Source organism: Nonomuraea polychroma, from assembly GCF_004011505.1.
GTDB lineage: Bacteria > Actinomycetota > Actinomycetes > Streptosporangiales > Streptosporangiaceae > Nonomuraea > Nonomuraea polychroma.
This window is the reverse complement of record NZ_SAUN01000001.1, coordinates 10,834,033-10,890,234: the sequence shown is the minus strand read 5'-3', so window position 1 is coordinate 10,890,234 and position 56,202 is coordinate 10,834,033. Positions and strand designations below refer to the sequence as shown.

Annotated in this window: 54 protein-coding genes (2 of these 54 cut by a window edge); 27 read left to right on the top strand and 27 right to left on the bottom strand. The window is 69.8% G+C overall.

The genetic code is table 11. From position 1 onward, the window contains the following. Window positions 1-541: the start of a phosphomannomutase/phosphoglucomutase gene (locus EDD27_RS50890; protein ID WP_127939883.1), read on the bottom strand. The gene continues 809 nt to the left of window position 1, outside the view; the window shows 541 of its 1,350 coding nt (coding positions 1-541); it begins with the start codon at window positions 539-541; its stop codon lies beyond the left edge, outside the window. 42 nt (window positions 542-583) lie between these two features. Continuing rightward, a complete protein-coding gene (locus EDD27_RS50885; RefSeq protein ID WP_127939882.1) occupies window positions 584-952 on the bottom strand; it encodes a DUF3499 domain-containing protein in 369 nt (122 codons plus the stop codon). Between the two features lie 387 nt (window positions 953-1,339). On the opposite strand from EDD27_RS50885, the gene EDD27_RS50880 reads away from it, so the two are divergent. The 7 genes from EDD27_RS50880 (at window position 1,340) to EDD27_RS50850 (ending at window position 5,934) form a co-directional block, all read left to right on the top strand. Further along, window positions 1,340-1,699, top strand: coding sequence for a metallopeptidase family protein (locus EDD27_RS50880; protein ID WP_206642022.1), 360 nt, complete (start codon window positions 1,340-1,342; stop codon window positions 1,697-1,699). A 409-nt stretch (window positions 1,700-2,108) separates the two neighbouring features. Next, window positions 2,109-2,492: a VOC family protein gene (locus EDD27_RS50875; RefSeq protein WP_127939880.1), complete on the top strand. Its 384-nt coding sequence runs from the start codon at window positions 2,109-2,111 to the stop codon at window positions 2,490-2,492. A 17-nt stretch (window positions 2,493-2,509) separates the two neighbouring features. Then, window positions 2,510-2,788 (top strand): DUF1905 domain-containing protein, encoded by a 279-nt coding sequence (locus EDD27_RS50870; protein ID WP_127939879.1) that lies wholly within the window; start codon window positions 2,510-2,512, stop codon window positions 2,786-2,788. 103 nt (window positions 2,789-2,891) lie between these two features. Continuing rightward, entirely contained in the window at window positions 2,892-3,260 is a 369-nt protein-coding gene (locus EDD27_RS50865) for a hypothetical protein (RefSeq protein WP_127939878.1), read from the top strand. A 193-nt stretch (window positions 3,261-3,453) separates the two neighbouring features. Then, window positions 3,454-4,392, top strand: coding sequence for an ABC transporter ATP-binding protein (locus tag EDD27_RS50860; RefSeq protein WP_127939877.1), 939 nt, complete (start codon window positions 3,454-3,456; stop codon window positions 4,390-4,392). Then, window positions 4,389-5,144 carry an ABC transporter permease gene (locus EDD27_RS50855; protein ID WP_127939876.1) on the top strand — a complete coding sequence of 252 codons (756 nt, stop codon included), beginning with the start codon at window positions 4,389-4,391 and terminating at the stop codon, window positions 5,142-5,144. The genes EDD27_RS50860 and EDD27_RS50855 overlap by 4 nt, the downstream gene beginning before the upstream one ends. Then, the gene (locus EDD27_RS50850; RefSeq protein ID WP_206642021.1) at window positions 5,137-5,934 is read left to right on the top strand and encodes an ABC transporter permease; all 798 of its coding nucleotides are present in this window, start codon (window positions 5,137-5,139) and stop codon (window positions 5,932-5,934) included. The genes EDD27_RS50855 and EDD27_RS50850 overlap by 8 nt, the downstream gene beginning before the upstream one ends. A 115-nt stretch (window positions 5,935-6,049) precedes the next feature. Here EDD27_RS50850 and EDD27_RS50845 read toward each other — a convergent pair whose 3' ends face one another. Both EDD27_RS50845 and EDD27_RS50840 read right to left on the bottom strand, forming a co-directional pair. Then, window positions 6,050-6,649: a hypothetical protein gene (locus EDD27_RS50845; RefSeq protein WP_206642020.1), complete on the bottom strand. Its 600-nt coding sequence runs from the start codon at window positions 6,647-6,649 to the stop codon at window positions 6,050-6,052. Between the two features lie 5 nt (window positions 6,650-6,654). Next, a complete protein-coding gene (locus tag EDD27_RS50840; RefSeq protein WP_127939875.1) occupies window positions 6,655-7,218 on the bottom strand; it encodes an ArsR/SmtB family transcription factor in 564 nt (187 codons plus the stop codon). A gap of 79 nt (window positions 7,219-7,297) precedes the next feature. Between EDD27_RS50840 and EDD27_RS50835 the strand changes: the two genes are divergently transcribed. Beyond that, window positions 7,298-8,737 carry an alpha/beta hydrolase family protein gene (locus tag EDD27_RS50835; RefSeq protein ID WP_127939874.1) on the top strand — a complete coding sequence of 480 codons (1,440 nt, stop codon included), beginning with the start codon at window positions 7,298-7,300 and terminating at the stop codon, window positions 8,735-8,737. Window positions 8,738-8,753: 16 nt separating this feature from the next. Here the strand turns inward: EDD27_RS50835 and EDD27_RS50830 are convergent, their stop codons facing one another. The 3 genes from EDD27_RS50830 to EDD27_RS56145 all read right to left on the bottom strand — a co-directional run bounded on the left by EDD27_RS50830 (window position 8,754) and on the right by EDD27_RS56145 (window position 11,889). Further along, window positions 8,754-9,257, bottom strand: a complete 504-nt coding sequence (locus tag EDD27_RS50830) for a glycosyltransferase family 2 protein (RefSeq protein WP_241564692.1) — start codon at window positions 9,255-9,257, stop codon at window positions 8,754-8,756. Between the two features lie 109 nt (window positions 9,258-9,366). After that, entirely contained in the window at window positions 9,367-9,627 is a 261-nt protein-coding gene (locus EDD27_RS50825; RefSeq protein WP_020546325.1) for a WhiB family transcriptional regulator, read from the bottom strand. A 318-nt stretch (window positions 9,628-9,945) separates the two neighbouring features. Beyond that, on the bottom strand, window positions 9,946-11,889 hold the full coding sequence (locus tag EDD27_RS56145) for a hypothetical protein (RefSeq protein ID WP_206642019.1): 1,944 nt from the start codon (window positions 11,887-11,889) through the stop codon (window positions 9,946-9,948). Window positions 11,890-12,069: 180 nt separating this feature from the next. Here EDD27_RS56145 and cofD point away from each other — a divergent pair, with 180 nt between their 5' ends. From cofD to EDD27_RS50805, 3 genes are all read left to right on the top strand, one after another. After that, window positions 12,070-13,008, top strand: a complete 939-nt coding sequence (gene cofD / locus EDD27_RS50815; RefSeq protein WP_127939873.1) for a 2-phospho-L-lactate transferase — start codon at window positions 12,070-12,072, stop codon at window positions 13,006-13,008. Further along, the gene (locus EDD27_RS50810) at window positions 13,005-14,288 is read left to right on the top strand and encodes a coenzyme F420-0:L-glutamate ligase (RefSeq protein WP_127939872.1); all 1,284 of its coding nucleotides are present in this window, start codon (window positions 13,005-13,007) and stop codon (window positions 14,286-14,288) included. The genes cofD and EDD27_RS50810 overlap by 4 nt, the downstream gene beginning before the upstream one ends. A gap of 91 nt (window positions 14,289-14,379) precedes the next feature. Next, complete coding sequence (locus EDD27_RS50805) at window positions 14,380-15,117, top strand: lytic polysaccharide monooxygenase (protein WP_127939871.1); 738 nt, start codon at window positions 14,380-14,382, stop codon at window positions 15,115-15,117. Between the two features lie 71 nt (window positions 15,118-15,188). Here the strand turns inward: EDD27_RS50805 and EDD27_RS50800 are convergent, their stop codons facing one another. The 7 genes from EDD27_RS50800 to EDD27_RS50770 form a co-directional block, all read right to left on the bottom strand. After that, a complete protein-coding gene (locus tag EDD27_RS50800; RefSeq protein WP_421917089.1) occupies window positions 15,189-16,937 on the bottom strand; it encodes a substrate-binding and VWA domain-containing protein in 1,749 nt (582 codons plus the stop codon). Between the two features lie 75 nt (window positions 16,938-17,012). Next, window positions 17,013-19,709 (bottom strand): bifunctional FO biosynthesis protein CofGH, encoded by a 2,697-nt coding sequence (locus EDD27_RS50795; protein WP_127939870.1) that lies wholly within the window; start codon window positions 19,707-19,709, stop codon window positions 17,013-17,015. A 65-nt stretch (window positions 19,710-19,774) separates the two neighbouring features. Then, entirely contained in the window at window positions 19,775-20,668 is an 894-nt protein-coding gene (locus EDD27_RS50790) for a DNA-3-methyladenine glycosylase family protein (RefSeq protein WP_127941493.1), read from the bottom strand. A gap of 71 nt (window positions 20,669-20,739) precedes the next feature. Beyond that, the gene (gene manB, locus EDD27_RS50785) at window positions 20,740-21,819 is read right to left on the bottom strand and encodes a mannose-1-phosphate guanylyltransferase (RefSeq protein WP_241564690.1); all 1,080 of its coding nucleotides are present in this window, start codon (window positions 21,817-21,819) and stop codon (window positions 20,740-20,742) included. 32 nt (window positions 21,820-21,851) lie between these two features. Beyond that, the gene (locus tag EDD27_RS50780) at window positions 21,852-22,967 is read right to left on the bottom strand and encodes a glycosyltransferase family 4 protein (protein ID WP_127939868.1); all 1,116 of its coding nucleotides are present in this window, start codon (window positions 22,965-22,967) and stop codon (window positions 21,852-21,854) included. 93 nt (window positions 22,968-23,060) lie between these two features. Then, the gene (locus EDD27_RS50775; RefSeq protein WP_241564689.1) at window positions 23,061-23,951 is read right to left on the bottom strand and encodes a lysylphosphatidylglycerol synthase domain-containing protein; all 891 of its coding nucleotides are present in this window, start codon (window positions 23,949-23,951) and stop codon (window positions 23,061-23,063) included. A gap of 32 nt (window positions 23,952-23,983) precedes the next feature. Next, entirely contained in the window at window positions 23,984-24,811 is an 828-nt protein-coding gene (locus tag EDD27_RS50770) for a class I SAM-dependent methyltransferase (protein WP_127939867.1), read from the bottom strand. A 44-nt stretch (window positions 24,812-24,855) separates the two neighbouring features. Between EDD27_RS50770 and EDD27_RS59225 the strand changes: the two genes are divergently transcribed. Then, window positions 24,856-25,158: an SPFH domain-containing protein gene (locus EDD27_RS59225; protein ID WP_241564688.1), complete on the top strand. Its 303-nt coding sequence runs from the start codon at window positions 24,856-24,858 to the stop codon at window positions 25,156-25,158. A gap of 20 nt (window positions 25,159-25,178) precedes the next feature. Further along, on the top strand, window positions 25,179-26,138 hold the full coding sequence (locus EDD27_RS50760) for a lysylphosphatidylglycerol synthase transmembrane domain-containing protein (RefSeq protein WP_127939866.1): 960 nt from the start codon (window positions 25,179-25,181) through the stop codon (window positions 26,136-26,138). Here the strand turns inward: EDD27_RS50760 and EDD27_RS50755 are convergent. The 3 genes from EDD27_RS50755 to EDD27_RS50745 are packed head-to-tail and all read right to left on the bottom strand — an operon-like array spanning window position 26,039 to window position 30,076. Beyond that, the gene (locus EDD27_RS50755) at window positions 26,039-27,100 is read right to left on the bottom strand and encodes a glycosyltransferase family 4 protein (protein WP_127939865.1); all 1,062 of its coding nucleotides are present in this window, start codon (window positions 27,098-27,100) and stop codon (window positions 26,039-26,041) included. The two genes, EDD27_RS50760 and EDD27_RS50755, sit on opposite strands and share 100 nt — an antisense overlap. A gap of 4 nt (window positions 27,101-27,104) precedes the next feature. Then, window positions 27,105-28,034: a glycosyltransferase family 2 protein gene (locus EDD27_RS50750; RefSeq protein ID WP_127939864.1), complete on the bottom strand. Its 930-nt coding sequence runs from the start codon at window positions 28,032-28,034 to the stop codon at window positions 27,105-27,107. Window positions 28,035-28,090: 56 nt separating this feature from the next. Beyond that, window positions 28,091-30,076, bottom strand: a complete 1,986-nt coding sequence (locus EDD27_RS50745) for a glycosyltransferase family 39 protein (RefSeq protein WP_127939863.1) — start codon at window positions 30,074-30,076, stop codon at window positions 28,091-28,093. Between the two features lie 343 nt (window positions 30,077-30,419). Here EDD27_RS50745 and EDD27_RS50740 point away from each other — a divergent pair, with 343 nt between their 5' ends. The 5 genes from EDD27_RS50740 to EDD27_RS50720 all read left to right on the top strand — a co-directional run bounded on the left by EDD27_RS50740 (window position 30,420) and on the right by EDD27_RS50720 (window position 37,312). Then, window positions 30,420-31,934 carry a hypothetical protein gene (locus EDD27_RS50740; protein ID WP_241564687.1) on the top strand — a complete coding sequence of 505 codons (1,515 nt, stop codon included), beginning with the start codon at window positions 30,420-30,422 and terminating at the stop codon, window positions 31,932-31,934. A gap of 201 nt (window positions 31,935-32,135) precedes the next feature. Beyond that, on the top strand, window positions 32,136-33,767 hold the full coding sequence (locus tag EDD27_RS50735) for an LCP family protein (protein ID WP_127939862.1): 1,632 nt from the start codon (window positions 32,136-32,138) through the stop codon (window positions 33,765-33,767). A gap of 172 nt (window positions 33,768-33,939) precedes the next feature. Beyond that, the gene (locus EDD27_RS50730; protein WP_127939861.1) at window positions 33,940-35,538 is read left to right on the top strand and encodes an acyltransferase family protein; all 1,599 of its coding nucleotides are present in this window, start codon (window positions 33,940-33,942) and stop codon (window positions 35,536-35,538) included. Between the two features lie 56 nt (window positions 35,539-35,594). Then, window positions 35,595-36,560 (top strand): glycosyltransferase, encoded by a 966-nt coding sequence (locus EDD27_RS50725; RefSeq protein ID WP_127939860.1) that lies wholly within the window; start codon window positions 35,595-35,597, stop codon window positions 36,558-36,560. Window positions 36,561-36,598: 38 nt separating this feature from the next. After that, window positions 36,599-37,312, top strand: coding sequence for an acetoacetate decarboxylase family protein (locus EDD27_RS50720; protein WP_127939859.1), 714 nt, complete (start codon window positions 36,599-36,601; stop codon window positions 37,310-37,312). 1 nt (window position 37,313) lies between these two features. On the opposite strand, the gene EDD27_RS50715 is transcribed toward EDD27_RS50720, so the two are convergent. The 6 genes from EDD27_RS50715 to EDD27_RS58195 all read right to left on the bottom strand — a co-directional run bounded on the left by EDD27_RS50715 (window position 37,314) and on the right by EDD27_RS58195 (window position 43,080). Further along, entirely contained in the window at window positions 37,314-38,222 is a 909-nt protein-coding gene (locus EDD27_RS50715; protein ID WP_241564686.1) for a glycosyltransferase family 2 protein, read from the bottom strand. A 134-nt stretch (window positions 38,223-38,356) separates the two neighbouring features. Then, a complete protein-coding gene (locus tag EDD27_RS50710; RefSeq protein WP_127939858.1) occupies window positions 38,357-39,124 on the bottom strand; it encodes a CDP-alcohol phosphatidyltransferase family protein in 768 nt (255 codons plus the stop codon). After that, complete coding sequence (locus tag EDD27_RS50705; protein ID WP_164904275.1) at window positions 39,102-40,142, bottom strand: iron-containing alcohol dehydrogenase family protein; 1,041 nt, start codon at window positions 40,140-40,142, stop codon at window positions 39,102-39,104. Before EDD27_RS50705 ends, EDD27_RS50710 begins: the two co-directional genes overlap by 23 nt. A gap of 28 nt (window positions 40,143-40,170) precedes the next feature. After that, on the bottom strand, window positions 40,171-40,905 hold the full coding sequence (locus EDD27_RS50700; RefSeq protein WP_127939856.1) for a phosphocholine cytidylyltransferase family protein: 735 nt from the start codon (window positions 40,903-40,905) through the stop codon (window positions 40,171-40,173). A 136-nt stretch (window positions 40,906-41,041) separates the two neighbouring features. Next, window positions 41,042-41,665 carry a DUF5941 domain-containing protein gene (locus tag EDD27_RS58200; protein WP_127939855.1) on the bottom strand — a complete coding sequence of 208 codons (624 nt, stop codon included), beginning with the start codon at window positions 41,663-41,665 and terminating at the stop codon, window positions 41,042-41,044. Beyond that, complete coding sequence (locus EDD27_RS58195; RefSeq protein WP_127939854.1) at window positions 41,662-43,080, bottom strand: CDP-alcohol phosphatidyltransferase family protein; 1,419 nt, start codon at window positions 43,078-43,080, stop codon at window positions 41,662-41,664. The genes EDD27_RS58200 and EDD27_RS58195 overlap by 4 nt, the downstream gene beginning before the upstream one ends. 293 nt (window positions 43,081-43,373) lie before the next feature. Here EDD27_RS58195 and EDD27_RS50685 point away from each other — a divergent pair, with 293 nt between their 5' ends. Both EDD27_RS50685 and EDD27_RS50680 read left to right on the top strand, forming a co-directional pair. Beyond that, window positions 43,374-44,108: an IspD/TarI family cytidylyltransferase gene (locus EDD27_RS50685; protein WP_206642018.1), complete on the top strand. Its 735-nt coding sequence runs from the start codon at window positions 43,374-43,376 to the stop codon at window positions 44,106-44,108. 71 nt (window positions 44,109-44,179) lie between these two features. Next, window positions 44,180-45,940 (top strand): CDP-glycerol glycerophosphotransferase family protein, encoded by a 1,761-nt coding sequence (locus EDD27_RS50680; RefSeq protein WP_241564685.1) that lies wholly within the window; start codon window positions 44,180-44,182, stop codon window positions 45,938-45,940. Here EDD27_RS50680 and EDD27_RS50675 read toward each other — a convergent pair. Beyond that, a complete protein-coding gene (locus EDD27_RS50675) occupies window positions 45,900-46,919 on the bottom strand; it encodes a glycosyltransferase family 2 protein (protein ID WP_127941487.1) in 1,020 nt (339 codons plus the stop codon). The genes EDD27_RS50680 and EDD27_RS50675 overlap by 41 nt on opposite strands. Before the next feature lie 59 nt (window positions 46,920-46,978). Between EDD27_RS50675 and EDD27_RS50670 the strand changes: the two genes are divergently transcribed. The 4 genes from EDD27_RS50670 (at window position 46,979) to EDD27_RS50655 (ending at window position 50,681) form a co-directional block, all read left to right on the top strand. Next, complete coding sequence (locus tag EDD27_RS50670) at window positions 46,979-48,439, top strand: LCP family protein (protein WP_241564684.1); 1,461 nt, start codon at window positions 46,979-46,981, stop codon at window positions 48,437-48,439. A gap of 34 nt (window positions 48,440-48,473) precedes the next feature. After that, window positions 48,474-48,821, top strand: coding sequence for an STAS domain-containing protein (locus EDD27_RS50665; protein ID WP_127939853.1), 348 nt, complete (start codon window positions 48,474-48,476; stop codon window positions 48,819-48,821). Between the two features lie 84 nt (window positions 48,822-48,905). Further along, a complete protein-coding gene (locus tag EDD27_RS50660) occupies window positions 48,906-49,751 on the top strand; it encodes an LLM class flavin-dependent oxidoreductase (protein WP_277750816.1) in 846 nt (281 codons plus the stop codon). Between the two features lie 195 nt (window positions 49,752-49,946). Continuing rightward, window positions 49,947-50,681 carry a DUF4097 family beta strand repeat-containing protein gene (locus EDD27_RS50655; RefSeq protein WP_127939852.1) on the top strand — a complete coding sequence of 245 codons (735 nt, stop codon included), beginning with the start codon at window positions 49,947-49,949 and terminating at the stop codon, window positions 50,679-50,681. An 18-nt stretch (window positions 50,682-50,699) separates the two neighbouring features. Here the strand turns inward: EDD27_RS50655 and EDD27_RS50650 are convergent, their stop codons facing one another. The 3 genes from EDD27_RS50650 to EDD27_RS50640 all read right to left on the bottom strand — a co-directional run bounded on the left by EDD27_RS50650 (window position 50,700) and on the right by EDD27_RS50640 (window position 53,783). Further along, window positions 50,700-51,827: a hypothetical protein gene (locus tag EDD27_RS50650; RefSeq protein WP_127939851.1), complete on the bottom strand. Its 1,128-nt coding sequence runs from the start codon at window positions 51,825-51,827 to the stop codon at window positions 50,700-50,702. Between the two features lie 291 nt (window positions 51,828-52,118). Further along, a complete protein-coding gene (locus EDD27_RS50645; RefSeq protein WP_241564683.1) occupies window positions 52,119-52,541 on the bottom strand; it encodes a VOC family protein in 423 nt (140 codons plus the stop codon). A 12-nt stretch (window positions 52,542-52,553) separates the two neighbouring features. Next, the gene (locus EDD27_RS50640) at window positions 52,554-53,783 is read right to left on the bottom strand and encodes an RNA-guided endonuclease InsQ/TnpB family protein (RefSeq protein ID WP_241564682.1); all 1,230 of its coding nucleotides are present in this window, start codon (window positions 53,781-53,783) and stop codon (window positions 52,554-52,556) included. Between the two features lie 198 nt (window positions 53,784-53,981). On the opposite strand from EDD27_RS50640, the gene EDD27_RS50635 reads away from it, so the two are divergent. From EDD27_RS50635 to EDD27_RS50625, 3 genes are all read left to right on the top strand, one after another. Beyond that, the gene (locus EDD27_RS50635; RefSeq protein ID WP_127939850.1) at window positions 53,982-55,130 is read left to right on the top strand and encodes a 5-(carboxyamino)imidazole ribonucleotide synthase; all 1,149 of its coding nucleotides are present in this window, start codon (window positions 53,982-53,984) and stop codon (window positions 55,128-55,130) included. 61 nt (window positions 55,131-55,191) lie between these two features. Continuing rightward, entirely contained in the window at window positions 55,192-55,668 is a 477-nt protein-coding gene (purE, locus tag EDD27_RS50630; RefSeq protein ID WP_127941483.1) for a 5-(carboxyamino)imidazole ribonucleotide mutase, read from the top strand. 101 nt (window positions 55,669-55,769) lie between these two features. Continuing rightward, window positions 55,770-56,202, top strand: partial view of a GNAT family N-acetyltransferase gene (locus EDD27_RS50625; RefSeq protein WP_127939849.1) — the beginning only. 449 nt of this gene lie beyond the right edge of the window; the window shows 433 of its 882 coding nt (coding positions 1-433); the start codon lies at window positions 55,770-55,772; the stop codon falls past the right edge of the window.

The window sequence follows — 56,202 nt, the reverse complement described above, 5'->3', positions numbered from 1 at the left end:
CCCCCATGCCGTTGCCCGCATCCACCACGACCTTGAGCGGCCGGACATCCGCGAGATCGACGAGCGTGCGCAGATGATGGGCGTATCCGCTGAGCAGGTCCTTCTCGATCAGCGACCCGGTGGGCGTGGCGGTCACGCCGACCAGCTCGGCCGCCCGGTCGCGGATCTCGGTGAGTCCTGTGTCGCCCCCGATCGGCACCGCGCCGGACCTGCACATCTTCATGCCGTTGTAGCGGGCCGGGTTGTGGCTGGCGGTGAACATCACGCCCGGCAGCCCCAGGCTGCCGCTGGCGTAATAGAGCAGATCGGTCGAGCCCAGCCCAGCGTCCACGACGTCCGCGCGACGCGAACGGGCTCCCCGGATGAAGGCATCGGCCAGCGGCCGGGACGACTCCCGCATGTCGTGCGCGACCACGACCGACTCGGCCCCTGTCACCTCGACGAAGGCCGCCCCCACGGCCTCGGCGGTCGGCTCGTCGAGCTCGTCGGGCACCACCCCGCGAACATCGTACGCTTTGAAGATCTTGGCGAGGTCGCCCACTCTCCAGCTCCGCCCTTAGGTCGTTTCCTCTGTAAAAGGAGCCTACCGGTCGCGGTGCTGCTGGGCCGACCTCAGAACGCGCAGGTGCCCTCGGCGGCCGACCTCGACCCCCTGCCCGACCGGTTCGCCGCCACCGGACGACGTGGGCCGGGCGGCCTCCCTGACCGCGTTGGCCAGCGCCTCCAGATCGTCGGAGCTGGGCGAGGCGCCGTCCGTCGGCAGCCGCACCACCTCCCAGCCGCGGGGGGCGGTCAGCCGCTCGGCGTGTTCGGCGCACAGGTCGTAACAGTGTGGCTCCGCGTACGTCGCCAGGGGGCCGAGAACAGCGGTCGAGTCGGCGTATACGTACGTGAGCGTGAAGACGGCAGGCTGGCTGCAGGCGGTGCGGGAACAGCGGCGGACGGGGCTCACGGAGGGACCGTATCTGGTAAGAGTGCGAGGCGCCACTACCTGAGCGCTCTTAACGAGCGTGTCGCCACAATTCGGACACCTGTCGCAGCCTTTCCACCTACATGCCCCGATGACCCCACCGCCCACCACCTGGCCGTATCCGCGATCACCCTCGACATGCGCCCCCACAAAAGGATCACTTCGCGGTCACCCTGACACCGCCGGCACCACGGGGCCACCGGCGGCACAACGATCAGATGACGATCACCCACCGAATCGGCGCCGCCACCCTGAGAACTGGAGTGGCGTCCCCTTAGACTTTCCCCTGTGACTCCGAAGCGCGGTCCCAGACGGCGCGATCGCCACGGTCGCGGCCTCCGCGGCCCGCTCGCACCCTCCCACGTCCCCATGGCCAAGTCCCGCAGCGAACGCTTCGACGACCTCGTCCTCGACGCTGTCGACCGCCTCCGGCCCCGCTGGGAGCGGCAACTGTCGGCCGTGGAGTTTGCCGTGGAGGAAGTGCCGCCGCTGAGCGAACTGGACGACGGCCCGCGCCTGACCTCGGACCCGATCCCGTTCGGCCGCGCCGACGCGGCCACCGGCCAGAACCCGGCATCGGTGGTGGTCTACAGGCGACCTTTGGAGGCCCGGGCACGGGACCGGGACACGCTGGGCGCTCTGGTGCATGACACGGTGGTGGAACAGGTCGCCACCCTGCTCGGCCTCTCCCCGGAAACCGTGGACCCGGGCTACGACGACCGCCGCTGACCACCGGCGCCCAGGCCCAGGTTCCAGGAAAACTGGTCCTCCCCATTAGGGCGCGCTACGCGCGATGAAAGCTCGGGCAGCGCCCTGTGGGGGCAAGCCCCCACACTCCCGGGCGAGGGGCCTCCCGGCCCCTCGCGCTCCGCGGCCCTGGCCATGACGCCCATCGAATGAATCGATCACCATCGGGATCAGCGCTGACCCAATGACCAGACCGCCGCCGAGTCCTGCCGAAGCCCACGAACGGCACCCGCAAACTCGATGACAGACGAAACAAACGCAAGCAGCGTGGACCCTTCATAGACACCCGGCGAAGCGGCCTTCAGGACGATCACGGTGTAGACACGCCCGGCGATGAATTCTGCGGGCTCGACAAGTCCAACCACGTGACGCGAACGACAGGAGGCCCGACATGGGTGAGCGAGTGAGCACCGCGATCACCGGCATCAGGACCGTAGCCGTCCCCGTCACCGACCAGGACCGTGCCGTCGAGTTCTACGTCGGCACGCTGGGCCTGGAGAAGCTCCTGGACGCCCCTATCGAGCAACTCGGCGGACGATGGATCGAGGTCGCGCCTCCGGGATCGACGACCTCGATCGCGCTCGTTCCCGCGCCCTCGAACGCGCCCACCGGCGCCGAGACCGGCATCCGCCTCACGACCGCGGACGCCGCGTCCCTGCACAAGGAGCTCGTGGAGCGTGGGGTCGACGTGGACGATCTGCTGCTCTGGGAAGGCGTGCCACCGATGTTCGCCTTCCGCGACCCGGACGGCAACGGTCTCGTGATCGTCGAATAGCGGAAAGGGGCCTCACCATGGCGACCAATCTCGACAAGGAATTCACCGCGACACTGCTGAAGAGCCCGAGCAAGGGCGGCTGGACGTATGTGGTGATGCCGGGCTCGGCCGAGTTCTTCGGGACACGCGGGCTGGTCAAGGTCCGGGGGACCATTGACGGTCACCCGTTCCGCAGCTCGTTCATGGCTCTCGGTGACGGCACGCACAAGCTGCCCGTGAAGGACGATCTCCGCAAGCTCCTCGGGAAGGAAGCGGGCGACACCGTGACCGTTCACCTGGAGGAACGCATCAAATAGGAGCGCTTCCCTCAACAGATCCTCAACAAGGGCTCAACCGGCGCCGCCCTACCGTCCTCTCATCGGAAGCATCCGATGGATCCGGCAAGAGAGGAACGGGAATATGACCGGCAACATCCGCAAGTCGCTCGCCGTTGTGACCATGGCCGGCGCCGCCGCCCTGGGCGCGCTCGTCACGGCCCCGGCCCAGGCCGAGGCCGCGTCCCTGGGCACCGCCGCACAGACCTGGTCCGCGCAGGCCTCGTCCGCGCAGGCCTCGTCCGGACTGCCCAACTGCGTCCGCGTCTGGCAGAAGTCAGGCTGGGTCACCAAGAGGGGCTACGCCTACAACGGCTGCCGCTACAACGTCCGCATGAAGATCATCTGGGCTCGGGAGATGGACGGGCCGTGCAGCACGGTGGCGCCGGGCCAGACGATCAGCAGCAAGCGCGGGCGCGGCCCCGCCTCCTTCGACGGCGCCAGGGCCTGCTGAGCCTCACACCCTCCGACACGGCGAGCACACGCAGCCGGGCCAGTTAGACGGGAGCCTGTGCCCGGCTGCGCTCGTGGATAACACGTCGGCGTTCGCACAGCGACCGCCCTGAAAGCGACGCGACCTCGCCCGCCGCCCCCGACCGCCATGAAAACAAGTTGCAGGATGCGTCCGGCACAGAAAAGATTTCGGCATGATCCGGGTCGAGGGGTTAACCAAGGTCTTCCGCCGCCCGCGCACCTTCTCCGGACCCTTCGGAGCCCTCCGCACGCTCGTCACCCGCCAGCACGAGGAGACCACCGCCGTCGACGATGTCACCTTCGAGATCGACGAGGGGGAGGTCGTCGGCTACCTCGGGCCGAACGGCGCCGGCAAGTCCACCACCATCAAGATCCTGACCGGCATCCTCACGCCGACGAGCGGCACCGTGGAGGTCAACGGCCTGGTGCCCTGGCGTGACCGCTCGGCCAACGCGCGCAACGTCGGCGTGGTCTTCGGCCAGCGCAGCCAGCTGTGGTGGGACCTGCCGCTGATCGAGTCCTTGCGGCTGGTGGGCGCCCTCTACGACGTCCCGGCTCCGCGCTTCGAGACGTCGCTCAAGAAGCTGCGCGACCTGCTCGGGCTCGACGGCTTCCTCGACACCCCGGTACGCCAGCTGAGCCTCGGCCAGCGCATGCGCGGTGACCTGGCCGCGGCCGTGCTGTACGAGCCGCCGCTCCTCTACCTCGACGAGCCCACCGTCGGGTTGGACGTGCTGGCCAAGGAGGCGGTGCGTGAGTTCATCATGGAGACCAATCGCATCGGGCGCACGACCGTCATCCTGACCACGCACGATCTGGCCGATGTCGAGGCGCTGTGCAAGCGGATCGTCCTCATCGACCAGGGCAGGGTGCTCTTCGACGGCGCCATCGACGCCCTGGTCGACCAGCCCCGGCGGCTGGTGGTCCTGCTGGACGCCGAGCCGGAGGAGGTACGCGGCGTATCGCGGGACCTCGAGGGGCGCTACGTCTTCGAGATCCGCGACGACCTGCCGGGCCTGATCGCCTCGATAGCCGCCGAACACACCATCCGCGACATGTCGATCGAGGAACCGGCCCTGGAGAGCGTGATCAAGGGGATCTACACCCGATGACGCGCATCGGCTTCCGCCTCGCCCTCGCCTACCGCAGCAACATCATCATGACCTGCGTGGCACTGGTCGCCCAGGTCTTCCTGTTGCGCATGATCTGGACCTCGGTGTACGGCTCGCGCCCCGTGGCCGCCGGGCTCACACTGGAGGCGCTGCTCGCATACCTGGCTCTGGCCAACTTGCAAGCCTTCGCCACCCACACCATCGTCTCCAGCACCATCCACCACCGCATCCGTACCGGCATGGTCTTCTTCGACCTGGCCCGGCCGGTCGGCTACCTGAGGCAGATGGCCGCCTTCCAGGTCGGAAACACCTTGGGTGGGCTGCTGCTGCTCGCGCCGGTCATCCCGGTGGTCCTGCTGGTCGGCTCGATCACCGTGCCGGTCAACGGCGCGGGCTATGTGATCACACTGGTGCTCGGGTACGTGATCGCCGTGCAGCTGGCGCTGCTGATCAGCCTGATCGGCTTCTGGACCATGGAAACCGGGGCCATCTCGCTGCTCTACCGGCTCGTCAGCCAGTTCTTCGCCGGGACGATGGTGCCGCTCGCCTTCTTCCCCGGCGTCCTGGGCGTGGTGGCCGAGGTCTTGCCCTTCAAGTACATGGGGTACGTTCCCGCGGCGATCTACGTCGGGCACATTTCCGATATTTCAGGTCCTGTTGTGATTGAGCTCGCCTGGATCGCGGGACTGTGGGGCCTGCTCGTCCTCACCTGGTCCCGCGCCCATCGAAAGGTGGTGATCCAGGGTGGCTGAGGTCCTCCGCACCCTACGCCTGTACGTACTGCTCCAGCGCGCCTCCGCCCGCGGCGCCATGCAGTACCGCCTCAACACCGTGATCGGCATCATCAGCGGCGCGATCTGGCAGGGCACCGGGTTCGCCTTCATCTGGGTGGTGATGCACACCTTCCCGTCGCTGGCGGGCTGGGGACTGGCGGAGATCGCCTTCCTGTACGGCCTGCGCCTGACCGCCCACGCCCTGGCGATGATCCCGCTGATCAGCGTGAACGACATCCAATGGGTGGTACGCAACGGAGAGTTCGACCGTTTCCTCCTCCGCCCGCTCAATCCCCTCGTGCAGGTCATGGGCAACCGCATGGGCATCAGCCAGTTCGGCGACCTGCTCGTGGGCGTCACGCTGCTCACCGTCGCCGGCCAGAGTGCCCACGTGCAGTGGAACGCCGGGGTGATCGCCTTCTGCTTCGTGGCGGTCGTGGGCGGTGCCCTCATCGAGGCTGCTTTCTTCCTCGCGCTCTGCTCGTTGTCGCTGCGCATGATCGACACCTTCGCCCTGCGCGTCTTCGTCGACGACGTCTTCAGCAAGTTCGGCTCGTACCCGATGAAGATCTTCGGCGGCGTGGTCGAGTGGCTGCTCACCTTCGTGCTGCCGGTCGCCTTCGTGGCCTACGTGCCGGCGAGCGTCGTACTGGACAAGCTCGACAATCCCTGGGCCTTGGCGACCCCGCTGCTGGGCGTGGTGCTGATCGCGCTGGCGTACCTCATCTGGCGGCGTCAGCTCGATCATTACCAGAGCGTCGGGCATTGAGCCCGGAAGCAGTTCCCCGACGTCACGCTCTCGATCGATCTCGACCGGGGCGAGCGCACCAGGCACCACATAGGAGTCGGAGTCGGGAAAATCCATGCCGGCCCACCCCTCCCATTCAGCGACGGAACCCGTCATGACCATGGAGCGCTCTGCCGGGCACAACATCCGGGCGCCCAGCCTGTGGTGAGCTCGCAGCCATGGGTCCAGCGGGGCACCGTCCGGCCGGGTCCAGGTCATGAAGCACCCCATCGGCGTCAACGGGTAACGTTGCCTTGAGCGTCGGGCGGACCGGCGCGATCACCCGCGTCAGCCCAGCCTGCGCACCGAAGTCGGCGAGCCGCCCCAGCACGTGCCCGGCCAGCCCTCGTCCCCGCAGGTCCCGGCGGACCTGGGCCGCGGCGATGACCTGAGTGTCGGCTCCCCTGCCCTTCTCGTGCGGCTTGACCACCTGCCTCAATGCATCGTCGTAACCGCCGGGCAGGTTTTCGATCGTGCCGTCCCACCGCACCGGGACGCCCCACCCGCCGGCCACGATCCGGTCATCGCCGTCTACGAGCAGGAGGCTCAGGTCCTTGAAGAACTCCCGCACCCGCTCCAAGTACTGATCGGCCACGGGGTGGTGGAAAATGAACTCGGGCCAGTCGGCGCCGAAGATGTGATCGGCCTGCTGGTGCAGATCGGGGCGTTCAGCAAAGACGACGGCTCGGATGTCCACGCTCATCATCCTTCGTCGGCGGGAAGGGCGAAGAGCCGGACGTGCATGGGCCGCGCGTCCGGCGGGGCCTCCTCCGCGGATCGGTTGTATTTCATCAGCAGGGCGATGTAGGTCTCGAAGAACGCCTCGAACTCCGCCTTCGTCATGCGGGCGAGACCCCGCGACGCCTTGGCCCACTCGGGGTCGCGCCAATAAGCCTCGGGGAAGCTCTCGAACAGCTGCCGGTCCTCCTCCATACCGATCCGGTGGAACTCGGCCAGCACCGGACGGTCCTCTGGGGCGAGCTGGTCCGGGGTCGGCAGGCGTATGTCCCGGGGCTCTGTGGCGTGGCGCCACCAGCGCTCCCGGCCGGTGGATCGTTCAGGGATCTCCTCGATGAAGCCGTACTTCTCGAGTTGGCGCAGGTGATAGCTGGTCGTGCCGGTCTTCGCGCCGAGCAGCTCGCCGAGCGTGGTCGACGTGGCGGGACCGTGAATGCTGAGGTGGCGCAGCATGGACTGCCGCATGGGATGGGCCAGCGCCTTCAGCTTCGCGGGGTCATCGAGGATGAACCGCTCCTCATCCGTCATGAGGATCAGCCTAGTCCCGCAGAACGATATCTGCAGAGGGCCCTTTGCCGAGAAGTCTCTGCAGACTAGCTTCGGCAGTATGACACGAATCCTTTGTGCGGCCGGCATCGCCCTCTGCCTGCTGACCGCCGCCCCCGTTCGCACTTCCGAGACCGGTCCCGCGCCTTCGCCGCCGATCGCCGTACCGCCCGACCTGAAAGCGTCGGACGTGAGCTTTCCCGGCAGTGGAGGCCTCACGATGCAGGGCACAGTCATCTCACCCTCCACAGCCGAGCCGCCACGCCGCCCCGGGCTCGTCCTGGTGACGGGAGCGGGGCCAGGCTCACCGCGCACGCGACACCTGACGGAGGCCGTCGAGTTCGCCCGCCAGGGCATGTCCGTGCTGATCTACGACAAACGATCCGTGGGTTACTCACTCTTCCATAGGTCCTACGCGCAACTCGCCGACGACGCGCTCGGCGCCGTGGCCGCGTTACGCTCACAGCCCGGGGTCGACCCCGGAAGGGTCGGATTATGGGGGCAGAGCGAGGGAGGCTGGGTGGTCCCCATCGCGGCCACCCGCTCGAAGAACGTCGCCTTCGTCGTGCTTGTCGGTGCGAACAGCCTGCCACCGCTGCGGCAGCAGACCTGGGCGGTGAAGGCGGGGCTGCGCCGGGCCGGTGTCAGGGGCTCGCTGGTCGACCGTGCCGAGCTCAACATGTATCGGATGCTCGACAGCCTCGGGATGTTCCCGGAGGCTCATTACGACCCGCGTCCGACCATTGCCGCCGTACGCCTGCCGGTGCTCGCCATCTGGGGCACCCACGACCTGCTGACGCCGCCCGTCGAGAGCCCGCCGGGATTCGTCGCCGCCTTGGAGAAGGGCGGCAACAGGCGCTACACGATCCGCTTCTTCGGCAACGCCGAGCACTCCGCCTTCAAGACCCTTGACGGCGGCGTCACCCGGTTGGAGGAGCTCGCGCCCGGCTACGCCGACCTGGTCGGCTCCTGGGTGGGCGATGTGGTGGCGGGCAGAGCGCCCCTCGCGCGGACGTCGGGGCCGACGCCCGTACAGGAATCGCCGACCGTGCCGGTCCATCGTTCCGCCTGGTGGGAGTCGGCGGTGGTCCAGCTCGCGGCGCTGGCGCTGTTCGTGGTCGCGTTCGGCGCCTATCCCGTGGTGGCGCTGGTGCGGCGGGTTCGCGGTCGCTCCCAGGCCCCGGTATCGAGGGCCGCGCGGTTGCTCAGCGCCGGCGGGCTCGTGGTGGTGCCCGGTCTGTTCGTCTACGTGATGTATCTGCTGATGAGCGGTGGTGAGATGGCATTTCCCGGGCCGGTCGTGGCGGGGCGTCCGCTGATCTGGCTCGCGCTGCAGGGCTTGGCGGTGGCTTGCATGGTCGCAACGGTCGTCACTGCACTCTCCTGGCGCCGCGCCCGCCTCACCGTGGCCCGTGGTGAGAACGTACGACTCGGCCTGCTGCTCGCTGGAGGAACCGCGCTCATCCCGTGGGCTCTTTACTGGGGCCTGCTGCTTCCGTAAAGGGAAACACGATCAGTCACGCGGGCGCGCTGTCCGACCCTGTGCGGCCGCGACCCCGCGATCGTGGCTCACAAGATACCCGGGTCCCAATGGCTGGGACGCCCATCGTCACGCCCACCTCGAGCAGGCGCCTGCGGTCGAGCCAGTCGCGCAGCTTCGGGCCGAGCACGGCCGCCTTGGGATCGTGCGCGGCCGCGGTGAGCAGGGCCTCCAGGGCATGCCTGTCGGGAGCGCAGTCGTCGTGGAGCAGCCAGATCCACTCGTCGGGCCCGCGCGAGGGCATCCTGTCGAGCGCCTCGGCGACGGACTCGGCGAACGCGGTCGACCGCGGCAGGGAGATCACATTGCCGCTGCCGAGTGTCTGGGCGAGCAGGTCGGCAGAGCCGTCCCTGCTGCCGTTGTCGACGCCGGCCACGCGGTCGGGCCTGCGGCTCTGGGCGGCCAGAGCCCGCAGCGTGTCGCCGAGCCAACGTGCGCCGTCGTGGGCGACGACGATCACGGTGACGTAGGGACGAGACATCGGTGGGTGACTCCTGGGGGGATGATCAGGCGCGCCCACCCTACAGGCGAAAGCAGGTCAGGAGGTGCGAAAGGGGTCACGCGGCTGTGCCGCGTGACCCCTTCTATGACTAAACGGCCTGGCGCTTGATCCGTCTGCGCTCCCGCTCGGACAGCCCACCCCAGATGCCGAACCGCTCATCGTGCTCGAGTGCGTATTCAAGACACTCGGCACGGACCTCGCACGATCGGCAGACCTTCTTGGCCTCTCTCGTGGAGCCGCCCTTCTCCGGGAAGAACGCCTCCGGATCGGTCTGCGCGCACAACGCGCGCTCCTGCCAGCCGAGTTCTTCAGCGTCAAGCTGATCCTGTGCGATGACCGGATCGGTCACTGCACACCTCCCTGCCGCCCGCCCGCAATGGAGCCCCCCATGGACGCCTTCCTTATTACCCACCCATCGGAAGGCGTAACAACATGGTTGTAATTACACGCGCGTGCCGTAGCTGACGTCAAGCGGCATGCATGTATCCGGGGAAAGACCAGACCTCGCCCCGGTGTGCTTGGCATGTGATGTTCTCGCCCGGCCCACCCCATCCGCTCAATGGTTTCGGTCAGACTCGTTCAACCTGTCAGCGGTCCGAACCGTATCAGGGCGGGATAGACGCCCGCCCGCGACGCACCCTCTCTCTAGTCGTTCATTGCCGGTCCGTTACCTGCGTGGCTCGTTGGGGGTGTATATGGCGGTCGGGTCGATGGGGTCGTCCCCCGGGCGGCCGCCGAGGGCGTCTCCCCGGTAGGCCGACGGGTCGATCCGCATCGTCGATTCCCCCTGGTCCTGCCTGCCGGCCGGCGCCTGGTGGGTCGGCTGATAGGGGTGCGGCTCGTACGCGCCCTGCTGGGGTTCGTACGCGCCCGGCTGCTGGGGTTGCTGCGGGTGGCCGAACGGCCCGGGCTGGCCGGCGTAGTCCGGCACGCGCAGGTCGGGCGTGGTGCCGGCGGTCGCCTGGTACGTCTCCGCCTGCTGGTAGGCGTCCATGAGCTGCTGGGAGCGCGGGTCCACGGGCGGGTCGGGCTCTTGGTAGGCGTTCGGGGTGGCGTACTCGGCGCCCGAATAGCCGGTGAACGGGGTTCCGCCCTGCTGCTGCGGCTGGTCGAACGCGCTCTGCCCCTGGTACGGCGGCTGGAACGGGGCGTTGTTCGGCGAGGTGTCGCCCGTCGGGTAGGAGGGCTGGTCGGCGGGGGTGGAGAACGCGTCCGGCGGCGCGTACGGGTTCTGGTGGTCCGCGGGCGGCGCGTAGGGGTCGTTGGCCGGGGGCGGCGCGTACGGGTTGGGGCTCGGCGGGCCGTAGAGGTTCGGCTGACTGTCCGCGGGGACGTACGGGGCGGGCTGGTACTCGGCGGCCGGGGTGTTGTACTCCTGGGCCGGCGGGGTGGCGTACTCCTGGGCGGGGCGATCGACGCTCGGCGCCGTGTCGGAGGACGTGTAGGCGGCCTGCCCGAAGGCGGAATCCTGCCCGAAGCCGTTGTTCTGCCCGAAGCCGGCGTTCTGTCCGAACGAAGCGTCCTGCCCGAAGCCCTGCGGCGGCTGCTGGTCGGACGGCGCCGGCGGGAGCGCGGCCCTGACCGGCTGATACGCGTCCGGCTGCGGCGCGCCGTAACCGGGCTCGGCGTGCTGGTTGGGCGCGACGGGCTGGTTGGGATGCACGGGCTGGGCGTCGGCGGCGGGCGGCGCGTAAGCGGACTGCTCGGGCGGCAGGCCGCCACCGAAGCTCGGCGGCTGCTGCCCGTAGCCGGGCTGCTGACCCGACGGCGGCTGCTGGCCGAAGTCAGGCTGCTGACCTGGCGGCTGCTGACCATAGTCAGGCTGCTGACCTGACGGCGGCTGCTGACCATAGCCGGGCTGGGGCTGCCCGTAGCCCGGCTGCTGGGCTGACGGAGGCTGCTGACCGTAGCCGGACTCCGACGGCGGCTGCTGACCGTAGGCGGGCTGCTGGCCGAAGGCGGCAGGCGCCTGCTCCGGCTGACCGTAGCCGGGCTGCTGCCCGGCCGGGGGCTGGCCCGTCTGCGGCTGCTGACCGTAGCCGGGCTGCTGGCCGTAGGCGGCGGGAGGCTGCTGACCATAGCCGGGCTGGGGCTGCCCGTAGGCGGCGGCGGGATCCTGCGGCCCGCCCGCGAACGGCGGCTGCTGGCCGAACTGGGGGTGGTGGTAGACCTGCGCGGCCGGACGCTCCGGCAGGACCTGCGGGATCAAATACACCAGCGCGATGGCGGTCAACGCCAGCTGGGGCACGCCCAAGAGCACGAACTCCACGACGTCGCGGACCCCGTCCCCGGCGAACAGGCCCAGCAGCAACGCCAGCATGCCGAACACCGACGCCAGGAGCAGCCCGGCCGCCGCCCCGTACATGATCGGCTTGGCCTTGGGCGACGGCTGGCCGACCTTGGTCACCAGTAGCACCGCACCCAGCAGCAACGCCGCGACCACCGGACTCGTCACGTCGAAGAAGTTCGCGGCCGCGCGGCCCGTGAAGGTCGAGGCGGACGACGAGCCGATCAGGATGTGACCGATCGCCAGCAGCACGTTGATCAACCCGGTGACGAGCATGACCCAGGCGGCCGGCTCCTTCAGCCGGGCGACGTCAAGTTTGCTCACAAATACCCCCAACGGACCCTTTAGCCCGAAGGGAGTTTGCCACATCGTCAAGTCCGGCGATGGGAGTCCCAGGAACCCCTTTCATCTCAATTCGGCCTATACCAGCAAGTAGGGCACTCGAAAGTGGGGAAGACCACTCCCCCGGCGGGCTTGTCAGAGGCCGGTGACAGACTGGGCCGCATGCACATCGTGTCACTCGCCGGCGGCATCGGCGGCGCCCGTTTCCTCCGTGGTCTGCGCGCGACCGAGCCAGACGCCACGATCACCGTCATCGGCAACACGGGTGACGACATCACCCTGTTCGGCCTGCGGGTCTGCCCCGACCTCGACACCGTGATGTACACCCTGGGCAACGGCATCGACGAGGAGCAGGGCTGGGGCCGGGCCAAGGAGTCCCACGTGGTCAAGGAGGAACTGGCCGCGTACGGGATGGAGCCGCAGTGGTTCGGGCTCGGCGACCGCGACTTCGCCACCCACATCGTCCGCTCGCAGATGCTCGCGGCAGGCTACCCGCTCTCGCAGATCACCGAGGCGCTGTGCGCGCGCTGGCAGCCGGGCGTGCGGCTGCTGCCGATGAGCGACGACCGCTGCGAGACGCACGTGGTGATCGAGGACGAGCACGGCAAACGCGCCATCCACTTCCAGGAGTGGTGGGTACGCCTGCGCGCCTCCGTCCCCGCCCAATCGTTCGCGCTGGTGGGGGCGGACACCGCCAAGCCGGCGCCGGGCGTTCTTGAGGCCGTCGAGGAGGCTGACGTGGTCATCCTGCCGCCGTCCAACCCCGTCGTCAGCATCGGCACGATCCTCCAGATCCCGGGCATCCGCGACGCCCTGACCCCCAAGACCGTGGTCGGCGTGTCGCCGATCATCGGCGGAGCTCCGGTGCGCGGCATGGCCGACGCCTGCCTGACGGCCATCGGAGTGGAGACGACCGCACAGGCCGTCCTGGAGCTCTACGGCCCGGATCTGATCGACGGCTGGCTGGTGGCCGAGGAGGACGAGGGGGTCGCGCTCGACGGCGTGCGGGTCGTCGCCCGCCCGATCCTCATGCACGACGCCGAGGCTGCGGCGGATATCGCGCGCACGGCCCTCGACCTGGCCCTGGAGCTCACCCGATGACGATCGCAGGACCCCACCGCGTCGAAGTGATCGCCGTCGAGGGCGTCGGCGAGGTGCGCCCGGGAGACGACATCGCGGCCCTGCTCAAGGACGCCGGCATCCAGGACGGCGACATCGTGGTCGTCACCTCCAAGATCGTGAGCAAGGCCGAGGGCCGGATCCGCCGGGCGCCCGACCGGATCCAGGCGATCGAGGACGAGACCGAGCGGGTGGTCGCCAGGCGCGGCGACACCGTGATCTCCCAGACCCGCCACGGCTTCGTCATGGCCGCCGCCGGAGTCGACGCCTCCAACACCGACCCGGGCACCGTGCTGCTCCTCCCCGAGGATCCCGACGCCTCCGCCGGCCGCATCAGGGCGGGCCTGGCCGCCGTCCGGGTCGGCGTGATCGTCTCCGACACCTTCGGCCGGCCGTGGCGCAACGGGCTCACCGACGTGGCGATCGGGGTGGCCGGCCTGCGGCCGCTGGACGACTTCCGCGGCACGTCGGACGCGTACGGCAACCAGCTCAGCGCCACCGTCACGGCGCTGGCCGACGAGATCGCGGGCGCGGCCGAGCTGGTGAAGGGCAAGCTCGCGGGCGTGCCCGTGGCGATCGTCCGCGGGCTGTCCCACCTCGTCACGGACGACGACGGACCTGGGGTGCGGCCGCTGGTGCGGGCGGCCGACGACGACCTGTTCCGCTACGGGTCGCGGGATGTCGTGTTCGCGCGCCGTACGATCAGGGAGTTCTCCGACCGGCCCGTCGATCCCGAGGCGGTGCGCAGGGCGGTGGCGGCGGGCATCGCCGCGCCGGCGCCGCATCACACGACTCCGTGGCGGTTCGTGCTGGTCGAGTCGCCGGAGACGCGGACGAAGCTGCTCGACGCGATGCGCGAGGCGTGGATCGAGGACCTGCGCGGGGACGGGTTCGGCGAGCAGTCGATCGCCAAGCGGATCAGGCGGGGCGACGTGCTGCGTAACGCGCCCTACCTGGTGGTGCCGTGCCTGGTGATGGAGGGGTCGCACACATACCGCGACGCGCGGCGCAACGCGTCCGAGCGGGAGATGTTCGTGGTGGCGACGGGCGCCGGGGTGGAAAACTTCCTGATCCAGCTCGCCGTCGAAGGACTCGGCTCGGCGTGGGTGTCGTCCACGATGTTCTGCCGCCCTGTCGTCCGCGCGGTGCTCGACCTGCCGGACTCGTGGGACCCGATGGGGTGCGTGGCCGTGGGCCACGCGGCGGCCCCGCCAGCGGATCGCGCGCCTCGCGATCCCGCGGATTTCATCGTCACACGCTGACCGGCTCCGCAACTCCAGTAAACAAGCCATTTACCCTTAAGAAAGTTTCCTTTACATTTGGGCCATCCCCCCATGTAAAGGAGCGACTTTCATGCGAAGGATGCTCACGTTAGCCGCCGTGGTGGTGATCGCCGTCGCCACCACGGTCTTCAACACGACCCCGGCGTTCGCGCACGGGTACGTCAACTCGCCGCCGAGCCGGCAGGCCAACTGCGCCCAGGGCAGGGTGCCCAACTGCGGCAACATCATCTACGAGCCGCAGAGCGTGGAGGGGCCGAAGGGGCTGCGTAGCTGCCACGCCAACCTGCCGCAGTTCGCCCAGCTGAGCGACGAGAGCAAGCCGTGGCCGGTCGCGTCGGTGGGCAGCAGGGTGACCTTCACCTGGACGTTCACCGCCAGGCACGCCACGCTCAACTACGAGTACTACATCGGCAACACCAGGGTGGCGGTGTTCAGCGGCAACAACCAGCAGCCACCGGCGACGGTCTCGCACACGGTCAACCTGTCCGGATACTCCGGCCGCCAGAAGGTCCTGGCGATCTGGAACATCTCCGACACCGCCAACGCCTTCTACTCCTGCATCGACCTGCAGATCGGTGGTGGCGGCAACCCCAACCCGACGCCCACCCCGACCGCCACCCCGACCCGCACGCCCACCCCGACGCCCACGCCGACCACCAGCCCTTCGGGCACGTGGCGGGCCGGGGTCGCCTACGCGGTCGGCAGCACGGTGACGTACAACGGCGTGAGCTACCGGTGCATTCAGGCGCACACCTCACTCGCCGGCTGGGAACCCCCGAACGTCCCGGCCCTGTGGCAACGGCTCTGACCCGCTGACGCCAAAGGGGGCGCTCCAGGCGCCCCCTTTTCGCGTGACACGGCCGAAGGACGCCCTCGGGCTCAGGCGGTCGGCTTGCACGTGGGGTGGCAGAGACGCCGCGCAAGGGCTGCGAGGAACACGTCGATGATCTCTCCCGGCTCCTGCGCCACATGCAGCGACCCGTTGGTGGCCGCCGCGATCTGCCCCAGACCGCCGCGATCCACATCCGTCCCGAAGGCGATGATGACGATCTGCACGGGCCGATCCGGCTTCCAATCGCGCCGCAGCACCTCGAGGAGCTGCGTCAAGCGAGTGCCCTTGCCATCGTCCTTGCCTGCCGTGATCACCAGGAGCGTGTTGTTCATGTCCTCCCGGTACTCCCCGGCGACCTCCCGGAACCCGCTGAGAATCGAGTCGTACAACGAGCTGTCCCGCTCTGGATGGGCGGTGATCGTGGTGGTCATCTCACCCAGGCGGCTCCTGCGGATCACCTGGCCGCTCTCCGGCTCGTTGATCGGCCCGAGCCCGACGCGCTCCCGGTAGCTCTTGATCTGCCCCAGGCCGTCCGCGAACTCCCACAACCCCATGTGCGTGGAATCAGGGAAGAGCTGCAGCCCGATCTTGGCCGCGTCCAGTGCCACCCTGACCCGGGTGCTGCCCTTCAGCGGCTCGGCCATGTGCTTGGAGGTGTCGGCCAGAACGAGGATGTTGGTCGGCGGGGCCAGTCTGCTCCAGGCCCGCAGCGCCTCGTCGATGTCCTGTGGCGACACCGACGACCTGGTCTTCGGGGCGGCCGGCGGAATCTGCGGCCCCGGCGAGATCGGCCCCTGGTTGCCGTCGCCCGACCTGAACCCCGCCCGCCGCACGATCTCCTGCGCCTGCGGCCCCCTCAACCATTCGGCGAACGCGGTGGACGCCTCGGCCACCGTGGGGTCGGTGGCGGTCACGACGTACGGGTAGTCGAGGTTGATCGTGCCCTCGCGCGGGTGCAGCGCGACGACCGGGTCCGCGGACGGGCGCAGGTTGTGGTTCCACACCGACTGCTCGGGCACGATGACCACCGGGCGTTGCCAGAAGGCGCGGTCGTCGACCGCATCCAGCATGCTGCGGTAGTCGGGAGCCGAGCCCGCCTGCGCCCACCGGACGAAGGCGGTGAGCGCCTTGTCCGCGTCCGACCCGGTGCCGACGACGTCCCTGGCGGCGGCCACGGTCGCGATGCCCGCCCCGGCCAGCGACGGGTCTGGCACGCGTACGACGTCGGGCTCGTTCGCGGTGGGCGTCAGCCGCCCGCGCACGGTCGAAGGGAAGACCATCCGCCAGTTCATCTCGGTCTTGCCCACGGCGAAACGTTGCGCCAGCGACGAGCGGGTGGCGAACACCAGCGGCGAGGTCGCCACCACGCTCTCGCCCGCCGGTAACGCGCTCGCGCCCTGCTGGCGCGCCAGCCTGATCCAGGCCGAGGAGTCGGCGATCCAGCCGTCGGGGCGCTCGCGCAGCACGCCCGCCCGGTCGCCGATCAGCGTGCGCAGGACGGTGGCCGGAGGGTGCTCGGTCACCTGGACGAGCACGCACCGGCCGCCCACCGACGTCTTCGTGTCGTTGAACCGCCCCGCGGCCTCCATGACCGCGGGGGACACGTCGACCGCCGCGGCCACGCTGACCAGAACAGGCTCTCGTGTGGAGCACAGCGGGCCCACGCCGCCGAACACCACGAAGACGGCCGTGACGGCCACGGCCACGGCCGTGAGCCCGGCCAGCATGCCGCGCTGCAGCGCCTTCCTGCGTCGCTGCTCAGGGGACAGCGCGGCACGGTGTCGACCCAACCGCACGGTGAACCTCTCTCCAGGGGAGTGATGATTCTCCCAGCGACTCCCATAGCCGGGGCAAGCCGTTATTAGAACATGTTACAACTGAGCGATCGGCAACACCCGCCTGACGCTCTGGCAGACGCCGTCGCTCGCCGCGGACGCCTGCAGGCGCTCGGGGCTCGGGACGCCGTACTCGGTGGTGCGCTGCCTGACCGGCCTGCCGGTGACCTCCACCATCGCGCGCAGCTCGCTGATGGTCTTGTACGAGCCGTTCTCCGAGCCGGCCATCCTGCTGATCGTCTCCTCCATCAGCGTGCCGCCGAGGTCGTTCACGCCGCCCTGGAGCACCTGGCGGCACAGGTCGTCGCGGAGCTTCACCCACGAGCACTGGATGTTGTCGATCGCGCCGTGCAGCAGGATCCTGGCCAGCGCGTGCACTGCCCGGTTCTCGTGGCTCGTGGGGCCGGGGCGGGCGACGCCGGCCAGGTAGATGGGCGCACTGGTGTGCACGAACGGCAGCAGCACGAACTCCGAGAACCCGCCGGTCTCCTCCTGCAGGCGCCTGATCAGCTTGATGTGCCTGACCCAGTGCAGGCGGGTGTCGACGTGGCCGTACATCATGGTGGAGGTGGTCGGGATGCCGACCTTGTGCGCGGTCGTGATGACCTCGATCCACTCCTTCGTCGGGAGCTTGCCCTTGGTCAGCACCCAGCGCACGTCGTCGTCGAGGATCTCCGCCGCCGTCCCGGGAAGCGAGTCGACGCCCGCCTCCTTGGCCGCCTCCAGCCAATCCCGGATGGACATGTTCGTCCGGCTCGCGCCGTTGATCACCTCCATCGGCGAGAACGCGTGCACGTGCATGTCCGGGGTGCGCGCCTTCACGGCCCTGGCGATGTCGAAGTACGCGGTGCCGGGCAGGTCGGGGTGGATGCCGCCCTGCATGCACACCTCGGTCGCCCCTGCCTCCCATGCCTCCTGCGCCCGGTCGGCCACCTGGTCGAGGCTCAGCGTGTACGCGTCGGCGTCGGTGCGGCGTTGTGCGAAGGCGCAGAAGCGGCAGCCGGTGTAGCAGACGTTGGTGAAGTTGATGTTCCTGTTGACGACGTAGGTCACGTCGTCGCCCACGGTCTGCTTCCTGAGGGCGTCGGCAATGGCCGCCAGCTCGTCGAGCGCCTCCCCTTCCGCGCCGAGCAGCGCGACGGCCTCGTCGTCGGTCAGACCCGCCGGATCCGCCTCGGCCCGCCTGAGCGCCTGCCACACCTCCCCCGTGACCCCACCCGCCGGCACGGCAGGCGTCGACGCGGCCTCCAACGGCACGCCGCTCACCGCCGCCCCAGCACCCGCCGACACACCCTCCGCCCCCGCGGCACCCGCCGATGGGACATCACCGTCGCCACCGCGCACTCCAGGCGCCGGTCCTACTGCGTCGAGACGGTCACGCAGGGCGTCCCAGTCGCCGTACACGTGGTCGAAGTCGTCCCGCCGGTCCTGGGCGCGCCCCGACGTGTCCACCTCCACGTGCAGATCCACCCGCCCAGACGCGGCGAACCCGCCGTCGGGCTCCTGCCACGGCCGGCCCTCCAGCACGGCGTCCTCGCGGGCCAGCCCTGTCGCCGGGTCCGCCAAGGCGGCCACGTGGGCGGTCAGGCGCGGGTCCAGCCAGGGTTCCCCGGCCAGCACGTACTCCGGATAGATCGTCAGCCGTTCCCGCAGCCGGAACCCCGCCTCCCCCGTACGGGCGGCCAGTTCGTCGATCTGCGGCCACGGCCGTTCGGGGTTGACGTGGTCGGGGGTCAGCGGCGACACCCCGCCCCAGTCGTCGATCCCGGCCCGGATCATGAGCTCGTACTCGGAGTCCACCAGGTTCGGCGGCGCCTGGAGCCGGACGCGCGGGCCGAGGACGAGGCGGGCCACGGCGATGGTGGCGGCAAGCTCCTGCAGGTCGGCATCGGGCAACCCGCGCATGGCGGTGTCCGGCTTGGCGCGGAAGTTCTGGACGATGACCTCCTGGATCCCGCCGTACTCGCGGGCCACCCGCCGGATCGCGAAGATCGACTCGGCCCGGTCCTGGACGGTCTCCCCGATGCCGATCAGGATCCCCGTCGTGAACGGCACGTTGGTCCGCCCCGCGTCCTCCAGGACGCGCAGCCGCACCGCCGGGTCCTTGTCGGGCGAGCCGTAGTGCGGCTGCCCCTTCTCCTCGAACAGCCGCCGCGACGTCGTCTCCAGCATCATCCCCATGGACGGCGCGACGGGCTTCAGGCGCTGCAGGTCACGCCAGCTCAGCACCCCGGGGTTGAGGTGCGGCAACAGCCCGGTCTCCTCCAGCACCTTGATCGCCATGGCCCGCACGTACGACAACGTGTCGTCGTAGCCCTGCGCGTCGAGCCACTCGCGGGCCGGACGCCAGCGGTCCTCGGGCCGGTCCCCCAGCGTGAACAGTGCCTCCTTGCACCCCATCGCCGCCCCCTGCCGGGCGATCTCCAGCACCTCGTCGGGGCTCAGGTACGGCGACGGCAGCTTGTGCGGCGCGGTCGCGAACGTGCAGTATCCGCAACGGTCGCGGCACAACCTGGTCAGCGGGATGAACACCTTCCTGCTGTAGGTGATGATCCCGGTCCGGCCGGCCGCCTCCAGTCCGGCGTCGCGCACGCGGGAGGCGTGTTCCAGGAGTGAGTCGAGGTGGGGGCCACGGGCGTGCAGCAGTACGGTCGCCTCGGCGACGTCAAGGGTCTTGCCGTCGCGGGCACGGGCGAGCGCACGGCGGAGCGCGGAATCACTGACCAGATCCATAGAGGCACAGTACGACGGCCTGGGTTCGCCGCCCGCACCCAGGGGCGGGTCAAAGGATCAGGAGGTCAGAAGGATCTGTAGTCCCGGACGGACATCCGGGGCCCACGTGCGGGTGGACGCAGCCCCGAGAGCGTGATGAGCACCGTCGCGCGGTGCCGATGGCCCTGGTACGGCTCCAGCAGCCGCAACATCCCTGGATCGTCGGTCTTCTCCCCCGTCAGGGCATACCCCACGATCTTGGCCAGGTGGAAGTCGCCCACGCTCAGGGCGTCGGGATCGCCCAGGGCGCGCTGGCGTACTTCAGCGGACGTCCACACCCCGATCCCGGGCAGGGCCCGCAGCAGCCGGTCGAGCTCCTGCGTGGTCTTGGCCGCCTCCAGCTTGTCGGCGTGCCAGGCGGCGGTCGCGATGGTCCTGGCGCGTACGGCCTCGGCGCCCGAGCGGTGCCAGTGCCAGATCGGGATCTGCCGCCACACCGCCGCCTCGGGGATCACCCGCATGCCCTCGGGGGCGGGGCCGGGCGCGGGCTCACCGTAACGGCTGAGCAGCCACCGCCAGGCCCGCCACGCCTCCTGCCCGACGACCTTTTGCTCCAGCACGGCGGGTACGAGGGCCTCCATGACCCGTCCGGTCCGCCCGATTCGCACACCCGGATGTTTCCGGGCGACGTCCGCCAGGAGCTCATGCTTGACGACAAATCCGGAAATGTCGTCGTCAGCCCCGAGCAGCGCCGGCAACATCTCCAGCGCCCACTCCGCCCCCGGCCCCCACGCCTGCCCGTACACGCATCCGCCCTTGACGCTCACCCTGAGCGTGCACGGCCCGTCGGGCGTCCTGGAGGTGCGCCACACGGCCCCGTCGGGGGTCTGCCGCCAGGCGGGGTCGCCGCCGCCGCGCTTGTGCGGCGACAGCGCCAGCCCCACGTCCAGCGGCCCCTCGGGCGCCCACCTGCGCTCCATCACCGATCCAGTCTGCCCCACCCGCTCAAGCGTTCGGGCCGAGCGAGCGGGGCCCCGTCGGTCAAAGGGCGTCAGACGTCGCTGGAATAGCGCATCGCGCGCTCGGGCAGCTCGATCCCCGGCCAGATGCGCACGCCGTTCTGCAGCTCGTTGCCGGCTCCCACGACGGCCCGGTCGCCGATCACCGCGTCGCGCACCACCGTGCCCGCACAGACCCGCGCGCCCTTGCCGACCACGGAGTCCGTCACGGACGCGCCGGACTCGATGACGCAGTCGTCGCTCAGCACCGACCCGGCCACCGTCGCCCCGGCCTCGACGACCGCCCGGGCGCCGACCGCCGTGCCGCCCTGGACCTTGGCCTCCGGCGAGATCCGGGCGCCGTCGAGCGCCAGGTATTCGCCCGTCGGCCCCGGCAGCGCGGGAGATTGCAGCCGCCCCAGCACCAGGTCACGTGAGCCCTGCACGAACGCGGCGGGGGTGCCGACATCGAGCCAGTAGGTGCGGTCGGCGTATCCCAGCACGAGCTGCCCCGACGCGATCAGCCCCGGGAACGTCTCCCGCTCCACCGACACGACCTGGTCCTTCGGGATCGAGTCGATCACCGACCGGGTGAAGACGTAGCAACCGGCGTTGATCCGGTTGGTCACCGGATTGGGGGTCTTCTCCAGGAACGCGGTGACCCGCCCGTTCTCGTCGGTCGGAACGCACCCGAATCGAGTGGGATCGTCCACTTCTGTCAAATGGAGCGTTACAGCGGCCTGCTGCGCGCAGTGCATACGCACTTGGTGCTCGATGTCGTGTCCGGACAGAATGTCCCCGTTCAGAATGAGCACGGGGTCATCCGGCCCGGAGGTGAGCGCCTCGGCCGCGTTGCGGATCGCCCCGCCGGTGCCGAGCGGGGTCTCCTCCGTGATGTATTCGAGTGAGAGCCCGAATGCCGCCCCGTCGCCGAAGGCCGGCTCGAACATGGACGCCTTGTACGAGGTCGCGAACACGATCCGGCGGACGCCGAACGACCGTGCCCGGGCGAGCTGATGGGCCAGGAATGGCACTCCGGCGGTTGGCAGCAGCGGCTTGGGCGTGCCCAGTGTCAGCGGACGCAGGCGGGTGCCCTGCCCCCCGACCAGGAGAATCGCCTCGAGGTCTGGCAAAGAGCTCTCCATCACTCCGTGAGGTTACCGAACTATTCGATAGCGCGTTGATAAGAGCTGAGGTGCGCCTCGGCCGAGGCGTCCCACGTGAATTCACGGGCTCTCGCCAGCCCCGCCTCCTGCAATTGCTTTCTCCGCTCCGCGGAGGCGAGCAATTCTCCGAGTGCCGCGGCGATGCTGTCCGCGTCCGGCTCAGTGTAGGCCACGGCGTCCCCGCCCACCTCTGGAAGCGAGGTGCGGTGTGTCGTCAGCACGGGAGCGCCGCAGGCCATGGCCTCGAGCACGGGCAGCCCGAACCCTTCGCCGCGCGACGGGAAGGCCACCACGAGCGCCCCGCCGAGGAATCCGGGCAGGTCGGGCGCGCGCAGGTAGCCCGGTCGCACCACCTTGACGGTGGCCTCGACCTCGCGGCAGGCGGCGTCGACGTCGTCCTCGTGCACACCGCCGCCGAGCACCAGCGCGGGCGGCTTCTCCAAGCGTTTCACGGCGGCGGCGAAGCCGCGGATGAGGTTCGGAACGTTCTTACGCGGATCCAGATTGCCCAGGAACGCCACATACGGCTGGCCGTGCAGTCCGCAGCGGATGGCGGCCCGGCGGATCTCCTCCTCGCTCGGCGGGTGGAACTGCGCCAGGTCGACGCCGTGGTAGGCGACGTCGATGCGGGTCGGGTCGGCGGCCAGCACGCGTACGAGCTCGTCCCTCGTCGCCTTGGACGGGACGATCACCCGCTGCGCATGGCGTACGGCGGTGCGGGTGGCGGAGCGGAAGAACGACGCCCGAGAACTGAGCTGGTCGGGCTCGGTGAACCAGGTGGCGTCGTGCACCGTCACGACGGTCGGCAGGCCCGAGCCGAGCGGGATGGAGTAGTAGGGCGCGTGGATGACGTCGGCACCGGCCTGGCGGGCCAGCAACGGCAGTCCGGTCTGCTCCCACGCGAGCCTGGCGGCTCTGTTGGTGATCGCGACGGGTCCGGCGATGATGTCGGCGGAGGGCGCCAGCCGCCGATATCGATCCGCTTCGGCCCGCTGGCACACGACGGCGAGGTCGGCGCCGACCCGATGGAGGGCTGCGACGAGCCCGTCCACATATCTGATCAACGCGCCGCGGTCCGCGGGGACCGCCGCCGCATCGACGAGCACACGAGGCATACGAAGATCTTCTCCCCTCAAGATCCACGTGGGACCTGTCGTCCCCCTCTAATGTTCAGCTTATGACCAGCCTCCCCTAAAAAGTGTGTCAAATCACACTGAGTCCCGACGCGCCGCAATTCCCGCCAGGCCGGCGCAGATCAGGTCCCCCACGACGATGACAATGCGCGAGGAAAGGGCGACCGCAATGGCGGAGCCGCGGTCGAGGTGAGGGGCCAGCACCGCGACCATGGCGACCTCCCGCACACCGGCGCCTGCCGGGACGACGAAGGTCATGATGCCCAGGCACCACGACAAAGCGAAGGCGCCGACGGCGAAGAGCAGGCCGCCCTGCGGGGCGACGAAGTAGAGGTGCACGCCGTAAGCGGTCCAGCCGGCCAGCGCCCAGCCGAGCGCGGTCAGCATGCCGCGCCGGGTGAGCGGCCGTTCGAGCGGCTCCCGCTTGAGCCGCCGCAGCCCGAACGCGATCAAGGCGTTGATGACCTTGGGCTCCAGCAGGACCAGCAGCAGCGGGACGATCAGCAGCAGCCAGCCGTACCTGTCCCAGCCGAGCGTGCCGAGCGTGACCAGCAGGCCGGTGGCGAGCTGGATGGGCATCATCAGGAAGAACGCCGCCGCGCTGCGCGAGCGCGGCACGCCGAGGTCGCGGCCCATCTCCATCTGGGCGAGCACGGGCCAGACGGTGCCAGGGATGTATTTGCCGAGCTGGCCCACGAAGAACACCTTGGCCGCGGGCCTGAGCGGCAGTGGCGAGCCGAGGTCGGCCAGCAGGGTACGCCACGTGAGCATGGCCCCGAGCAGCGCGGCGACCACGGCGACCAGTGACCCGGCCAGCGCGGCCCAGGACAACCTGGCGAACCCGGCGACCACGGCGTCCCACTGCGCCACCACGGCCCACCCGCCGAACCCGAGCGCGACGAGCAGGAACCCGACCCTGATGAGCCTGCGCGCGATCCGCGGCCGCGCCACGGTTTCCGGATTCACAGCGGGTTCCTGATTCACAGCGGGTTCCTGATTCACAGCGGGCGGACCCGCTCAGGCGGCTGCGGCAGCGCCGCGCCCACCGGACGCCTCGGCGTCTTGGTGGCCACCCACAGGTACGTCGGCACGACCGGCAGCAGCAACCTGAGCACCGCGCGCGGCATCCTGGCCAGCGCGGCCTTCACCACCTTGCCCGGCAGCCCGGGGAACAGCTCGCCACCGGCGAACCTGGTCGGCGTGGCGAGCACGGGAAACGTGTAGTCCCACACGTGGAAGGCCCTGAGCATCTTCCGCAGCCCGCGCCGCGTCCTGAACCGCTCGTAGTAGTGATCCGCCCGCCCGGACGCCCGGACGTACCGATCGGCGAGCGCAGGCGGCAGGTAGGACAGGAACGGCAGCTTGTAGTGCGGCTCCATCACCCCGAGCCGGTTGCCGAGCCCCAGGTAGAGCACCCCGTCGGCGGACAACACCCGGTGCATCTCGGCCACCACCGCGTCCGGGTCGACCACGTGCTCGTAAATGTGGTTGAACACCAGCACGTCGATCGAGCCGTCGGGGAACGGCAGCGCCGTGCCGTCGCCGCAGACGAACGCCACCCGATCGCCGAACCGGCCGGCCGCCTTGTGCAGCCCCGGCACGTCGATGTCGATGCCCAGTGTGTGCTTGGCCCCGGCCTGCGCCAGCTCATCGGCGATGAACCCGGCCGAGCAGCCCACGTCGGCCACGGTCAGCCCGCCGAGCGGCCCGCGGAAGTGCTCCAGCACAGCGATGATCTTCGCTGCCTTGCGCCGCCGTTTTTCCTCGTCGAGCATGGCGGACTGGAATTCCGAGTATTCGAGCTGCGCGAGCCGTTGCTTCCCCACGGAGCCCCACAGTACCCATCTCGCCGCCAACTCGCTTTGGTACGGTGGCCGACCTAGCCGCCCGGCTCGTGGTCCGCGAGTCGCAGGTCGCCGTCTTCGTCAACGAGGGCGAGATCATCGACGCGTTCGCGCCGGGCACGTACACGCTGGAGACCCGGAACCTGCCGATCCTGTCCACGCTGAAGGGCTGGAAGTACGGCTTCCACTCGCCGTTCAAGGCCGAGGTGCCGACAGATCACCAGAACTGCAAGTTCAGGGCGACCGGCCGCACAGCGCGCTCAAGATCGCCCTGGCGCTGCTCGCCGCGGTGGCGCTCGTCGGGCTTGTCGTCTGGCTTTACCAGGTGAACCGCGCGTAACCTGAGCGAATGCTCCGTCGGCTGCTGCGCATTTTCCTCGCGCTGATCGCGCTCGGATTTCTGGGGTACGGCCTGGCACGGAACTGGGAGGAGACCACCAGCGCTGTGGCGGCGATGTCGCCGTGGGCGGTGCTCGGAGCCTTCCTCGCGGTGCTGCTCGGCCAGTTCTTCATGCTGGTGGCCTGGCGGGAGATCCTGGCGGGGCTGGGCACGCGGGTGCCGCTGCGGGTCGCCGGGCGGATCATGTTCGTGGGCCAGCTGGGCAAGTACATCCCAGGTGCGGTGTGGGCGTACGCGGCGATGATGGATCTGGGCCGGGACCACGGGAGCCCGCCGCGACGCACGTTCGCCACGATCTCGCTCGGGCTGGTGATCAACATCGGGGTCGCGATCTCGATCGCGGCCGCCACGCTCTGGACGCTGGACGCCGTGCGCCAGGCCTGGTATCTGGCGCTGCTCGTCCCGGTGATCGCCGTGTGCCTGCATCCCAAGGTGCTCACGTGGGGGCTCAACCTGGCGCTGCGCATCGCGCGCAGGGAGCCGCTGGAGAGCGTGCTGCCCGGCCGGACGGTGGTCGTCGCGGTGGCGTGGACCGCGCTCGGCTGGTTCGTCTACGGCGTGCACATCTGGCTGCTCGGCGGGCGGCCGGACCTCTACATCATCGCGACCGGGGCTTACGCGTTCGCCTGGGCGACCGGCATCCTCACCGTCGTGGTGCCGGCCGGCGTGGGGATCAGGGAAGGCGCGCTGGTGCTCGTGCTCGGGCCGGTCATCGGCACCGCGCCCGCGCTGGCGGTGGCGATCGTGTCACGGCTGGCGTTCACGCTGGCGGACGCGGTGGCGGCAGGCATCTCGTTCCTGCTCGGCCGTCAGGAGCCGAGGAGCGTCCCCGCGTACGCCGACCAGAACGGCTCGGGATCGACGGCCTTGACCCCCGACCGCAACCTCTCGGGTTCTCCCGAGGCGTAGAACCGCTCGATCGCCTCCCGCAGCGCGCCGGCGTCGCCCGGCTGGACGAGCAGTCCGTCCACGCCGTCGGTGACGTGGTCGGCCAGCGCCCCCACCCGGGTGGCGATCACCGGCACGCCGTGCTCGTGGGCGAGCCAGACGTTCTGGCTGGCGGTCGCGTTCCGGTAGGGCAACACCAGCGCGTCCGCCGCGGCGAACAGCTTGGGCACCTCCTCCGCGGCAACGTAGCCCGGCCGCAGCTCCACCCGGTCACCGATGCCCAGCTCGCCGATCAGCGCCCGCGTCTCGTCGAGCCCGCCCCAGAACTCTCCCGCCACGGTCAGCGAGATCCCCTCAGGCAACGCCCTGAGCAGCAGGTCCAGCCCCTTGTACGGGCGGACGATGCCGAAGAACAACAACCGCCGGTGCACCTGCGAGGACCGTTCGGCGGTGGTGGACGGCAGGTGCGGGGGCAGCGCCGCCACGCTCACCGGCTTGCCCGTCAGCCCTCTGGCCAGCCCGGCCTGCTGCTCGGAGTGGGCCAGCACGCCATCGACCCGCTTGAGCAGGGCCTTCATGAGCGGCTCGTCGTACGGCTTCCGCTCGTGCGGCAGCACGTTATGACAGAGGGCAATTGTCCTGACTTTTCGGGAAATTCCGTACAAAATCCCCAAGTACGCGGGGACCTGGACCGGGCTCAGCACGGCCAGCACCACGAGGTCGGCCGACCGCAGCCGCCGCCCGGCCGCCACCCACCCGTCCGGCCGCCGCCAGTCGAGCCTGCGCACGGTCTTCGGATAGGGCGTGCCCTCGGGCGTGGAGATCGTCTGCTGCCCCGGGTAGAGGAACGACGGATATTGCGCCCGCCACGACTCGATCACCACGTCGTGCCCGAGCGCCGACAGCCGGTGCGCCAGCTCGGTGGTGTGCTGCGCCCCGCCTCCCTTGTACGGATAGGTCGGCCCGACGATCGCGATCCGCACGCGCCTACTCTCCCCGCGAGCGAACGATCAGGTCAGCCAGCAGCGCCACGGACCCGATGAGCATCCCGGACAGGAAGATCATGACGGTGTTGGCCGGGAAATAGAACGGGTGCTGGACCATGTCCCAGACACCCTTCACGAACCCGATGCCGACCAGCCACAACGCGGGCGGCATCAGCACCTTGAGCGGGTTGAAGTACATGATCATCCGCAGCACCTGCAGGATGTAGCGGTAGGCGTCGGACACGAAGCTGAACTTCGACTTGCCCGCCCGCTTGGCGTACTCGATGGGCAGGTAGTAGACGTCGTGCTGGTTGGACAGGAACGACAACGTGATCGTCGTCACGCACGAGAACCCGGGAGGCAACAGCCGCAGGTAAGGCCTGGCCACCGACTTCCGGAAGGCCCGCAACCCTGAGTTGAGGTCGGGGATCTTCTGACCGGCCAGCATCTCCGCGACCTTGCGGATCACGAACTTGGCGGGCACCCGCAGCAGCTTGTGCGAGCCCTCCTCGGTGGTGCGCGCGCCGACCACCTGGTCGATCGTCTTGTCCTTCTCCAGGATCTGCACCAGCTCGGGGATGCGCTCGTTGGGGTAGGTCATGTCGGCGTCGGTCCAGACGACGATCTCGCCCCTGGCCTCCTGCGAGCCGATGCGCCGCACGGTGCCGGAGCCGCCGTTGCGGTGGAAGGCGCGCACGCGCAGGTGCGGGTAGCGCGGCGCGGCCTCCTGGAGACGGGCCAGCGTCAGGTCGCTGGAGCAGTCGTCGATCGCCACGAGCTCGTAGGTGTAGCCGCTCGAGTCCATGGCCCTGGTGATGCGCTCGACTTCGTCGATGACGTGATCCTGCTCGTTGTAGCAGGGCAGGACGATGGTGACGTACGGCGCTTCTTCCACGGCAGGTCCACTCTTGGGGGTCTCAAGCGTGCTCACGGGGGTCGAGGTTACTCTGCCCACCTTAAGGTCAGCTCCACATCAGGCCGATCTCTTCATTGAGCGACTGCCATCCAAACGTCGATCCCCAGCGACCACGTCCCGTTCGGGGGGTCGAGGAGCGAGCGCTCGTCCTGGAGCGTGACCAGCGCCATCACATGATCGGCCGGCCCGTACGGCGAGACCTGGCTGCACTCGGCGGCCAGCACGACGGGGACACGGCCGGCCCCGCGCACCCGCTCGATCAGGCGGCGCACGTCGGCCTCGGGCGCGGTGTCCTCCCCGTCCAGCTTCACCTTCGCCGCCGGGCGGTCGCACATCCCGCGGACGAGCTGGGTGAACCGGTCGCCGGTGACCCGCTCCACGATCAGCACGGACGCGTCGGGCGGGAGCTTGGCGCACATCGCCGCGACGGCCGCCGCCTCTCCCCGCTCGACGGGGGTGAAGGCGGTGCCGATCGACGTCACGACCGGCGGCAGGAGCACGACCAGGACGGCGGCCACCGTCACCCACCAGCGCGTGGTGCGCAGGCGGCTCAGCGCGTACGTGGCGAGCAGGATCAGCCCCGGGATCACGATGGGCACCAGGCGGCGGGCGGCCCACGGGTGATCGGGGGTGATCTCGGGCCGGAGCAGTGTGGTGACCGTGGTCCAGCCGACGACCGCGAGCGGCAGCAGCCACTCGAAGGGGTCGCCGTCGCGCAGCAGCCTGTGGACGAGCACGGCCGCCGCGATCGTGGCCAGCACCACGACGGGGAGGCCGACATACCAGACCACCCAGTGCAGGGAGTCCTCGAAGTAGAGTCGCCGGCCGTCCACGGGCAGGCCGTTGGCCCGCTGGATCGACTGGATCATCGCGTAGGTACGCCGGTCGTCGGACGTGACCGGGGCGCGGGTCACGGTCTGGAACCACGGGCGAACGTACAGGGCGGCCATGACGAGCACCACCAGCCCCGCCCCGATCGCGGGCGCCCACGCCGGCAACCGGATCCTGGCCAGGAGCGGCGCGGCTGCCGTGCCGATCATGATGAGCAGCAGGAGCCCACCGCAGATGAACAACAGCGGCCTGACCGAGCCGGACAAGTAGTCCAAGTACGGGCGGGCCAGCAGATACCCCGCCAGCATCCCGAGCCCCGCCCCGGCCGCCAACCCGGCCAGCAGCGGCAGCCCGAGCACCCCCTGCGGCCTGGCGGAACGCGAGCTGCGCCGCATCGCGATCAGCAACCCCGCGAACGCCAGCACCGGCAGCACGTCACGCAGCCCGTCCACCCTGACCAGCACGGCCAAGCCGAACACCAGCCCCGTCAGCAGCCCGCGGCCCCAGCCCGGCCGCTCCAGCGCGTCGTGCGCCAGCGCCAGCCCGCCGAACAGCAGGATCAGCGACGGGATCTCGCTGAACGTGGTCCGCGAGGTGTAGAGGATCGGCATGCTCACCGCGAACGCCAGCGCCGCGAGCACCGCCCACCGCGCCCCGGCCAGCCTCGCCACCACGCCGGCCACCGTGAGCACGGCCAGCCCGCCCAGCACGGCCGGCATCGCGAACGGCGCGCCGAGCCAGTGGCCGAGCGCGAACAGCATCGGCGCGCCCGGCATGAACTGGGGTACCAGCCCTCCGTCCACGCCGTAGAGCCCGACACTGTCGAAGGCCAGCGAAGGATCGGCCCCGCCGAACGCCTCCGGCTGGACCCCTATGGGCAGCGCGCCGTGGCCGGCGATCCAGGCGGTGTACTGGGCGTAGACGGCCGGGTCGCGCCGCACGATCAGCTGCTCGCTGTGCATCACCGCGTTGAACACGACCGACGCCACCGCGACCGCCACCACCCCGGCGACCTGCCACGTCGTGGCCTCGGCCACCCTGCCGATCCGCCGGGCACCGGCCCAGCAGAGCAGGGCGGCCGCAGGCACGCCGAGCAGCAGCGCCGGCAGCGGCGTGAATCGGCCGAGCAGCAGCAGCGGCAGCCCCGCCAGCAGCCATCCCGTCACGGCGAGCGCTGGAGCCACCGAGAGCGCGGCCAGCACCCGGCCGGGTCGATCGAGTTCCATCGGAGAGTGAGCGTATCCAACCTCAAGCGGGAGAGCGGCGCGCCACCGCCCAGCACCGTGTCCAACCTCACGCGAGCGAGCGGCGTGCCACCGCCCAGCATCCGTGTCCAACCTCACGCGAGCGAGCGGCGTGCCACCGCCCAGCATCCGTGTCCAGCCTCACACGGGCGAGCGGCGCGCCACCGCCCCAGTGCCTCGTGTCGAACGTCACACGGGCGAGCCGCCTGCGCGGCATGCCACATGCGCGGACGGGCGGTGAATCCGGGCGGGCGGCGGCCACACGCCGTCGCACGGCCGCCGCTCGTGGCACGGCATTCGTGCGGCGGCCGGTAGCGTACGCGACGTGCCGGAGAAGCAGGAGGACGGGCGGGTGGCGCCGGAGGTTCGCGCGGCCGAGCCCGCGCGGAGCGGCCTGGGCCGGCTGCTGCGCGACGCCGCTCAGGGCCCGGTGGCCGCCGCGGCCGACGGCCGGTTGGCCGGTGTCGTGCGGCGGCACCGGTGGTTTCTCGTGGTGCTCGCCGTCGGCACGCTCCTGCGCGCCCTGGCCATGCTCGGCTACCGCCCGGCCCTGTGGTTCCCCGACTCCTACACCTACATCGTCACCGTCTTCCGGCCGCGCCCCGACCTGGTGCGTCCGGCCGGCTACTCGATGTTCCTCAAGCTGCTGGAGCCGTTCCATTCCTTCGCCGCGGTGACGGCGGCGCAGCACCTGCTCGGTCTGGCCACCGGCGTGCTGGTCTACCGGGTCGCCCGGAGGGCCCCCAGGTGGGCGGCGACGCTGGCCGCGGTCCCCGTGTTGCTCGACGCGTACCAGATCGAGCTGGAGCACCTGCTGGTCTCCGACACGTTGTTCATGTTCCTGGTCGTGTCCGCCGTGGCGCTGTGCAGCACGCGCGGGACGGGCACGGTCGCCGCCATCGGGCTGCTGCTCGCCGCCGCCACGCTGACCAGGACCGTCGGCCAGCCGCTCATCATCGTGTTCGCGGGCTGGTTCGTGCTCCGCAGGCGGATCGGGCACGCCGGAGTGCTGCTGGCGGCCGCACTGGTGCCGATCGTCGCCTACGGCGCCTGGTTCTACGCCACCTACCAGCGCGTCGGCATCGTGGGCGCGAACGGCGCCTTCCTGTACGCCCGCACGATGTCGTTCGCGGACTGCGCCAAGATGGACCCGCCGCCGGACCTGAAGGTCCTGTGCGACCCGCGCCCGCCGGAGCAACGCCCGCCGTCCCAGGAGTACATCTGGGCCAAGGACGCGCCCCTGGTGAAGCTGCCGGGCATCACGTTCACGAAGGAGACCGACGACCTGGCGGCCAGGTTCGCGACGCGGGCGATCGTCAAGCAGCCGCTCGACTACGCCGGCTCCGTCCTGACCGAGCTGGGCCGCTCCTTCCGCTGGGACCGCCCGGCTTATCCGGACCAGGAGATCTACGGCTATTACCAGTTTCCTGTGACGCCGCCCGGACCACCTGGGCGCTATCCCGCGCAGGTCGGCGCGGAGTATGCCAAGCTCTATGAGCAAGGTGCGATCGGCACGGAGATCGTCGAGCCCTACGCCGGATGGCTGAGGGCCTACCAGAGCATGGCGCGGCTGCCCGGCCCGGTGCTCCTGGGGGTCCTCCTGGTGCCACCCGTGGCGGCGATCGCCCGCAGGCGTCAGGCCAAGCGCCTCGCGGGAGTTCCGTCCTGGCCGGTGCCCTGGTCGGTGGCCGTTGTGCTGCTGATCACACCGGCCGCGGCAGCGGAGTTCGACTATCGCTACGTGTTGCCGGCCGTACCTCTGGCCTGTCTTGCCGCGGCCCTGAGCATCAGGCCTGACCTGCTAAATCAGTCAGGAAGCCAGAAAGAGTTCAGCGAATGATATTCCACCTCATGTCCGGCTCTGAGTATGCTTGCCCGCGGAAACATCACGCCCGGGTCACGGTCGTTTCCGGCAGTCGTCGCACCGGACACGCGGAACGTGACCTACTCTCGTGGCGCGATACGGCGAGGTGTCGAGCCAGGCGCCGCGGCGGAACGACCAAGCCTGCGCACAAGCGCGAGGGACGAGGCTAGGGGGCGTATGAGTGACTACAGGAGCGTGCCGGTAGCCGACCCGGTGCATGACCGCAGGACCGCCCCCACCCAGCCCGGCAGCAGAATGGCCCGCAGGGCCGCGGCTGCCGCACCGCCACCGCCCGAGGACCGGCCGCCGCACGGCCGCCGCAGCGGCGGCGGGAACGGCCAGGGCAAGATGCGGGCGCTGGCCTGGATCAGCATCGGTGTGACATCGGTCATGGTCGCCGGCTCGCTGACCGCCTACACCGTGTACCGGGACGCCGTGGGCAACATCACCCAGAAGAGCGTCAAAGAAGACATCATCAACGCGCGGCCCCCGGACACGGGTGCGCTCAACGTGCTGCTCGTCGGCTCCGACACCCGCGCGGGCGAGGGCAACGCGAAGTACGGGCAGCAGCTGGCCAGGACGGCCGATGCGGGCGGCAAGCGTACCGACACGATCATCTTGATGCACATCTCGCCCAACCGGGACAAGGCACAGCTGATCAGCTTCCCGCGCGACTCCATGGTGCAGATCCCCCGGTGCAAGAACGAGACCACCAAGCAGGAGATGCCGCCGCGCCGTGACATGATCAACTCGGCGTACAACGCCGGTGGCATCGCGTGCACGATGTCCACGATCGAGACCCTCACCGGCATCCGCATCAACCACTTCGTCGAGGTGGACTTCAGCGGCTTCAAGAACATCGTGGACGCGCTCGGCGGCATCGAGATCTGCCTGAAGTCCGGCGTCAACGACAAGGCCTCCAAACTGGTCCTGCCACCGGGCAAGAGCCTGCTCAACGGCGAGAAGGCGCTCGGCTACGTGCGCCTGCGCAAATACGGCAACGGCAGCGACATTCAGCGCATCAAGCGCCAGCAGATCTTCATCAGCAAGGTCATCGCCAAGGCCACCAGCAATGATCTGCTCACGGACGTGGGCAAGCTGCGCGATTTCATCGCGGCCGCGGGCCGCTCCGTGACCATGGACCCCGACCTGGCCAACGACACCGAGCGGCTCATCGAGATCGCGATGAGCGCCAAGCAGTTGACGGCCAGCGGCGTGAAGCTCACGACGGTGCCGTGGGCGCCGGATCCCGCCGACGAGAACCGCGTGGTCTGGACGGCCGACGCCGCCAAGCTGTTCACCGCGATCAGGACCGACACCGAGGTCGCCGCCCCGGCGCCCTCGGCCAGCGCCAGCACCAAGCCCAAGGTCGCCATCAAGCCGGAGCAGGTGAGAGTCCAGGTGCTCAACGGCACCAAGACCGTGGGCAAGGCCAAGGAGGTCGCCGACCAGCTCGTCGAGCAGGGCTTCAACGTCGTGGGCCTGGGCAACTACGACTCCCCCGACGGCACGAGCCTGGCCAAGAGCGAGATCCACTACGCCAAGTCGATCACCTCGGCCCCCGACTACGCCGACACGCTCGCCGGCGCGGTCGTGCCCAAGCCATCCCCGGCGGAGGGCAAGGTCAAGGCGACCAACCCGTCGCTGTACACCAACCCGGTCGTCACCGCGGGAGCCGCGCCCAAGGGCACTCCGGTGATCCAGCTCGTCGTGGGTGAGGACTTCGACTCGGTCAAGGTGACCAAGCTGCCCGACAGTGTGAACAACAGCACCATCACCGCGTCCAAGCAGACGAACGTCTGCACCTGACGCTCCAAGTTCCCTGTGTAACCGGGCATTCGGGGCGTCATGAAGAGACAGAAGCCGTGGAGGGGGCTACTCTGTTGCGGGTCGGCGACGCAGCGCGACACCGCATCGTAAGGTGGCATTCACGTCGTGTTGTCGTCGTGTTCCCCGGCCCCTAGCGAAGAGCGACCATCTCGTGTCTGACACCAGATTCTCTCCACCGGCCACATCCCCGCCGAGCCCGGCGGGTCGGGACGAGGGAGGTGGGCCCGCCAACACGGGCGCGCGGTGGCCGCTGCCGGAGGAGGCCTTCTGGAGCGAGCGGACCGACCCGCACGGGGTCCTGCCGGGAGACCACCCGCACGAGGCCCCGCCGGCTGACCAGACGGACGCGGCCGGGACCGCCCCCGCTCACTCGACCGGCCCACGCGACATCCTGGCCGACCCGCAGCCCACCGGGCGCCACGGCGTCCCCGCCGACCCGCAGCCCACAGGGCGCCACGGGGTCCTGCCGGGTGACCAGACGGGCCCTGGCGGGACCGAGAGCGCCCACCCACGCCGCCTCGCGCCCGGCCGGAAGGCCGATCAGCGCGGCGTCACCGCCGCGCCCCCTGAGGCGCCCACCCGGTCTCCCGGAGCGCCCGGCGTGCGGCCAGGCACCGGCGGCGAATGGGCCGCGAACGGAGAGCGTCTCGCGGGCGAGGAGCGGGCCGCGGCGCGCGGGGTCGCGGCGCGCCGGGTCGCGACGGACGAGCGGCCGGTGGCGGTGGCGGATCCGCAGGCGGAGGCCGAACCGGCCAAGCGCAAGCGTGACCCGTTCCTCGACAACGTCAAGTTCGTCCTGATCGCCCTCGTGGTCGTCGGCCACTCCTTGGTGCCGACGCTGTCCGCGGACTCCTCCAGGGCCCTCTACATCTTCATCTACACCTTCCACATGCCGCTGTTCGTGCTGATCAGCGGCTACCTGTCCAGGAACTTCTGGAACTCCAACGCCAAGACCAACAAGCTGGTCGACACGTTCCTGGTCCCGTACGTCATCGTCGAGGTCGGCTACGCCGCGCTCCGCTTCTCCCTGGGTCAGAAGTGGAGCCTGACGATCATCGACCCGGCGTGGCTCAACTGGTACCTGCTGGCGCTGCTGTTCTGGCGTCTGTCCACACCGGTGTGGAAGCGGATGAAATACCCCGTCCCGGTGGCGATCGCGATCTACCTGTTCGCCGGGTTCTCGCAGATCTCCGGCGACTTCAGCATGGACCGCTTCTTCGGTCTCCTGCCGTTCTTCGTGATCGGCCTGGTGATGCAGCCCGAGCACTTCGAGTTGCTCAACCGGCGCTGGATCAAGATCGTGTCGGCGTTCACGATCATCGGCGCGGCCGCGGTGGCGATCTACATCGCGCCCAGGGCGCCGCTCGACCCCTTCTACTTCAAGCACAGCTTCCAGGACATGGACCTGTCCTGGTACATGGGACTCGGCCTGCGCACCGGGCTGCTGGTGTGCTCGCTGGCCATGTGCTTCGCCGTGCTGGCGCTGGTGCCCAGGGGCGAGACGTGGTACTCCGACCTCGGCACCCGGACGCTCTACTGCTACCTGCTGCACGGCATCCCCGTGTTGATCGCCAAGGAGATGGGCTGGCTGGAGTTCCCGTGGCTGCACGGGCCGCTCGGAGTGCTGGCGATCAGCTCCAGTTGCTTCGCCCTGGCGATCGTGTTGTGCCTGCCGGAGACCAGGACGGTCTTCAAGTGGGTGCTCGAGCCGCGCCTGGTCTGGCTCTATCGCCGCCCCTCTGGAAGTTAAGCGACCGTTCCACCCGCATTAACGCCTTTGACCTGGTAGGCGCGGAGCATCGACACATGCGCGCATGTGTCGCCACCACCGTCCATCACCCCGAGGATGCCCGGATCATGCACAGGCAGATCCGGGCGTTGCTCGACGCGGGCCACGAGGTGACCTACGTGGCACCGTTCACCTACTTCAACGTGACACCCGCGATGGGGCTCACCGCGGTGGACGTGGCGCGCTCGGCCACGTACGGCAAGAGCCGCGCCGCGCTCAGGCGTGGCGTCAAGGGCGCGGACCTGCTGATCGTCCATGACCATCGGCTGCTGCACGCCCTGCCGTACCGGCGTCCCCCGGTCGTCTGGGACGTGCGCGAAGCGGTCACCCCCCGGCAACTGGCCCGCGCCGAGCGGCGCCACCGGGTGATCACCTCCGCGATGGTGCCCGAAGCGACCCTGGTGTCGCCCAGTCCTCCGCCTCCTGGCGACACCAGGGTCGTGCACATCGGCCGCCTGTCGGCCGAGCGCGGCGTCAACGAGCTGATCGGCCTCGCCGAACGCCTGCTGCCGCACGGTGTCCGGCTGGACCTCATGGGGGCGGCCGACCCGGAGGTGCGCCCGCTGCTGCGGGACGCGCAGCGGGTCGGCCTGCTCGACTGGTTCGGGTACGTGCCCAACCGGCACGCGCTGCGCATGGCCGAGGGCGCGCTGGCCGGCCTGTCGCTGGCCGACAGCACCGTACGCGAGGCGCCGACGAAGATCATGGACTACATGGGCCGCGGGCTGCCGGTCATCACCACGCCGCAGGGCGCCGCGCTGGTGGAGGGCGCGGGCTGCGGGCTGGTCGTGCCGCTGGACATCGACGCCGTGCTGAACGCCGTACTGGACCTGAAGGAGGACCCGGTGCGGCGGGCCAGGCTGGGCGCGCAGGGCCACGCCGAGGCGCGGCTGCACCACCACTGGCCGGACCACGCGGCGGCCTTCGTCCGGCTGGCCGAGTCGTGGGCAGGCCGACCCGCCACGCACGCTCTGGCCGTGTAGCCATGGCGAGCCGGGCCGACGGTTGATGTACTGGGAGCATGGCATCGCATCTGATCCAGGGCCGGACGGTGGACATGCCTGTCCGGGTGAGGGACGCCGAGATCTGCAGCGCCTTCTACCCGGTGCGTGCCGACGCCGCCCGGGCGGTCATCGCGTACTCCGGGCTCGACGTGGCTGAGGCGCTGCCCGGCAAGGCCGTCTGCATGTTGCTGTTCGTCGATTACCGCGACGGGGATCTCGACACCTACCACGAGTTCGGGATGGCCTTCCTGGTCCGTCCTCCGGGCTCCTCAGGGGCCAAGGGGCTCGCCGATCTCCGACAGGCGGGGATCTTCGTGCACTGGCTGCCCGTGGACCAGCGGTTCACGTTGGACGCGGGGCGCTCGATCTGGGGGTTCCCGAAAGAGCTGGCGGACATCGAGTTGCGGCTCGGCTCGCCGTACAAACGGTGCATCCTCCGCAAGGACGACAGGCTCGTGCTGGACATGCTGATCAAGCCGGGTGTGCCCGTGCCGGGCGCCGCGGCGATGACGCCGATGGACGCCTACACGCACCAGGACGGGGTCACGCGGCGCGTCCCCTGGTCCGTACGCGCCCACGGCGCCAAGATGCGGCCCAGCGGCGCGTTGATCCGGCTCGGCAACCACCCCGTCGCCAAGGAGCTGAGCGAGCTGGGGCTGCCCAAACGGGCCATGTTCACCACGACGGTCTCGCGGGCGGCGATGACGTTCGGCGCGGCCGTGGAGGTCTGAGCTAGACGATCGGGGGGCGGCCGAGCTTGACCATGCGCCAGGCCGTGCGCCAGGCCATCGGCCGCCGCTCGCCCGCCGGGCTGCGCAGACCCTCGACGAACCCGGCGAACCACGCCTTGAGCGCCGTGGCCGACCCGCGTTCGCGGATGAGGGTGAGCACCACCCAGTTGGTCAGGTAAAGCACCGCCAGCGGCCACGGCAGGTTGCGGCGGGCCAGCCAGACGCGGTTGCGGGCGTTGAGCCGGTGGAAGTTGGCGTGCCGCGTGGGCGGGACCTGCGGGTGGTACATCACCGTCTCGGCGTCGTACTCGATCCGGTAGCCCTCGCCGAGCAGCCGCCAGGCCAGGTCGGTCTCCTCGTGGGCGTAGAAGAACCGCTCAGGCAGGCCGCCCACCTGCAGGAACGCCGAGCGCCTGACCGCTGAGGCGCCGCCCAGGAACGTCGTGACCGGCGAGGAGCGCTGCGGGTCGCCCGCGCGCAGCCGCGGGACGTGCCGCCGCTGGCCGATGCCGCCGTCGGGGTCCATCACCCGGAAAGAGATCACTGCCAGGTCCGGCTCGGTGGCGAAGCGGTCACGCACGTGCGCGACGACCTTCTGGCTGGCATACCAGCCGTCGTCGTCGAGAAACAGCACGACGTCTCCCGAGCACTCCTCCACACCGCGATTACGGCCGGCGGGGATGCCCGCGTTCTGGTCCAGCCGGATCGACTTCACGACCGCGGCGGACCCCTCGGGTGGCGTGGCCGACACCTCGGGCACGTCGGCGCCATTGCCCACGATCACCACCTCGACGTCGCCGTCGATCTGGTTGAGCGCGGACTCGACCGCCCGGTTCAGCTCCGCGACCCGGTTGCCCATGGTGAGAATGACGCACGAGATCTTCAAGAGATCACCAGGCGGTCGTGGCATGCTTTCATGATCACCGAGTCTGTTTCTGGGTACGGGTGAAGCTAAGCGTATCGGAACTGGGAATGAACCCCCACCGAACGGCGGACGTCCGATCAATACGACGGACATCGCGCCTCTTCGGTTCCGACATGGCATCACGCCAGGCGCCTCGACGCGACGATGCTTACCAAATGCAGAACAACCTGTAGGCAAGCCGCTACGAAACACGCAACAAGCAGGACCCGTGTGGCGGCCAGGCCGCCGGCGAACTCGTCGATGACCGCGGCCGCCAGCGCGAGCAGAGACAACTCGATCGGCTGCATGATCCGGTGGAACTTCGTCGCCGCAAGCACCCGCCTGCCCAGTGCCAGCAGCCCGGAGCGGAACTGCACCGCCGACGCCTCGGTGGCGGCCGACAGGCCCCCCTTGGCCCGCGCCACCTCCACGAGGTCGGTCTCGGCCTTGATGAGGATGGCGCCGAGCGCGGCGGCGACGCCCAGCACGGTATACCAATCGGGCATGACGGCCGACGCCCGCCAGCCCAGCCCGACCAGCAGCGCGGCCTCGGTGAAGTAGGCCCCGACGCGGTCCAGGTAGACGCCGACCAGCGAGGTCTTCCCGGTCCAGCGGGCCAGCTCGCCGTCGGAGCAGTCCAGCAGCAGATAGACCTGCACCAGCAGGGCCGCGGCCACGACGGCCCACAGCCCTGGCAGGGCCAGCACCACACCGGCTGCGATCCCGGCCAGCGTCATCACCCAGGTGAGCTGGTTGGGCGTGACCGGCGTCTTGGTCATCAGCCAGGTGACGTAGATGGACAACCTGCGCATGTAGAGCACGCCTGCCCAGTGCTCGCCGTTCCTGCGATCCAGGTGGCCGGCGGGCTGCGCGACCCGCCGCAGCTCAGCGACCGAAGGCCCGGACATAGTCCCCCACTCGATCGCGGATCTCGTTGTCCTGCATGCGCAGGTGCTCCAGGATCGTGTAACGGCCGGGGCGGGTGGCCGGCGCCAGCGCGACGGCCTCGGCGAACTGCTCGTCACTCAGCCCGATGTCGGCGGGGACGACCGGCAGCTCGTGCTGCCGCAAACAGTCGACCACCTGCGTGACCCGGGCCTTGTCCTCCCTCAGGAAGAAGCAGAAGGCGGCACCGATCCCGGCGAGCTCTCCGTGGTTGGAGGTGCCGGGGAAAAGCTGATCCACGGCATGCATGATCTCATGGTCTCCACCACTGGCGGGCCGGGACGAGCCCGCGACCACCATGGACATGCCGGAAAGGATCAGAGACTCGGCCAGCACGGTCAGGAACGCGTCAGACTCGATGGAGTCCGTACGCCCGATGAGCGCCTCGGCGGCCGTGCGGGCCATCGAGCAGGCCAGCCCGTCGATGGGCTCGCCGCGCTCGGTGTTGCCGAGCTGCCAGTCGTCGATGGCGGACAGGTTGCTCACCACGTCACCCACGCCGGCCCTGATCAGCTGCTTCGGCGCGTTGTGCACGAAGTCGAGGTCGACCAGGATGGCCAGCGGCATCGGCACCCCGAACGTGCCCTTGCCCCCCTCGTGGACGAGGGAAGCGGTGGGCGAGCAGATGCCGTCGTGGGACAGGTTGGTGGCCACCGCGACCATCGGGATGCCGGCCAGCGAGGCGGCGTATTTGGTCGCATCGATCGTCTTGCCGCCGCCGACGCCCACCACGACCTCATAGGCGCCCTTGCGCAGGTCCGCGCCGAGCGTGACGGCCGCGTCGACCGACCCGTCGGCCACCCTGAACACCTCGGCCTCGTCCAGTTGCGGCGCGATCAGGCTCTCGATGTGGTCGCCCTGGCCTGGGCCGACGGCCACGGCGACCCGGCCGGAGGTCGCCACCCGGCTGTCGGCGAGCAGAGCGCCGAGCTCGACCACGGCGCCGCGCCTGACCTGCATGGTCAACGGCGCCGGCAACATCCTCGCGAGAAGCGGCATGCCCGCCCCCTCAGTAGCGAACGGCTATGGTGCGGGCCTTGGCCAGGTCGTCGTGGTTGTCCACCTCGACCCAGTCGACCTCGCCGATGGGCGCGGCGTGAATCGTCTCACCGCGCTCGACCATCTCCTGGTAGCCGTCCTCGTAGTAGAGCTGCGGGTCGCGCTCGAACGTGGCCTTGAGCGCATCGGCCAGCCGCTCTCCGGCGCCCGGCCTGATGAGGGTGGCTCCGATGTACTCGCCGTAGGCCTCGGCCGGGTCCATCAGCTTGGTGATGCGCCGCAGCGAGCCGTCGGGCGAGAGCGTGACCTTCATCTCCTCGTCGGCGAGCTTCTTGACGTTGTCGACGGCGAGGAGGATGTCGCTCGTCTCGGGGGCGGACAGGAGCGTCTTCTCGACCGAGACCGGGTGCACGGTGTCGCCGTTGACCAGCAGCGCGCCCTGGGAGAAGTAGTCGCGGGCGCACCACAGGGAGTAGGCGTTGTTCCACTCCTCGGCCTTGTCGTTGTGCACCAGGGTGAGCTTGACTCCGTACTTCTTCTCGAAGTCGTCCTTGCGCTCGTGCACGGCCTGAGCGGCGTACCCGACGATGATCACGATCTCGCGCAGGTCCACCTCGGCGAGGTTACGCAGCGAGATGTCCATGATCGTGGTTTCACCGTCGACCGGCACGAGCGCCTTGGGCAGCGTGTCGGTGTACGGCCGCAGGCGTCGTCCGGCCCCAGCGGCCAGCACCATTCCCAGCAACGTGCACTCCTCAGTCGAGCATGTCGAGCATGACGTACGAACGTGTAACTTTCGTTACGTACGGTGGACTGTTGTACGCAGCCCACCGTAGGCCCAAAGGTTAGTTCCCTTTGAGCCCTCCGCGGGTAATCCGGCGTTAGTCTTGCGTTCCCATATCGGCCTCTTCCACCCCGGATCGGGGTGCGGCCAGCCAGCAGGTCAGGCTCTCCCAGCCGAACAGCGCCCACAGATAGAGCGCGAGCACGGCGTAACCGAAGGTCAACGGCCCTACGAGAGCGACCAGCGAGACCGCCATCATCCGCCCGTCCCAGCCCAGCCCCAGGGTGGAGAGCCACGACGGCGCGTAGACGCGTTGCCGCAGCCGGTAGACCAGATCGTAATGGTGGAACGCCAGCGCGCCGAGCAGCAGGAAGATCAGCACCGGGTTCAGCTCGTGGGCGAATCCGACCGCCACCACGAACGTGTACTCGATGACCCGCAGGAGTGGCGGGACGAGCCAGTCGAACCTGCCGTCGTGCGGATGCGTGCTGCCCGGCCCGGCCAGCAGCAGCGTCACGGCCGGCGCGAACACCGCGAGTCCGTCCGTGCCCGCCACCCCCAGCACCAGAAGCACGCCCGTGACGAACGTGCCCGCCAGCACCGGCGGCAGCGGCGGGAGTTGGCCGGCCACGAGCAGGCCCATGGCCCGCGAGAGCGGCCCGTCGTCGCGGTAGGCCACGACCGTGCTGTTGGGTACGGGGGCCATGTGCACCGGGCTCATCGTGCCGACCTCATCATCCGTCCGGCGAGCTGGTAAAGGGCCGCGACGCCGCCCCAGCAGAGCAGGGAGAGGAACGTCACTCTGGCGTTCCAGAAGGCGGCGGTGACGGCGATCAGCGCGGTCCGCTCGCCGATGGGCAGCACGATCATCTTCTTGAGCCAGTGGCCGGCCGCCCGGCGGCCCAGGCGCTGAGCGAGGCCCAGCACGCCGGTCGCGCGACGGGCGTCGGCCGACTCCAGCAGAGAGCGGGCCGGCTTGCCCCAGCCCGCGCCGGCCCGGGCCGCGTCGGCGCGGGCCCCGCCGTAGGAGAAGTCGATGCCGTGCCGGACGGCCTGCAGGATGGTCGCGGCCACGGCCAGGTGCCAGATGCCGGGGTCGGTGGAGCCGAAAGCCAGGCCGACGTACACGGCGTACTCCTTGAACCGGTCCGCCATGCCGTCAGCCCAGGCGCCGAGCGGCGAGAACGTGCGGGTGTAGCGGGCCAGCTGACCGTCCAGGCAGTCGAGCACGAACGAGAGGTAGAACAGCAGCGCCCCGAGCAGCCGCCCACCCTGGGTGCCCGCGGAGAACCACATGGCCGCCAGCAACGCCAGGGCGACCGAGATGCCGGTGACGGCGTTGGGGGTGAGCTTGAGCTTGGCGGCCGGCTTGATCAGGTAGCGCGACCAGGTGGAGACGGCGTAGGTGGCGAAGAAGCCGTCGTCCTGCTTGACCGAGGTGTCGAGCCGGACCCTGGCCTCGTCCACGTCCGCCAGCGCCGCGACGGCGGTGTCGGCCGCGTGCTGGCCGGTCACCCGGTCGGCGTGCAGCGGCCCGATCAGGGCGGCCCGCACCGGCACGCCCGACCTGACCAGACCGACCAGCAGCAGGTCCACCGCCTCGACCGCGGTGACGGGGCCGAGCTTGCCGGTGTCGGCCAGTTCGGCCAGTTCCTCGGCGATGTCGGCCAGCGTGCCCAGATGGGACTCGCCCACCTGCAACACGCCGCGGAACGTGGCGTTCGCCTCGGGGACGATGTGGAACGAACTGCCCGCGGCGACAATCCTCCCGCCCTGGACGTGCACGGGCGGCCGCATGGGACCCGCGGTCGCGTCCTGGGAGACCAGCGCCCCGGTGGCGTGCGCGGGATGCTCCAGCAGCAACGCGAGCGCCTCGGTGTGGGCCACGAGGTCGGCGGGGAGCACGGCGACGGCGCCCGTCGAAATCCTGGCGATCTTGGCGACGCCCCTGAGGTCGGCTCCGAGTCCGCCACCGGGCGTGACCACCTGGATCTCACTCACCGGCAGCGTGGCGAGCTGACCGGTGATCCGGTCGAGCAGCGTGCCGTCCGGACAGGAGAGCCTGCCGGCCGGGGTCGTGGCGAGCAACACGACCGACGTGGTCGTGCTCTCGCGGGTCGTCAACGAGTCGGGCAAAGCGCGGGTCTCCTCCCGGCCGGGGGTGGAGCGCGTGGATTTGGGGGTGCGTAGCCAGCGTAGCGACAGGTCAGGGCAATATCACGGAACAGGAAGCGTGCCCGGCGAGAAACCTGCTCATCAGACCGTCGAGCCCGGTTTGCGGTCGTCCTCATCGGTCGTGTCGTCGCGGTATGTGGCCGTCACCCAACTGCCCGACGTCGTTGGCGCCCCAGGCCTGGAGCAGGCGACGGAGGGGTTCCCCCACGCCCAGAACGTCCGGCTGAACAGGGGCTTTCCATTACGCTGCCGGTATGGATTCAAGGTCGGTTGGCGTGCTTTTGGCGGGCGGTGTGGGGCAGCGGGTGGGTCTGGCCACTCCCAAGCAACTCGCCGAGATCGCCGGAAAGACGATCATCGAGCACTCGATCGCCGTGTTCGAGGACGCGCCGGAGATCGACGAGATCGTGGTGCTGATGACGCCGGGCTACACCGACCGGATCCGCGAGATCGTGGACAAGGGCGGCTACCGCAAGGTCACCAAGATCGTGGAGGGCGGCGCGAGCCGCACCGAGAGCACGTGGCGGGCCCTGCAGGCACTCGGGACGGAGGAGTGCGACGTGCTGCTGCACGACGCCGTACGCCCGCTCGTGGAGCCCCGGATCATCACCGAGTGTGTCCAGGCCCTGCGCACGCACCACGCCGTCAACGTGGCGATCCCGAGCTCCGACACGGTCCTGGTGGCCGTGCCCGGAGCGGACGGCGAGGTCATCGGCGAGGTGCTGGACAGGTCGCGGCTGCGGCGCAGCCAGACGCCGCAGTGCTTCAAGCTGTCGGTGATCAGGGAGGCGTACGAGCGGGCGTTCGCCGACCCCGATTTCGACAGCCGCCCGGCCACCGACGACTGCGGTGTGGTCCTGCGTTACCTGCCCGAGGTGCCCATCCACCTGGTGCCGGGCAGCGAGCACAACATCAAGATCACCCACCCCGCCGACCTGCGGATCGCCGAGTTGCTCTTCCGGCTGGCGGCCGAGGGGCCAACGGCATAAGGGTCAAAGTACGTGAATACCGCCGCGTTGCAGACGTTGGCCTGACCCGCCGCCTGTTACCGTGCGATCGCATGAGGAAACTCATCGTGATCGCGGCGCTGCTCGTCTGCTACCCCGTGCTGCTGGTGTCGGCGCTCTGGCCGGCACCGCTGCTGTTCGGGGCGGTGGCCGCGCTCTCCTACGCCGCCGAGTACGCCGCGCCGCGCGTCTCCAGGCGACTGACCGACGTGTTCGGCAAGGTGCACCTGGGGATGACGCTGCGGTTCACGGTCAGGCAGACGGCGGCGTTGCTGCTGGTGGCGCGGACGGCGGGTCCGGATTCGCCGTGGTTCGTGGCGCTGGCGGCTGGGATGTTCGGGATTCACGGGGTGCGGGCCGTGCACACCGGGCTGGCCCTGCGGCTCCGCTCGATCCTCAGCAGGATGCCGGTCACCACCCGCAACCTGGACGTGTCGGCTCTGCGCATCCCGAAGATGCCGCCTGGCTGGCTGGGTGACGCCCGCAGCGTACGTTTCCTCTATCTGGACGCGCTGCCCGTGCTCGGGGCCGCGGCCGGCGCGCTCACGGCGGCCTGCGGCGCGGCCCTGGCGCTCGTGTCCGGCGCCGTCGGCGCGCTGGCCCTCTTCCCGTACGTGCGGCGGGCCCTGCCGCTCACCGACAAGGAACGGGTCATCCAGGTCGTGAGCGATCAGGTCAGGGCCTACAGCCCGGAGGTCATCCTGTACTTCTCCGGCGCCACAGCGGCCGCCTACCAGGCGCGGATGTGGCTCCCCACGCTGGAGCGCCTCGACCGGCGGGCCATCGTCGTGCTGCGCGAGCGAGGCATGGCGGCTCACCTGGAGCCCTCGACGCTGCCGATGGTCTGCATCCCGTCCTCGGGCGACCTGATGAGCTTCCACGCGCTCTTCAGCGCCAAGTTGTGCCTGTACGTCTCCAACGTCGGCAGGAACGTCCACATGCTGCGCATCCCCACGCTGCGCAGCGCGTTCCTCAACCACGGGGACAGCGACAAGGAGGCGTCGTTCAACCCGTTCTCCCGGGTGTACGACGAGGTGTGGGTGGCCGGGCCCGCGGGACGCGACCGCTACCGGCGGGCCAAGGTGGGCGTCAGGGACGAGGACATCCACGAGGTCGGCCGGCCGCAACTGGAGGGCATCTCGACGGAAGGGCCCGGGCTGCCGTACCGGACCGTCCTGTACGCCCCCACCTGGGAAGGCTGGAACGACGACCTGTTCCACACGTCGCTGATGACCATGGGGCCGCGCATCGTGCGGGCGCTGCTGGAGCACGACCCGCCGCTCCGCGTCATCTACAAGCCGCACCCGCTCACCGGATTCCGGGACAAGCGCGCCCTGCGTGCGCACCGGAAGATCGTCGCCATGATCGAGGCGGCCGAGCTCTCCGAGTCGAAGGCCAGGCACCCCTCCCGCGCGGCCGGGTCGCCGCCGCGGATCGCGCACATGATCGTCACGGGCCCGGAGCCGCACCTGTACGACTGCTTCAACGAGTGCGACCTGCTGATCAGCGACATCTCCAGCGTCGTGGCCGACTTCCTGGCCAGCGAGAAGCCGTACGCCGTGACGAATGTCGCCGGCCTGCCCGAACGCGCCTTTCATGAGCGTTATCCGAGCGCCGAGGCAGGCGTGCTGCTGGGCAAGGACCTGGCCGGGCTCGCGGAGTTCCTCGACGGGGAGGACACGCTGGCCCGAGCCAGGATCAAGCTCAGGAGCTATCTGTTCGGGCCGGAGTATCCCGACGCGCTGGCCCGCTTCAACGCGGCGGTCGAGCGGGTCATGACTTCGGCGGGCGGGCCAGCTTCTTCGGGCTCGTGAGGAAGCCCCACCCCCATGAGCAGTGCATGGTGGCGTACACGATCGGCAGCCGCAGCCGTGCCGCCAGGGACAACCCGCTGCCGGTCACCACAGAGCCGGCCACGATGGCGAGTGCGTAGCCGCCGGGGATGACCAGGCCGAGCGGGAAGAACGGCGAGACGATCAGGCCCAGCAGCATGGCCAGCACCGCGGCGGGCGGCGCCAGGTAGCGCAGGTTGATCGTGCCCTCGTGGGTGCGCGCGACCACGCGCCGCCAGCGGCCGTAGTGGAAGTATTGCTTGGCCAGCGCCTTGACGTTGGGCCGCGGCCGGTAGGTGACCCGCATGCGCGGCTGGAACCAGACCAGGCCGCCGGTCTGGCGGATGCGGTGGTTCATCTCCCAGTCCTGGGCCCGCTGGAAGTGCTCGTCGTAGCCGCCCACCCGGTCGAGCGCCGAGCGGCGGAAGACGCCGAGGTAGACGGTGTCGGCGGGGCCTGCCGTGCCGCCCACGTGGAACGCGGCCGCGCCCACGCCGATCTTGGAGGTCATGGCACAGGCCACGGCCTGCTCGAAGGGTGTGACGCCCTCGGCCGCCATGATCCCGCCCACGTTGTCGGCGCCGGTCTCCGCCAGCGTCTCGACCGCGATGCGCAGGTAGTCGGGCGGCAACATGGCGTGCCCGTCCACCCTGGCGATGATGCCGTTGCGGGAGGCGCCGATCGCGGCGTTGAGCGCGTTGGGGGTGCGGCCCGTCGGGTTGGGCACCACGGTCACCCGGGGATCGGCCGCCGCGATGGCCTCGGCGACCTCCTGGGTGCGATCTCGGGACGGCCCCACGGCGAGGACGACCTCGATGGCGCCGGGATATCTCTGGGCGAGGACCTGGTCGACGGCCTCGCGGAGGTGCCGCTCCTCGTTGAGGACCGGCATGACGACGGAAATGGGGGGCCAGGCGCGCGTTTCCGCGGGGGCCTGCGGCGAGTCGGGGAACTGCTTCATGGCGGGGCTCACGCTACTGTACCGGCAGGGGAGGAGGGCAATCGAAAGCTCGATCCTCCGTGCGACATGAGGGGGACGGCATGCGCGGCTCGGGCGAGGAGGACGCCGGAGTTCTCGTGGGCGGCGACGCCTACGGCGGCGTCAGGCTCCCTCCCGGTCGTCCGCGCCGGCCGTTCAAGAGGAGCGCCAAGGCGCGCCGGCGCAATGTGATCGTGGCCGGGTTCCTGTCTGCCTGCGTGCTCGTGACCACGGGCGTGGTGTGGGCGACCCCGCGCCAGATCGGCACCGTGGACGCCGGCGTGACCGCGCCCACCCGCGGCGCCGAGAACATCCTGCTGGTCGGCGTGGACAAGCGCGACGATCTCACCCGCCAGCAGCAAAACCGGCTCAAGCTGGGTCGCGAGGCGGGGCAGCGCACCGACACCATGATGGTGATCCACCTGTCCGAGGACCACCGCCGGGTCACCGTGGTGAGCCTGCCGCGCGACACCTGGACGACGGTCCCCGGCAAGGGCGAACACAAGATCAACTCCGCGTACCAGTTCGGCGGGCCAAAGCTCGCCAAGCAGACCGTCGAGGCCGCCACCGGGCTGCAGATCAACCGCTACATCGAGGTCAACATCCTCGGCTTCATCGACGTGGTCGACTCGCTCGGCGGGGTCACGGTGTGCACGCCGGTGCCGATCAACGACCCCAAGACCGGGCTCAACCTGCAGGCGGGCACCCATCAGCTGGACGGCGTGCGGGCGCTCGGCTACGCCCGCACGCGGGCCACCGCCCGCTCCGACCTCGACCGCATCGACCGGCAGCAGCAGGTGATCTCGGCCCTGCTGAACCGGGCGCTGAGCGCCGACACGCTGGCCAACCCCGGCAAGCTGGCGTCGTTCGTCAACTCGACGCTCAGCACGGTGAAGGTGGACCCGGACGACGGGCTGCTGGGGCTGGCCACACAGCTCAGGGACGTGTCACTGGAGGACGTGAAGTTCGCCGAGGTGCCGCTGGCGAACGTCGACTTCAAGGCGCCCACGGGCGAGTCGGCGGTGTTGTGGGACAAGCAGGCGGCTCGCGACATGTTCGCCAAGATCAACGCCGACCAGGACCTGACCAAGCCCACGCCCACGGTCTCCCCGTCCCCGTCTGCCAAGCCGTCGGCGATCGCGCCGGGGAGCATCACGCTCAAGGTCAAGAACGGCACGCTCATCACCGGGTTGGGGGCCCGTACGAAGGCGGGGCTGGTCGCGTACGGCTTCAAGGTCCCGGGAGAGCCCGGCAACACCTCGAAGAAGGACTACAAGAAGACCGTCGTCCGGTACGCCGCGGGCCAGGAGGGCGCCGCCCGCGTGGTGGCCGCCGCCATTCCTGGGGCAGACCTGAAAAAGGCCGACGTCGACGGCATCGAGGTCATTGTCGGGAGCGACCAGCCGAAAATCCAGAAACAGAAGGCAACAACCGCCCCAACTAGCAAGCCGAGTGTTACACCAACGACCAAAACGGCAATGCAGAACATATGTAAGAAATAGACATATCTTTCTGCGACTCGGGCAGGTGAGGCCCATGGTGGTCAGGTGTTGGCGGGAGGACCCCTGTACGGTTCTGCACGTCGTAGGCGACCTCGATGTGGCGGGGGCTCCACGGTTGCGGGCCGAGTTGGAGCAGGCGATCGCCGAGGCGGACCCTCCCAACCTGGTCGTCGACCTGACCGAGGTGCCGTTCTGTGACTCCGTGGGCCTGGGCGTGCTGGTGGCCACGCTCAATCGCATCCACCACATACGCGGCCGCATGATCCTGGTGCTGGCGCCCGGGATGATCCGCCACCTGCTGATGATCACTAACCTCGACAGGCATTTCGAGACGAGCGAGTCGATCGGCGAGGCCCGCATGGCGCTCGGCAGCGCCGCCTGACAGCTTGCCCACGCTCCCCCATGCTTTCCTTCGTGCTGGATACTCGGAGATCCGCCGGGTGTTCCGCTATGACTGGAGGCAACCATGAGGCTTGGCGTGATGTTCGACAGGGACCTGCCGCCCGAGCAGCTCATCCCGTTCGCCAAGGCGCTGGACGAGACGTCCGTCGACGATCTGTGGGTGGTGGAGGACCTGGGCTGGACCGGCGGCATCTCCTCGGCAGCCACCGCCCTGGCCGTCACCTCGCGCCTGCGCGTCGGCATCGGCATCGCCCCCGCTCCCCTGCGTAACCCGATGTTGCTGGCGATGGAGCTGGCCAATCTGGCGCGCGTGCATCCCGGCCGGCTGGCGGCGGGGATCGGGCACGGCGTACAGGACTGGATGCGCCAGGTCGGCGCCGCCCCGCCGTCGCCCCTCGCCCTGCTGGAGGAGACGGTCACAGCGGTACGCGCGTTGCTGCGCGGCGAGACCGTCACCCTGCACGGCAAGTCCGTGCACCTGGACGGAGTGTCGCTGGTGCATCCGCCCGCTGTGGCGCCGCCCGTGCTGACCGGGGTGAAGAGCCCGCGCTCGCTGGCGCTGTCGGGGCGCGTGGCGCAGGGGACGATCGTGCCCGAGGGCATCGGGCCCGCACAGTTGCCCGGGATCCTGGAGCAGATCGGGGCGGCGGACGGTGACGATCATGAACTGGTGGTCTTCACGTTCCTGAACACCGGGACGGAGGCTGCGGAGGCCGCCAAGCCCACGGTGGAGGGGCAGGCGGCGTTCCTCGGGATCGCCCCGGAGGATGTGGCGATGGCGGACGGGTCGCCGGAGGAGGCGGCGGCGCAGGTCAAGAGCCTGTGGGCGGCTGGGGCCGACACGGTGGCGGTCCGGCCGCTCGGCTCGGACCCGCTCCGCCACGTCACGGCCCTGCTGTCGGCCCTCTGACACCCACCGCACGCCCCGCTCCCACCCGTGGGGGCGGGGCTTCCGCTTCGGCCCGCAGAGTGCGCCCCACAGGCCGGACTGCAGGCGGCGGCCGGATGAGCCATCCCCGACCGGGATGACCCGATGGCCGAATGGCCGATGGTGCTCGGTCGAATGGCCGATGGATGGCGAGCGGTGCCCGGCCAGGATCGGCCCATGAGGCGAATCGCATCATTAGCAGCATGCGCGGCGGCGCTGGCATGGGCCACGAGCGGTTGCGGCGGCCTGGACCTGGACGCCAAGGAGGTGCACGCAGCACGGTCGTTCCCCATGAGCGGGACCTCCCTGAGGATCGTCTCCTCCCTGGGCGGCGTCCGCGTACTCGCCGGCACCGGCAGCACCGTCGAGGTGGAGCGGTGGACCCGCGGCAAGGCCGCCGACGACGGCAACGCCACCTGGTCCCTGCGGGACGGCACCCTCCGGCTGAGCGCGGACTGCAACATGGTCTTCGGCGACTGCGGCGCCCGCTACCACATCACGGTCCCGCCCGGCCTCCGCCTGACGATCGACGCGGCGGACGGCGTCATCCTCAAGGACCTCCAGCAGGACGTGGACGTGGTCGGCCAGGACCGCATCCAGGTGTCCGGAACCTCGGGAAAGCTGCGGCTACGCAGCGAGGGCCCGATCACGGGTGATGGCCTGAGGTCGGCGAATGTCCGATGCCGGACCCTGGACGGCGAGATCGATCTCTCCTTCGCCGGCGCCCCGACCAACCTGGACCTCGAGTCCAGCGACGGCAGGGTGACGGCTACCGTGCCGCAGGGCTCCTATGCGGTGACGGCGAAGAGCACGGACGGCAGCGAGCGCTCCGAGATCGCGAACGACCCGCAGGCCACCAGCAAGATCGTCGCCCGCAGCACCTCGGGAAACGTCCGCATCCTGGCCCGATGACCCGGCGCCGAGGTCCGGTCAGCCGACCCGCTCGAAGGGAGTCGGCACCTGGCCCGTCCAGCGGTACAGCTGGGCGGTCCCGGTCTGCTTGGTGACGCCGCCCTCCGTGAGGGTCCCGGCCTTGGAGACGTAGTAGCGCCCGCCGCCGAGCGAGATCAGGCCGTACTCGCCGGTGAACTCCCAGCCCCGCACCCCGGACGCGTCATGCTGGAGGCCGCCCGGCGCCAGGGTGAGCAGGTCGCCCTGCTCCGGCTGGGGTTGCCCGACGATGTCCCCCTTCCTGGGCTGCGCGCTGCCGTCGACCATGAAGAACGAGTAGTTGGGGAACTGCGGCTTCTTGCCCTTGTACACGGCCATCATCCAGTTGCCGGTGTGCTCGTCGTACTCGAGGTTCTGCACGCCGTACGTGGTGTTGCCGGTGTAGGCGAAGTACTTGCCGTCGGTGTGCTCGGGGCCGCTGGTGTGCGGGGCGCTCTCGGTGAGCGGCCGCTCGTACTTCTTCCACTGCTGGATGTCGTACTGGAGCAGGACTTGGTAGTCGTTGTCCTGCCGGGCCACGTTCGAGTAGATGCCGTACGCCACGGTCAGCTTCTGCTTGCCGTGCTTCTTGCCGAACTCGGGGCCGAAGGACACACCGTCGATGCCGCTGCAGCCGTACCGGTGGTCGGGGGTGTTGGCGATGTTGCCGTCGAACTTGCCGTCACCGTTCATGTCGGCCACGTAGTCGGCCACGACCTCCTTGAGGTAGACAGTCTTGACGACGTCGCTGGTCTGGGCGTCCATGTTCATGCTGGTGATGCGGTCGACGTCGAAGATCGCGATATAGAACGACTCCTGCGCCTTGTACTCGAGCGAGCCGTACACGCGGCCGTCCTTCGCGTTGAAGTCCAGGTCGCCGAGGTGTCCGGTGAAGCCGGTCACGGACCCGACCGGGTTGCCCTTGAGGTCGGTCTTGACGAGGAGGTTGGTGAAGGAGAAGTACATGTACCCCTTGCGCTGGTCGATGGCCATGCCCTGCACATGCCCGGCGGCCCAGGCGCCTCCGTAGATCTCTTTCGGCAGGTCGGCGGGGGTGGCTGTGGCCGGGGTGGAGGAGAGGCCGAAGGTGACGGCGGCGGCGAGGGTGAGCGTCAGGACTTTGCGCATGGTGCGGTACCCGTCTTCGGTTGTGGATCTTACCGAGACGAGACGTTAGCCCGATGTCATGACGATGTCTGACAAATCCGTAAATCGATAGTGAAGTACGGCTGACAACACCGAGTGCTGCACCCGCTGGCGCCGCAGGCCGCCGTTGCGGCGCCGCGAAGCCCGCGAGCCGTTATACAGAACTAAACTTCTCAGAAGTACAGTTCTGCTTCGTTGGTCACGCGGCGCGTGACGACGGTATGCAGGCCAGGCGGGGCCGCCGGCGGCTCGTTCCGCGAGCCACCGACCGCGTCAGAGGCGGTCTGCCCCATCGAAGGCAACGAGTTCGATCTCGAACCCGTCCTCGTCCTCCAGGTACGCGGCATAGTGCTGCGCGCCGCCGGCATCGGGATGACGATCGGGGAACATCAACGTCCAGCCGTGCGCGGGGGCCTGCTCGACCAGCGCGTCGAGCAGGGCGCGGCTCTCCACGTGGAAGGCGAGATGGTTGAGGCCTGGGCGGCGGCGGTCGTGATGGTCGGCGGTGAGAGCGGGCGACTGCTCCAGAACCAGGTACGTCGGCCCCAGCCGCCAGCTCCGGCCATCCTCCCAGTCCTGGAAGACGGTATAGCCGAGCGCTTGCAGCAGCCACTGCCAGCTGCCGATCGCCCGTCGCAGATCGGGAACCCAGATCTCGACGTGGTGCAGCATTCCAGTGGCGGGCGTGTCGTTCACCCTTGGACCCTGTCAACTACCACCGGCTGAAGCCGGTGGCTTGCTCTCACGGTCCCGTCTGGCTGAAGGGAGGCCGGTAGCGTGCGGCTGGTTGACAACAGCCCAGCCCGCAACACCGCGTACGGCGACGTTGCAGGCCGCGATGTGATCGGCGTGCCCAGCGAGGCCACAGCCGGTGCAGAGGAACCGGCCCCGCGCGGGCCGATTCGCTCTGGAGACGCACCCGCAGTCGGGACAGGCCTGCGAAGTAAAGGCGGGATCGACCAGCAGGAAGGCGACCCCGGCCCGCGCGGCCTTGTAGCGGCTGAACTCGATCAGCTGGGCGAACGCCCAGCCGTGCAGGGTGCGCCGCTGGAACCGGTGAGCCCTTACCCGGCCGCGGATGCCCTGGAGGTCCTCCAGGGCGATGCCGCGGCCGGTGCGTTCGGCTTCGCGCACCACGTGTTTGCTGATTTGGTGGTTGAGGTCGGTCATCATCCGGTGCTCACGCCCGGACAGGCGGCGCAGCACCCGCCGCGCCGAAGAGGTGCCCTTCTTCTGCAAACGCCGGCGTTGGCGGTGGCGGCGCTCGCGCAGGCTGCGTACGTGCCCGTTGCCGTGGATCGGGCCGGGCAGCGCGGGGCCGGGCAGCACCGCGCCGTCGTTGGTGACGGCCAGGTTCGCCACTCCTTGGTCCACCCCGAGGAAGCCGTTGACCGGCTCGCGGACTTCGGGTTTGGGCAGGGTGACGGTGACCTGCAGCAGCCACGCCCCGCGCCGGTAGATCAGGTCGGCCTCGCCGAGCGGGAGCGTGTCGACGGCCTTGAGGTCTTCGGGCCGGCCGGTGTAGGGCACTGGGACGCGGCCGGTGGGGGTCCACAGCGACACGGTGCGGGCGTCGCGGTTCCAGCTCATCAGCCGCGCGTCATGGGGGACGGCACCGTGTGGGCGGAACACATGAGCCCGCGTCTTGGTGGCACGCCGGTTTGCATAGGCACCGGCCACCCGGGCGATCGCCCGCACGGCCGCCTGCGCGCCCAGCCCGGCGAACTGCACGCGCACCGGGTAGTAGGCCAGCCGGTGCAGCTCCACCACGGTGAGAGTGCGCTGCTCCCAGGCAAGGCGGGAGATGAAGCTGGCCGCCTCGTTGCACACCTGCACCGCTGCCGTGAGGGCATCGGCCTGGGCGGGCGTGGGGGCGAGCCGGAGCTGCACCACCGAGGGCAGGCCGTGCCGTTTGGTGGCGGAGCGGCGGATCGCCATCGCGCACCTCCTGTCACTAGACCCTCACCCACCGCACACATTACTAGCTGTTACCAATGTTTTCCATAATCTTTTCGAAAGGGGGCGTGGCGCTTCCTCCCGGCCCTAAGGGACCGGGTCTCTGCGCGACAATTCAGATGAAGCGCGGAGCCACCATTCAGACCGTTCGGTGGGATAGGCCCAGTAAGCTCATCTGGCGTGAGTTCTTACCGCCCCATCGGACCGGTCGTCGGCATCGTCGGCGCGGGTCAGCTGGCCAGGATGTCGCAGCCGCCCGCCATCGCGCTCGGCGTCGAACTGCGGGTGCTGGCCGGCGCCCCTGACGAGAGCGCCGCACGGGTGATCGTCGACACGCGCATCGGAGACTACCGCGATCTGGACGACCTTCGTGAGTTCGCCCAGGGGTGCGACGCGATCACGTTCGACCACGAGCACGTCCCGACCGAGCACATCAGGGCTCTGGCGAAGAGCGGCCACTCCGTTCACCCGGGAGCCGACGCGCTCGTCCATGCGCAGGACAAGGCGGTCATGCGCGAGCGGCTGACCGCCATCGGCGTGCCCTGCCCGGCCTGGGCTCGGGTGTCGTCGGCGGCCGACGTCGCGGGCTTCGCGGACGAGCACGGCTGGCCCGTGGTGCTGAAGGCGGTGCGCGGCGGCTACGACGGCCGCGGTGTGTGGGTGTGCGCCGACGCCGCCGAGGCGGAGGAGGCGTTCGCGTCCGGGGTCGAGCTGATGGCCGAGGCATTCGTGCCGTTCGAGCGGGAGCTGGCGGTGCTGGTGGCCCGCTCGCCGCACGGCCAGGGCGTCAGCTACCCAGTGGTCGAGACCGTGCAGCAGGACGGCATCTGCGTCGAGGTGCTCGCCCCCGCCCCTGGCCTGGACCAGGAGGACGCCGCGCAGGCCCAGCGCATCGGCCTGAAGATCGCCGACGAGCTGGGGGTGACCGGGCTGCTGGCGGTGGAGCTGTTCCAGACGGCTCGTGGACTGGTGGTCAACGAGTTGGCCATGCGCCCGCACAACAGCGGACACTGGACGATCGAGGGGGCTCGGACGTCGCAGTTCGAGCAACACTTGAGGGCCGTGCTGGACCTGCCGCTCGGCTCCCCCACGATGACGGCCCAGGCCGTCGTCATGGCCAACCTGCTGGGCGGCGACGACCCGGACCTGTTCAAGCGCTATGAGCACGTGCTGGCGCACGACCCTGGCATCAAGGTGCACTTCTACGGCAAGCAGGTGCGCCCTGGCCGCAAGATCGGCCACGTGACGGCCCTCGGCTCCAACCTGGACGAAGTACGCGCCCGCGCCCGCCACGCCGCCGTCTACCTGACCACCGGAGAATACACGTGAGTGGGATCATGATCGTCACGGTGGCGGCGAAGGAGGCGGTGACGGCGTGATCGGGATCGTCATGGGGAGTGACTCCGACTGGCCGGTGATGAAGGCCGCGGCGGAGGCGGTGGCGGAGTTCGGGGTGCCGTTCGAGGCGGACGTCGTGTCCGCGCACCGCATGCCGGCCGAGATGATCGACTATGGCCGGCAGGCCGCCTCCCGCGGCCTCAAGGTGATCATCGCCGGCGCCGGCGGGGCGGCGCACCTGCCCGGCATGCTGGCGTCGGTGACGCCGTTGCCGGTGATCGGGGTGCCGGTGCCACTGAAATACCTCGACGGCATGGATTCACTGCTGTCGATCGTCCAGATGCCGGCCGGGGTTCCGGTGGCCACGGTGGCGGTCGGCGGGGCACGTAATGCGGGGCTGCTGGCCGTCCGCATCCTCGCCGCTTCCGACGCCGATCTTCGGCGGCGCATGGAGGAGTTCCAAGAGCAGCTCAGAGAGCAGGCGTACGCCAAGGGCGAGCGGCTGCGCGCCGAGGCCGCCGAGCTCTGACCGGCCTTCCCGGCGCGGCCGGGAGACCGCGATCCTCCTGATCCGGACCTGGGTCAGAGGGAGCCCTTTTCGCCGGGGCCGTGGACCGCTAGTGTGCCGCGATGGATGCCGTGATCAGGGCGCACGCCGCCCGTGTCCGGGCTGCCGACCCGCTGGTCGCGGGCCAGGACGAGCTGCCCGGAGCAGGTGGCGGGCCGATCGAGGCGCGCGACGCCGTCGGCCGTGCCTCCGTGGAGCGGATCGCCCCTGACAGCATGCGGGCTGCCTGGTCCCCGCTGGTGCTGCACCGGCTCCAGGCCCGCGTCGCCGGCCCCGACCCCGCGGCCGCGCTCGGCGCCCTGCTGGACCGGTGGCTGGCCGGCCTGGACCTCGACGCGCCCGGTCAAGCGCTGACGGTGTCCTGGCCGAGCCGGGACACCGCGCCGGTGAGGGCCCTTGCCGCCCGCAACTTCGCCCCGATCGTCACCCAGGCCGTCCGCCCGCTCACCACGGGCCCGGCGACGGCCCCGGGCGTGCGCCGGGCCACCGCCGGAG

What these genes read in the sequence shown, in the direction of transcription:
- EDD27_RS50665 (WP_127939853.1), top strand. Translation starts at nt 48,474, where the DNA reads ATGGTGGTCAGGTGTTGGCGGGAGGACCCCTGTACGGTTCTGCACGTC.
- EDD27_RS50650 (WP_127939851.1), bottom strand. Translation starts at nt 51,827, where the DNA reads ATGCGCAAAGTCCTGACGCTCACCCTCGCCGCCGCCGTCACCTTCGGC.
- cofD (WP_127939873.1), top strand. Translation starts at nt 12,070, where the DNA reads ATGCACATCGTGTCACTCGCCGGCGGCATCGGCGGCGCCCGTTTCCTC.
- EDD27_RS50655 (WP_127939852.1), top strand. Translation starts at nt 49,947, where the DNA reads ATGAGGCGAATCGCATCATTAGCAGCATGCGCGGCGGCGCTGGCATGG.
- EDD27_RS50735 (WP_127939862.1), top strand. Translation starts at nt 32,136, where the DNA reads ATGAGTGACTACAGGAGCGTGCCGGTAGCCGACCCGGTGCATGACCGC.
- EDD27_RS50880 (WP_206642022.1), top strand. Translation starts at nt 1,340, where the DNA reads ATGGCCAAGTCCCGCAGCGAACGCTTCGACGACCTCGTCCTCGACGCT.
- EDD27_RS50835 (WP_127939874.1), top strand. Translation starts at nt 7,298, where the DNA reads ATGACACGAATCCTTTGTGCGGCCGGCATCGCCCTCTGCCTGCTGACC.
- EDD27_RS50720 (WP_127939859.1), top strand. Translation starts at nt 36,599, where the DNA reads ATGGCATCGCATCTGATCCAGGGCCGGACGGTGGACATGCCTGTCCGG.
- EDD27_RS50685 (WP_206642018.1), top strand. Translation starts at nt 43,374, where the DNA reads ATGGATTCAAGGTCGGTTGGCGTGCTTTTGGCGGGCGGTGTGGGGCAG.
- EDD27_RS50780 (WP_127939868.1), bottom strand. Translation starts at nt 22,967, where the DNA reads ATGCCTCGTGTGCTCGTCGATGCGGCGGCGGTCCCCGCGGACCGCGGC.
- EDD27_RS50705 (WP_164904275.1), bottom strand. Translation starts at nt 40,142, where the DNA reads ATGTTGCCGGCGCCGTTGACCATGCAGGTCAGGCGCGGCGCCGTGGTC.
- EDD27_RS50810 (WP_127939872.1), top strand. Translation starts at nt 13,005, where the DNA reads ATGACGATCGCAGGACCCCACCGCGTCGAAGTGATCGCCGTCGAGGGC.
- EDD27_RS50640 (WP_241564682.1), bottom strand. Translation starts at nt 53,783, where the DNA reads ATGGCGATCCGCCGCTCCGCCACCAAACGGCACGGCCTGCCCTCGGTG.
- EDD27_RS50715 (WP_241564686.1), bottom strand. Translation starts at nt 38,222, where the DNA reads ATGCCACGACCGCCTGGTGATCTCTTGAAGATCTCGTGCGTCATTCTC.
- EDD27_RS50660 (WP_277750816.1), top strand. Translation starts at nt 48,906, where the DNA reads ATGAGGCTTGGCGTGATGTTCGACAGGGACCTGCCGCCCGAGCAGCTC.
- EDD27_RS50875 (WP_127939880.1), top strand. Translation starts at nt 2,109, where the DNA reads ATGGGTGAGCGAGTGAGCACCGCGATCACCGGCATCAGGACCGTAGCC.
- EDD27_RS50680 (WP_241564685.1), top strand. Translation starts at nt 44,180, where the DNA reads ATGAGGAAACTCATCGTGATCGCGGCGCTGCTCGTCTGCTACCCCGTG.
- purE (WP_127941483.1), top strand. Translation starts at nt 55,192, where the DNA reads ATGGGGAGTGACTCCGACTGGCCGGTGATGAAGGCCGCGGCGGAGGCG.
- EDD27_RS50725 (WP_127939860.1), top strand. Translation starts at nt 35,595, where the DNA reads ATGCGCGCATGTGTCGCCACCACCGTCCATCACCCCGAGGATGCCCGG.
- EDD27_RS50840 (WP_127939875.1), bottom strand. Translation starts at nt 7,218, where the DNA reads ATGACGGATGAGGAGCGGTTCATCCTCGATGACCCCGCGAAGCTGAAG.
- EDD27_RS50870 (WP_127939879.1), top strand. Translation starts at nt 2,510, where the DNA reads ATGGCGACCAATCTCGACAAGGAATTCACCGCGACACTGCTGAAGAGC.
- EDD27_RS50795 (WP_127939870.1), bottom strand. Translation starts at nt 19,709, where the DNA reads ATGGATCTGGTCAGTGATTCCGCGCTCCGCCGTGCGCTCGCCCGTGCC.
- EDD27_RS50860 (WP_127939877.1), top strand. Translation starts at nt 3,454, where the DNA reads ATGATCCGGGTCGAGGGGTTAACCAAGGTCTTCCGCCGCCCGCGCACC.
- EDD27_RS50865 (WP_127939878.1), top strand. Translation starts at nt 2,892, where the DNA reads ATGACCGGCAACATCCGCAAGTCGCTCGCCGTTGTGACCATGGCCGGC.
- EDD27_RS50675 (WP_127941487.1), bottom strand. Translation starts at nt 46,919, where the DNA reads ATGAAGCAGTTCCCCGACTCGCCGCAGGCCCCCGCGGAAACGCGCGCC.
- EDD27_RS58200 (WP_127939855.1), bottom strand. Translation starts at nt 41,665, where the DNA reads ATGAGCCCGGTGCACATGGCCCCCGTACCCAACAGCACGGTCGTGGCC.
- EDD27_RS50855 (WP_127939876.1), top strand. Translation starts at nt 4,389, where the DNA reads ATGACGCGCATCGGCTTCCGCCTCGCCCTCGCCTACCGCAGCAACATC.
- EDD27_RS50830 (WP_241564692.1), bottom strand. Translation starts at nt 9,257, where the DNA reads ATGTCTCGTCCCTACGTCACCGTGATCGTCGTCGCCCACGACGGCGCA.
- EDD27_RS50805 (WP_127939871.1), top strand. Translation starts at nt 14,380, where the DNA reads ATGCGAAGGATGCTCACGTTAGCCGCCGTGGTGGTGATCGCCGTCGCC.
- EDD27_RS50745 (WP_127939863.1), bottom strand. Translation starts at nt 30,076, where the DNA reads ATGGAACTCGATCGACCCGGCCGGGTGCTGGCCGCGCTCTCGGTGGCT.
- EDD27_RS50790 (WP_127941493.1), bottom strand. Translation starts at nt 20,668, where the DNA reads ATGGAGCGCAGGTGGGCGCCCGAGGGGCCGCTGGACGTGGGGCTGGCG.
- EDD27_RS50760 (WP_127939866.1), top strand. Translation starts at nt 25,179, where the DNA reads ATGCTCCGTCGGCTGCTGCGCATTTTCCTCGCGCTGATCGCGCTCGGA.
- EDD27_RS50710 (WP_127939858.1), bottom strand. Translation starts at nt 39,124, where the DNA reads ATGTCCGGGCCTTCGGTCGCTGAGCTGCGGCGGGTCGCGCAGCCCGCC.